50 protein-coding genes and 1 pseudogene (1 of these 51 cut by a window edge) are annotated in these 56,659 nt (G+C 71.7%); 17 read left to right on the forward strand and 34 right to left on the reverse strand.

What is annotated here, in order from left to right; translation table 11 throughout:
* Window positions 1-138: 138 nt before the first annotated feature.
* Entirely contained in the window at window positions 139-573 is a 435-nt protein-coding gene (locus tag ACIA8D_RS35775) for a hypothetical protein (protein ID WP_399238529.1), read from the reverse strand.
* 46 nt (window positions 574-619) lie between these two features.
* Here ACIA8D_RS35775 and ACIA8D_RS35780 point away from each other — a divergent pair, with 46 nt between their 5' ends.
* From ACIA8D_RS35780 to ACIA8D_RS35795, 4 genes are all read left to right on the forward strand, one after another.
* Window positions 620-1,180 (forward strand): FAD-dependent monooxygenase, encoded by a 561-nt coding sequence (locus tag ACIA8D_RS35780; protein ID WP_399238531.1) that lies wholly within the window; start codon window positions 620-622, stop codon window positions 1,178-1,180.
* Window positions 1,170-1,580, forward strand: a complete 411-nt coding sequence (locus tag ACIA8D_RS35785) for an FAD-dependent monooxygenase (RefSeq protein WP_399238644.1) — start codon at window positions 1,170-1,172, stop codon at window positions 1,578-1,580. The genes ACIA8D_RS35780 and ACIA8D_RS35785 overlap by 11 nt, the downstream gene beginning before the upstream one ends.
* On the forward strand, window positions 1,541-2,161 hold the full coding sequence (locus ACIA8D_RS35790) for a hypothetical protein (RefSeq protein ID WP_399238533.1): 621 nt from the start codon (window positions 1,541-1,543) through the stop codon (window positions 2,159-2,161). The genes ACIA8D_RS35785 and ACIA8D_RS35790 overlap by 40 nt, the downstream gene beginning before the upstream one ends.
* Window positions 2,162-2,375: 214 nt before the next feature.
* A complete protein-coding gene (locus ACIA8D_RS35795; protein WP_399238535.1) occupies window positions 2,376-3,188 on the forward strand; it encodes an alpha/beta fold hydrolase in 813 nt (270 codons plus the stop codon).
* 12 nt (window positions 3,189-3,200) lie between these two features.
* Here ACIA8D_RS35795 and ACIA8D_RS35800 read toward each other — a convergent pair whose 3' ends face one another.
* Window positions 3,201-4,028: a MarR family transcriptional regulator gene (locus ACIA8D_RS35800; protein WP_399238538.1), complete on the reverse strand. Its 828-nt coding sequence runs from the start codon at window positions 4,026-4,028 to the stop codon at window positions 3,201-3,203.
* A 172-nt stretch (window positions 4,029-4,200) separates the two neighbouring features.
* Between ACIA8D_RS35800 and ACIA8D_RS35805 the strand changes: the two genes are divergently transcribed.
* Together ACIA8D_RS35805 and ACIA8D_RS35810 are read left to right on the forward strand one after the other, a co-directional pair.
* Complete coding sequence (locus ACIA8D_RS35805) at window positions 4,201-4,815, forward strand: TetR/AcrR family transcriptional regulator (protein WP_399238540.1); 615 nt, start codon at window positions 4,201-4,203, stop codon at window positions 4,813-4,815.
* Entirely contained in the window at window positions 4,815-5,381 is a 567-nt protein-coding gene (locus ACIA8D_RS35810) for an SRPBCC family protein (protein ID WP_399238543.1), read from the forward strand. Before ACIA8D_RS35805 ends, ACIA8D_RS35810 begins: the two co-directional genes overlap by 1 nt.
* A 40-nt stretch (window positions 5,382-5,421) precedes the next feature.
* On the opposite strand, the gene ACIA8D_RS35815 is transcribed toward ACIA8D_RS35810, so the two are convergent.
* Complete coding sequence (locus ACIA8D_RS35815) at window positions 5,422-6,870, reverse strand: DEAD/DEAH box helicase (protein WP_399238545.1); 1,449 nt, start codon at window positions 6,868-6,870, stop codon at window positions 5,422-5,424.
* Window positions 6,871-7,214: 344 nt separating this feature from the next.
* On the opposite strand from ACIA8D_RS35815, the gene ACIA8D_RS35820 reads away from it, so the two are divergent.
* A complete protein-coding gene (locus tag ACIA8D_RS35820) occupies window positions 7,215-7,853 on the forward strand; it encodes a phosphatase PAP2 family protein (RefSeq protein ID WP_399238547.1) in 639 nt (212 codons plus the stop codon).
* A gap of 14 nt (window positions 7,854-7,867) precedes the next feature.
* On the opposite strand, the gene ACIA8D_RS35825 is transcribed toward ACIA8D_RS35820, so the two are convergent.
* From ACIA8D_RS35825 to rpmB, 25 genes are all read right to left on the reverse strand, one after another.
* Window positions 7,868-9,196, reverse strand: a complete 1,329-nt coding sequence (locus ACIA8D_RS35825; protein ID WP_399238549.1) for a glutamate-1-semialdehyde 2,1-aminomutase — start codon at window positions 9,194-9,196, stop codon at window positions 7,868-7,870.
* A gap of 58 nt (window positions 9,197-9,254) precedes the next feature.
* Window positions 9,255-9,806, reverse strand: a complete 552-nt coding sequence (gene rfbC, locus ACIA8D_RS35830) for a dTDP-4-dehydrorhamnose 3,5-epimerase (RefSeq protein ID WP_399238551.1) — start codon at window positions 9,804-9,806, stop codon at window positions 9,255-9,257.
* On the reverse strand, window positions 9,803-11,014 hold the full coding sequence (locus ACIA8D_RS35835; RefSeq protein WP_399238553.1) for a polysaccharide pyruvyl transferase family protein: 1,212 nt from the start codon (window positions 11,012-11,014) through the stop codon (window positions 9,803-9,805). Before ACIA8D_RS35835 ends, rfbC begins: the two co-directional genes overlap by 4 nt.
* Complete coding sequence (locus ACIA8D_RS35840; RefSeq protein ID WP_399238555.1) at window positions 11,011-11,958, reverse strand: glycosyltransferase family 2 protein; 948 nt, start codon at window positions 11,956-11,958, stop codon at window positions 11,011-11,013. Before ACIA8D_RS35840 ends, ACIA8D_RS35835 begins: the two co-directional genes overlap by 4 nt.
* Complete coding sequence (locus ACIA8D_RS35845) at window positions 11,955-13,253, reverse strand: hypothetical protein (RefSeq protein WP_399238557.1); 1,299 nt, start codon at window positions 13,251-13,253, stop codon at window positions 11,955-11,957. Before ACIA8D_RS35845 ends, ACIA8D_RS35840 begins: the two co-directional genes overlap by 4 nt.
* On the reverse strand, window positions 13,250-14,533 hold the full coding sequence (locus tag ACIA8D_RS35850; RefSeq protein ID WP_399238559.1) for a DUF4910 domain-containing protein: 1,284 nt from the start codon (window positions 14,531-14,533) through the stop codon (window positions 13,250-13,252). Before ACIA8D_RS35850 ends, ACIA8D_RS35845 begins: the two co-directional genes overlap by 4 nt.
* Window positions 14,521-15,546 (reverse strand): NAD-dependent epimerase/dehydratase family protein, encoded by a 1,026-nt coding sequence (locus ACIA8D_RS35855; RefSeq protein WP_399238561.1) that lies wholly within the window; start codon window positions 15,544-15,546, stop codon window positions 14,521-14,523. The genes ACIA8D_RS35850 and ACIA8D_RS35855 overlap by 13 nt, the downstream gene beginning before the upstream one ends.
* A gap of 3 nt (window positions 15,547-15,549) precedes the next feature.
* Entirely contained in the window at window positions 15,550-16,227 is a 678-nt protein-coding gene (locus ACIA8D_RS35860) for a PIG-L deacetylase family protein (RefSeq protein WP_399238563.1), read from the reverse strand.
* A complete protein-coding gene (locus tag ACIA8D_RS35865) occupies window positions 16,224-17,018 on the reverse strand; it encodes a glucose-1-phosphate cytidylyltransferase (RefSeq protein WP_399238565.1) in 795 nt (264 codons plus the stop codon). The genes ACIA8D_RS35860 and ACIA8D_RS35865 overlap by 4 nt, the downstream gene beginning before the upstream one ends.
* Window positions 17,015-18,265, reverse strand: coding sequence for a class I SAM-dependent methyltransferase (locus ACIA8D_RS35870; RefSeq protein ID WP_399238567.1), 1,251 nt, complete (start codon window positions 18,263-18,265; stop codon window positions 17,015-17,017). The genes ACIA8D_RS35865 and ACIA8D_RS35870 overlap by 4 nt, the downstream gene beginning before the upstream one ends.
* Window positions 18,262-19,497, reverse strand: coding sequence for a glycosyltransferase family 4 protein (locus ACIA8D_RS35875; RefSeq protein ID WP_399238569.1), 1,236 nt, complete (start codon window positions 19,495-19,497; stop codon window positions 18,262-18,264). The genes ACIA8D_RS35870 and ACIA8D_RS35875 overlap by 4 nt, the downstream gene beginning before the upstream one ends.
* A gap of 2 nt (window positions 19,498-19,499) precedes the next feature.
* Entirely contained in the window at window positions 19,500-20,735 is a 1,236-nt protein-coding gene (locus tag ACIA8D_RS35880) for an O-antigen ligase domain-containing protein (protein WP_399238571.1), read from the reverse strand.
* Between the two features lies 1 nt (window position 20,736).
* Window positions 20,737-22,272, reverse strand: a complete 1,536-nt coding sequence (locus tag ACIA8D_RS35885) for a right-handed parallel beta-helix repeat-containing protein (protein ID WP_399238574.1) — start codon at window positions 22,270-22,272, stop codon at window positions 20,737-20,739.
* A gap of 14 nt (window positions 22,273-22,286) precedes the next feature.
* Window positions 22,287-24,224, reverse strand: coding sequence for an alginate lyase family protein (locus tag ACIA8D_RS35890; protein ID WP_399238576.1), 1,938 nt, complete (start codon window positions 24,222-24,224; stop codon window positions 22,287-22,289).
* Entirely contained in the window at window positions 24,221-26,392 is a 2,172-nt protein-coding gene (locus tag ACIA8D_RS35895) for a bi-domain-containing oxidoreductase (RefSeq protein WP_399238578.1), read from the reverse strand. The genes ACIA8D_RS35890 and ACIA8D_RS35895 overlap by 4 nt, the downstream gene beginning before the upstream one ends.
* 19 nt (window positions 26,393-26,411) lie before the next feature.
* Entirely contained in the window at window positions 26,412-28,340 is a 1,929-nt protein-coding gene (asnB, locus tag ACIA8D_RS35900; RefSeq protein ID WP_399238580.1) for an asparagine synthase (glutamine-hydrolyzing), read from the reverse strand.
* A 4-nt stretch (window positions 28,341-28,344) separates the two neighbouring features.
* Window positions 28,345-29,865, reverse strand: a complete 1,521-nt coding sequence (locus tag ACIA8D_RS35905) for a Wzz/FepE/Etk N-terminal domain-containing protein (protein WP_399238582.1) — start codon at window positions 29,863-29,865, stop codon at window positions 28,345-28,347.
* Complete coding sequence (locus ACIA8D_RS35910; RefSeq protein WP_399238584.1) at window positions 29,862-31,229, reverse strand: Wzz/FepE/Etk N-terminal domain-containing protein; 1,368 nt, start codon at window positions 31,227-31,229, stop codon at window positions 29,862-29,864. The genes ACIA8D_RS35905 and ACIA8D_RS35910 overlap by 4 nt, the downstream gene beginning before the upstream one ends.
* Window positions 31,226-32,473 (reverse strand): glycosyltransferase family 4 protein, encoded by a 1,248-nt coding sequence (locus tag ACIA8D_RS35915; protein WP_399238587.1) that lies wholly within the window; start codon window positions 32,471-32,473, stop codon window positions 31,226-31,228. Before ACIA8D_RS35915 ends, ACIA8D_RS35910 begins: the two co-directional genes overlap by 4 nt.
* A gap of 4 nt (window positions 32,474-32,477) precedes the next feature.
* Window positions 32,478-33,803: a nucleotide sugar dehydrogenase gene (locus tag ACIA8D_RS35920; RefSeq protein WP_399238589.1), complete on the reverse strand. Its 1,326-nt coding sequence runs from the start codon at window positions 33,801-33,803 to the stop codon at window positions 32,478-32,480.
* Window positions 33,804-33,876: 73 nt separating this feature from the next.
* Window positions 33,877-35,517, reverse strand: a complete 1,641-nt coding sequence (locus ACIA8D_RS35925; RefSeq protein WP_399238591.1) for a sugar transferase — start codon at window positions 35,515-35,517, stop codon at window positions 33,877-33,879.
* 438 nt (window positions 35,518-35,955) lie between these two features.
* Window positions 35,956-37,962, reverse strand: coding sequence for a beta-N-acetylglucosaminidase domain-containing protein (locus ACIA8D_RS35930; protein WP_399238593.1), 2,007 nt, complete (start codon window positions 37,960-37,962; stop codon window positions 35,956-35,958).
* 116 nt (window positions 37,963-38,078) lie between these two features.
* A complete protein-coding gene (locus ACIA8D_RS35935) occupies window positions 38,079-39,950 on the reverse strand; it encodes a SpoIIE family protein phosphatase (protein WP_399238595.1) in 1,872 nt (623 codons plus the stop codon).
* A gap of 105 nt (window positions 39,951-40,055) precedes the next feature.
* On the reverse strand, window positions 40,056-40,361 hold the full coding sequence (rpsN, locus tag ACIA8D_RS35940) for a 30S ribosomal protein S14 (RefSeq protein ID WP_399238597.1): 306 nt from the start codon (window positions 40,359-40,361) through the stop codon (window positions 40,056-40,058).
* The gene (gene rpmB, locus ACIA8D_RS35945; protein WP_266718003.1) at window positions 40,361-40,597 is read right to left on the reverse strand and encodes a 50S ribosomal protein L28; all 237 of its coding nucleotides are present in this window, start codon (window positions 40,595-40,597) and stop codon (window positions 40,361-40,363) included. The genes rpsN and rpmB overlap by 1 nt, the downstream gene beginning before the upstream one ends.
* A 95-nt stretch (window positions 40,598-40,692) precedes the next feature.
* Between rpmB and rpmG the strand changes: the two genes are divergently transcribed.
* Genes rpmG through rpsR form a run of 4 tightly spaced genes read left to right on the forward strand, consistent with a single transcriptional unit; the run spans window position 40,693 to window position 42,564 of the window.
* Window positions 40,693-40,857, forward strand: a complete 165-nt coding sequence (gene rpmG / locus ACIA8D_RS35950; RefSeq protein ID WP_399238600.1) for a 50S ribosomal protein L33 — start codon at window positions 40,693-40,695, stop codon at window positions 40,855-40,857.
* A gap of 41 nt (window positions 40,858-40,898) precedes the next feature.
* Window positions 40,899-41,153 (forward strand): type B 50S ribosomal protein L31, encoded by a 255-nt coding sequence (locus ACIA8D_RS35955; RefSeq protein ID WP_399238602.1) that lies wholly within the window; start codon window positions 40,899-40,901, stop codon window positions 41,151-41,153.
* Entirely contained in the window at window positions 41,153-42,307 is a 1,155-nt protein-coding gene (locus ACIA8D_RS35960; protein ID WP_399238604.1) for a CobW family GTP-binding protein, read from the forward strand. Before ACIA8D_RS35955 ends, ACIA8D_RS35960 begins: the two co-directional genes overlap by 1 nt.
* 20 nt (window positions 42,308-42,327) lie before the next feature.
* Window positions 42,328-42,564, forward strand: a complete 237-nt coding sequence (gene rpsR, locus ACIA8D_RS35965; RefSeq protein ID WP_399238606.1) for a 30S ribosomal protein S18 — start codon at window positions 42,328-42,330, stop codon at window positions 42,562-42,564.
* A 71-nt stretch (window positions 42,565-42,635) separates the two neighbouring features.
* Here the strand turns inward: rpsR and ACIA8D_RS35970 are convergent.
* The 3 genes and pseudogenes from ACIA8D_RS35970 to ACIA8D_RS35980 form a co-directional block, all read right to left on the reverse strand.
* A pseudogene (locus ACIA8D_RS35970) lies at window positions 42,636-43,381 on the reverse strand (class I SAM-dependent DNA methyltransferase).
* A gap of 86 nt (window positions 43,382-43,467) precedes the next feature.
* The gene (locus ACIA8D_RS35975; protein WP_399238608.1) at window positions 43,468-44,256 is read right to left on the reverse strand and encodes a class II aldolase/adducin family protein; all 789 of its coding nucleotides are present in this window, start codon (window positions 44,254-44,256) and stop codon (window positions 43,468-43,470) included.
* A complete protein-coding gene (locus ACIA8D_RS35980) occupies window positions 44,253-45,251 on the reverse strand; it encodes a C-terminal binding protein (RefSeq protein WP_399238610.1) in 999 nt (332 codons plus the stop codon). Before ACIA8D_RS35980 ends, ACIA8D_RS35975 begins: the two co-directional genes overlap by 4 nt.
* A gap of 148 nt (window positions 45,252-45,399) precedes the next feature.
* On the opposite strand from ACIA8D_RS35980, the gene ACIA8D_RS35985 reads away from it, so the two are divergent.
* The 3 genes from ACIA8D_RS35985 to ACIA8D_RS35995 all read left to right on the forward strand — a co-directional run bounded on the left by ACIA8D_RS35985 (window position 45,400) and on the right by ACIA8D_RS35995 (window position 49,685).
* Window positions 45,400-46,299 carry an Lrp/AsnC family transcriptional regulator gene (locus ACIA8D_RS35985; protein WP_399238612.1) on the forward strand — a complete coding sequence of 300 codons (900 nt, stop codon included), beginning with the start codon at window positions 45,400-45,402 and terminating at the stop codon, window positions 46,297-46,299.
* A gap of 174 nt (window positions 46,300-46,473) precedes the next feature.
* A complete protein-coding gene (locus tag ACIA8D_RS35990; RefSeq protein ID WP_399238614.1) occupies window positions 46,474-48,117 on the forward strand; it encodes an amidohydrolase in 1,644 nt (547 codons plus the stop codon).
* Window positions 48,118-48,317: 200 nt separating this feature from the next.
* On the forward strand, window positions 48,318-49,685 hold the full coding sequence (locus ACIA8D_RS35995; RefSeq protein ID WP_399238616.1) for an MFS transporter: 1,368 nt from the start codon (window positions 48,318-48,320) through the stop codon (window positions 49,683-49,685).
* A 9-nt stretch (window positions 49,686-49,694) separates the two neighbouring features.
* On the opposite strand, the gene ACIA8D_RS36000 is transcribed toward ACIA8D_RS35995, so the two are convergent.
* Window positions 49,695-50,285 carry a hypothetical protein gene (locus ACIA8D_RS36000; RefSeq protein ID WP_399238617.1) on the reverse strand — a complete coding sequence of 197 codons (591 nt, stop codon included), beginning with the start codon at window positions 50,283-50,285 and terminating at the stop codon, window positions 49,695-49,697.
* Window positions 50,285-51,379, reverse strand: coding sequence for a chemotaxis protein (locus tag ACIA8D_RS36005; protein ID WP_399238620.1), 1,095 nt, complete (start codon window positions 51,377-51,379; stop codon window positions 50,285-50,287). The genes ACIA8D_RS36000 and ACIA8D_RS36005 overlap by 1 nt, the downstream gene beginning before the upstream one ends.
* A 182-nt stretch (window positions 51,380-51,561) precedes the next feature.
* Here ACIA8D_RS36005 and ACIA8D_RS36010 point away from each other — a divergent pair, with 182 nt between their 5' ends.
* From ACIA8D_RS36010 to ACIA8D_RS36020, 3 genes are read left to right on the forward strand one after another with little or no spacing between them, the layout of a single operon-like run.
* Window positions 51,562-53,016 (forward strand): basic amino acid/polyamine antiporter, encoded by a 1,455-nt coding sequence (locus tag ACIA8D_RS36010; protein ID WP_399238622.1) that lies wholly within the window; start codon window positions 51,562-51,564, stop codon window positions 53,014-53,016.
* A 35-nt stretch (window positions 53,017-53,051) separates the two neighbouring features.
* Window positions 53,052-54,314, forward strand: coding sequence for an arginine deiminase (locus ACIA8D_RS36015; RefSeq protein WP_399238624.1), 1,263 nt, complete (start codon window positions 53,052-53,054; stop codon window positions 54,312-54,314).
* A gap of 30 nt (window positions 54,315-54,344) precedes the next feature.
* Window positions 54,345-56,531: a hypothetical protein gene (locus tag ACIA8D_RS36020; protein WP_399238627.1), complete on the forward strand. Its 2,187-nt coding sequence runs from the start codon at window positions 54,345-54,347 to the stop codon at window positions 56,529-56,531.
* On the opposite strand, the gene ACIA8D_RS36025 is transcribed toward ACIA8D_RS36020, so the two are convergent.
* On the reverse strand, window positions 56,515-56,659 hold the 3' portion of the coding sequence (locus tag ACIA8D_RS36025; RefSeq protein WP_399238629.1) for an MFS transporter. It continues 1,226 nt past the right edge of the window; 145 of the gene's 1,371 nt are visible here — the last part of the coding sequence; the start codon falls outside the window, past its right edge; its stop codon occupies window positions 56,515-56,517. The genes ACIA8D_RS36020 and ACIA8D_RS36025 overlap by 17 nt on opposite strands.

Genomic DNA, 56,659 nt, shown 5'->3' on the forward strand with positions numbered 1-56,659 from the left:
GGAGGCGACGCGGAGCGTCGTCGACCGACGACAACGCCGCGAGCGTGCGTGCCAGGCCCCGCGAGCCCGGCCTGATCCAAACGACAAGCCCTAGCCCCTGGTCCGCCCCAGGGGTGCGCACTCGACGGGAGCCCGTCGTCACTCCGCGCGCACCGACTCCGCGATCGACTCGCCGACCGCCACCACCGCGTCCGTGAGCAGCGCCATCGCCGCGTCCATCGACTGCGAGCGGTCGGCCTGCCACGCGACGAACGCGCCGTCGAAGCCGGAGACCGCGAACCGGTCGAGCCGGTCGGCCACGGCCTGCGCCGCCTCGGGACCGTACGCGGCGAACGAGTCGGCGATCATGCGGTTCATGATCACGGTGCCGTCCCGCCGCACCCGCTCGATGATCCGGTCGACCTCCGCCGCCTCCGCCTCGTCCGACGCCTCCGCGTTCATCAGCAGGATCAGGTGCAGCCGCAGGAAGTCCGGATTGGCGAGGAAGACCTCGCCGGTGCGCCGCAGGTACCAGCCGAGGCGGTCGCGGGCGCCGCCCTCGCGCGGGCTTTCGCGCCGTGTGACAGTCACCACGATTGGACCGATCGGTCCAATCCTGGAACGAACAGGGAGGCCGCCCATGCGCCAACAGTTCGACGCGGACGTCGCCGTCATCGGGTACGGCCCCACCGGAGTCATCGCCGCACTCAGCCTCGCCCAGCAGGGCGCGCAGGTGCTCGCCCTCGAACGGGACCGGGACATCTATCCGCGGGCGCGGGCCGTCACCGTCAACGACTGGACGATGCGGATCTTCCAGAACCTGGGCATCGGCGAGCGCGTCGAGAAGGTGATCGACCCGCAGCGCGCCCTGCGCTGGGTGACGTACGAGGGCGACGAGGTGATGCGCGTCGAGCATCCGCCCTCCGCGCTCGGCGCGGGCTCGCGCTGCTACAACATCTACCAGCCGGTCATGGAGAGCGAGCTGCGCTCCTGCGCCCAGGAGCGCGAGGACCTGATCACCGTGCGCTACGGCGCCGAGGTCACCGAGATCGAGCAGGACGACTCCGGTGTCACGGTCACCACCACCGACACGGACACCGGCGAGGTCCGCACGTACCGCACCCGGTACGCGATCGCCGCGGACGGCGGCAGCAGCCGGCAGCCGGACCCGGCAGCGCCTGGGCATCCAGCTGCTCGGTGACACCAAGCAAGTCACGTGGGTCGTCATCGACTGCCGGGTCGAGCGCTGGTGGCCCGATCGCGACTTCCTCACCTTCTGGACCGACAAGGACCGGCCGGTTGTCGACATCGCGCTGTCCGCGGGCAACCACCGCTGGGAGATCCCGCTCAAACCCGGCGAGACCGAGGCCGACTTCCCCACCAGCGCCGAGGTGTGGCCGCTTCTCGACGCGTTGGGCGTCAGCACGGAAGACGTCGACATCCACCAGCACGCCTTCTACCGGCACCACGTACGCATGGCCGACACCTGGCGCCGCGGCCGCGTCTTCCTCGCCGGCGACGCGGCCTGCCGCCGGCGTTCGGCGGCGGGACCGCCCCGGTCGTGGCTTACTCGGACCCGACGCCGGGCACCCGCGCGCTGACGGAGCACATGACCAGGGCCGTCGCCTACTCCAGCAACCTCTTCATCCGCGACTCCGGCATCCGGGACCCCACCACGCTCGTCGACGTGCACGAGATCCAACTCCCGGACGTCGGCGCCGACTTCACGAACACCGCGCCCATGATGCGGCCGTTCCCGGTGATGAGCGACGACCGGGTGGAGGTCAGCGCGGTCCTCGTGCCGCACGGCCCGGTGTTCCCTTCCTTCGCGTACCGCTTCGACACCGAGTACGGATCGGTCACGTTCTCCGGCGACACCACCCACACCCCCAACATGCCCGCCCTCGCCCGGGACACCGACCTGCTCGTGCACGAGGCGATCAACCTGCGGGGCGCCGAACTGTCGCCCGCCCTGCGCAGCCACATGCTGGAGTCGCACGTCGAGGTGCAGAAAGTGGGCGCCGTAGCGGAGGAGTCCGGCGCGAGGCGCCTCGCCCTGAGCCACCTCATCGACCTCGCCCGCGACCCCCTCGACGTACGGCAATGGCAGCGCTGGGCCCAACAGGGCTACGGCGGCCGCGTGCTCGTCGGCACCGACCTACGGCGCATCACGGTGAAATGACGCGGCGACAGGCCGCGGAGAGGGGGGTGAAACCCGGCGTCTTGCGTTGATCCATTACCCCAACAGCAGGAGTTCGTTGGACTGGGTGACCGTTTCCCCCTCTTCCAGGAGTCACCCGCCCATGCCTGAGGAATTCGTACGCCGGTTGCATTTCAAAGGGTTCGCCTATGAGTGCCGTGTCGTCGAGAACCCCGCTCCCCGGACGGAGCCCATCGTGTTGCTGGGGGGCTCTTTCCAGGACATGTACGCCTTCCGCCGCCTGGAGAAGCCATGGACGGAGGTTGCGACGGTCATCACCGTCGACTTCCCCGGCTCGGGCAACGCGGACGATCTGCCCGCGGAGTACGGCTTCGACTTCCTCACCGAGGTGCTTGGCGATCTGCTCGGGCAGTTGGAGCTGGACACCGTCAACCTGTTCGCCGCCTCCTACGGCGTTCCCATCGCGTACCGGCTGGCCCAACGGCGTCCCGAGCGCGTCAAGCGCCTGATGCTCGCCGGGGCTTCCGTCGAGTACCCGGCCGAGTGCCGGACGGCGCTGCGGGCCATGGTCGACAGCCTCGCCGCCGGTGACGTCTCGAGCGCCTACGGCCGGGTGACGGTGGAGGCGCTCATGGCGCACCCGGACCGTCCCGTCCGCAAGCGCGCCGTCACGGCCCGCCTGCTGGCGTGCACGATGAGCGCCATCACCGAGGCCGACGTGCCCCGGCATCTCGCCATCCTGGAGCGGGTCCTGGCCACTCCCGGCCTTCCGCCCGGCGGCATCCCCGACGTACCGGCCCTGTGCTTCACCGGCGAGTTCGACGAGTTCTCCACCCCCGACCGCGTGCGCGAGGTTGCCGCAACGATTCAGCAGGGGCAGTTCTCCCTGATCCGCGAGGCCGACCACCTGCCCAATCTCGAACGGGGCAAGGAGTTCTCCCGGCTCATCGCCGACTACTTCACCGACCAGCCGATCGAGACGCTCGACTTCCTGACCGAGGTCGAACGTCCGGCTCTCGACAGGGTGCCCGTCGGCGCGGCGTCGTAGCGCGGTTGCTCGTCACTGCGACCCCGCGGCGACCAGCGTCTCGGTGAGGGGTTCGAGCTGCGCGACCAGTTCGTCGAGCTCCTCGGGCGGGAGGGCTTCGTAGGGCGGAGCGGCGAGTTCGTCGGTCAGGGCTTCGATGCGCCGCTTGGTCGCGCGGCCGGCGTCGGTGAACCTGCCTTCGGCGTCGACGAGCCCGCGCTCGCGCAAGCCGTCCATGACCGCGGCCAGGCGGTCCTTCGGCAGATGCTGGATGCGCCCGAACGACTCCGGCGGATGGATGCCCATGTCCAGCGCCGAGAGCACATGCGCCTCCGTACCGCCGATCCGCGCTCCGAGGAGAGCGGCGATGTGCCCGTCGGCCCGGTGCTCGCGCAGCATGGTCGCGGAATGCCACAGCCGTGCGACCGGGTCCTCGGGCACCGGAAGGCCGCGCATCCCGGCGTACATGAACCGGCCCGCCGTCGACGCGCTCGTCGCGGCCTTCGTGGTCAGGTCGGCGGCGCGCGCGACGCCTGGCGAGCCGGCCGCCTCGGCGCCGAGGATCCGCCGCAGCGAGGCCGCGCTGCCCCGCTCCCGCGCGGCGACGGACGCCTCGGGCGGGATCGTCTCCCACGCGCTGGGGATGTGCCGCGCGGCCTCCCCCTCGGCGAAGCTGTAGAAGGCGGCGTGCACGACCTCGGCCGGCACCCGCCCCAGGGGCGCGGCGCGACTGGCGAAGTAGCCGTCCCAATAGGTGCGGTGGCCGAGCGCGGCCAGTTCCTGATTGCACTCGTCCGCGAAGTAGGTGACCAGGCAGATCGGCTCCAGGAGCTCGAACATCCGACGTGCGGTGTGCGTCATGGCCCCCATCATGCCCGCGGTCGCGGACACGCACCGGCCGCTTCCCGCGCGCGGCTGAGTCGGTCGCGGGCTACCGCACCCAATTTCGCTACAGCCGTTGCGTAAAGGCCCCGGTCTTCGTACGCTCCAATTACGAAACGGCAGTAGCGTAAAGACTGGGGCGGTGCAGGGCATGGCACAGCGAGGGCGGCCACGGAACGCCGAGGCCGACGAGCGGATTCTGCGGACGGCGCGGGACCAGCTCCTGGAGCACGGCTACGCGGGCTTCGTCGTGGACAAGGTCGCCGAACAGGCGGACGTGGCCAAGACGACCCTGTACCGGCGCTGGCCCACCAAGGACCATCTGGCCGTCGCGGTCGTCGCCCGGATGCAGGACGACGTGGCCGTCCCGGACACCGGGGATGTGCGCGCCGACCTCACCGCCTACGCGGAGCAGATCGCCCTCGGGCTCAACAGCATGCGGCGCGCGGGACGGCAGGGCGAGCCCGACGACCTCTCCGCCGGTGTGGTGGCCGAGCTGGTCGCCGCGGCCGCCCGGCACCCCGACATCGGTGTGCTGGTCCGCGACGTCTTCACCCGGCGCAACCAGGTCGTCCTGGGACTGATCGACCGCGCCCGGCTCCGCGGCGAGCTGCACTCCTCCACCGACTCCGGCCTGCTGTTCGACCAGCTCGCGGGGGCCCTGTACTACCGGCTGCTCATCACCGGCCGGCCGATCGACCGTGCGTATGCCGAACGACTCGTGAGCGCCGCCCTGCGCGGCGCGCTACCGCTCAGGGAGAGTTGATGACCGCATTACTGGAAGCCCCGATACGCCCGCGCGGGACCCGTCCCCGGCGCCGCCGCCTGGCCGCCGTGCTGGCCTCGCTCCTCGTCCTGCTGGCGATCTACACCGGCTGGACCAACGCCCGCCCGTACCAGCTGAGTTCGTCGATCGAGCTGGAGGCGACGCCCGACGAGGTCTGGCGGGTGCTGTCCGATCTGCGGGCCTACGACGAGTGGAACCCGTTCATCGTCTCCGCGAGCGGCGCGCTGCGGAAGGACGCCACGCTGCGGCTGGTCCTGCGCGACAGGACCGGGGACACCACGTTCACGCCCACCGTGCTGGCCGCCGACGCGGGCCGGGAGCTGCGCTGGCTCGGCCGGATCGGCCCCGGCCTCGTCTTCGACGGCGAACACCGCTTCCGCATCGACAAGGTGGGCGGCCACCGGGTCAGGCTGACGCAGAGCGAGAGCTTCAGCGGCGTGGCGGTTCCCTTCGTCCGGAGCACGCTGGAGTCCAACACCCTGCCGCAGTTCCGCGCAATGAACCGGGCCCTGGCCGACCGTCTGGCCGAGGTCAGGGCCTCCTGAAACCGGCCGTCCGACCTCGGCCGCCCGAAGCGGGCCGGAGTCAGCCGCCCCTGCGCACCCGCGCCGCCTTGCGCGCCTCCGCGAGCTTGCGGGCCTCCGCGAGCTTGCGGGCCTCGTTGGTCTTGCGCGAGCCGCGGCCGCCCGAGCCGGTTCCGGAACCCGTCCCGGTTCCGGAACCGCTCTTCGGGTTCTTGCTGCTGCCAAGGCCGCGGAACGGGGTGTTCTCGTTCTTGGGGCGCTGGGCGGGGCCGCCGTCGAGGGGCTTGCCCGAGGGGGCCTTGGCGCCGGTGATGCGGCTCAGCTCCGCCTCCCCTGACCGCACCTTGGTGACCTTGGCCCTGACATCGGCGTCCGCCATCACCTGGCTCGTCTCGCGTCGCTGCCCCGACAGGACGAGGGAGACGACCGTGCCGGAGCGGCCGGCGCGGGCGGTGCGCCCCGCGCGGTGCAGGTAGTCCTTGGGATCGGTCGCCGGGTCCACGTTGACCACGAGGTCGAGGTCGTCGACGTGCAGACCGCGCGCGGCGACGTTCGTCGCCACCAGCGCGGTGATCTCGCCGTTCTTGAACTGGGCCAGGGTCCGGGTGCGCTGCGGCTGCGCCTTCCCGCTGTGCAGCGCGGCGGCGGCCACCCCGCTGGCCCGCAGGTGCTTGGTGAGCTGGTCGACGCCGTGCTTGGTGTCGAGGAAGAGCAGCACACGGCCGTCCCGGGCGGCGATCTCCGTGGCCACGGACCACCGGTCGGGGCCGTGCACGACGAGGACGTGGTGCTCGATCGTGGATACCGAGCTGGACGAGGGATCCACGGAGTGCTCGGCCGGGTCGCGCAGGTAGCGCTGCACCAGCTGGTCGACGTCGGCGTCGAGGGTCGCGGAGAACAGCATCCGCTGGCCGTCGGTGCGCACCTGGTCCAGGATCTCGGTGACCTGCGGCAGGAAGCCCATGTCGCACATCTGGTCGGCCTCGTCCAGGACCGTGATGCGCACCCGGCCCAGGCGGCAGCCCTTGCGGTCGATCAGGTCGTGCAGCCGGCCCGGAGTGGCGATGACGACCTCTGCACCATCGCGCAGCGCGGCGGACTGGCGGCTGATGGACACGCCGCCCACCACGGTCGCGAGTCGCAGCCGCAGCGCCTCGGCATACGGGGTGAGCGCCTCGGCCACCTGCTGCGCCAGCTCGCGGGTGGGGACCAGCACGAGGGCGAGCGGCTCCTTGGGCTGCGCGCGCCGCCCGGCCGTCCGGGCGAGCAGCCCCAGGCCGAAGGCGAGCGTCTTGCCGGAACCGGTGCGGCCCCGGCCGAGGACGTCGCGCCCCGCCAGCGCGTTCGGCAGCGCCGCCGCCTGGATGGGGAAGGGCTTCCTCACGCCGTGCTCGTCGAGCGTGCGCAGCACCGCGGCCGGCAGGTCCAGGTCCGCGAAGGACGCCACGGGGGCGGTGCCCGGCGCGTCGTCCTGTTGCGGGGCGTAGTCGGCACGTGCTGATTCGCTCACAGAGAGCCTTCCTGCGAAGGGGGACCGTACCGAGGAAGGCGCGGCGGGATGGGTGGCGGCGGCCGACCGACGGTCCCCTGACGGGACACCGGTACAACTGCGCTGCAAACGCTCAACGCTAGCACGGGGCGCCGCACCCTCTTCACTCGTGGCACCGCCGCCCCTCCCCTGCCCGGTTTCAACACCGCTGTCTACTTGCCGAGTTGAAGCGCCGCCACGCACCCGGGGCGGATAGGGTCGCCGAAAGGTGGGTGGGACACGACGGGGGGATCGCGTTGGATCACCTGACTGAAGCGGGGCCGGAGCGTGGCCGTCACGACCAGGCGGTTTCCGGACCTCCTGCGGTGCTGCCCGGAGCGCTGCGCGCCTGGCTCGGGTTCGTGGCGGCGCTCTCCGCGCTCGTCGTCGCCGCGATCGGGGTCATGTACGCGGGGCACAGCGAGTCCGGCCGGGTGGACCGGTGGTTCGTCCTGCCGACGGACGACAGTGTGCGGCCGCCGTGGCGGGGCGTCGCGCTGACCGTCGACTTCCTGGGCGAACCGGTGGGCGCGGCGGTGCTGGTCGTGGCCGCCGTGGCGTGGTGTCTGGTGCTGCGCCGGCCGCGCGCGGCGGTGTTCGTGGTCGCCGCGGTCGTCCTGACCGTGGGGGCGGGGACCGTCGTCAAGTCGGTGGTGGGACGCACCATCCACGGTCCGGACAACCTGTCCTGTCCGAGCGGGCACACCGCCTTCCTCACCGCGCTCGCCCTCGCGGTGGCGCTGGTCGCGGCAGGGCGGCTGGGGCTCGGCAGAGCGGCCGGCGCGTCGCTCGTGTTCGGCGCGGGCCTGGCCGCCGGCGCCGTCATGGGCTGGGCGGAGGTCGCCCTGAGCGCGCACTACCCGACGGACGCGGTCGGCGGCTGGTGCCTCGCCCTCGCGGTGGTGCCGGCCACCGCGTGGCTGGTCGACCGGGTCTCGGACGCCGGCCGACCAGCTCGCCGCTGAAGGCGGCGCCGACCTCAGACCAGGCGGCGGAAGACCGGCTTGACCGGCCGTCCCGCCAGCCACGGCGTGGGGTCACCGGCGTCCAGCGCCTTGCGGTACACCGCGCACGCCTCGGCCACCACGTCGATCGTGCGGTCGATGTCGGCGTCGCCGAGCGCGCTGCTCACCACGAACGACGGGGCGAGGACGCCGCCCATGAGGAGGCGGCGCAGGAACAGCGTGCGGTACAGCTGCGAGGGCTGCCCGTTCTCGTCGAGGGTGGCGAAGACCAGGTTGCTGGACCGGCCCTTGACGAGGACGTTCTCGCCGACGCCCATGCTCGACGCCGCCTCGCGCACCCCTGCGGTCAGGCGCTCCCCGAGGGTGTGCAGGCGCGCGCTGATGCCCTCCTCCACGTAGGTGCTCTGGACGGCCATGGCGGCCGCCAGGCAGTGGGTCTCCGCGCCGTGGGTCGTGGAGAGCAGGAAGACCCGCTCGCCGCGGTGGCGCAGCCCGCCGTGCTCCATCAGTTCGCGGCGACCGGCGAGCGCCGAGACGGCGAAGCCGTTGCCCAGCGCCTTGCCGAACGTGGAGAGGTCCGGGACGACCCCGTACAGGCCCTGGGCGCCGGCCTCCGACCAGCGCAGGCCGGTGATCATCTCGTCGAAGATCAGTACGCAGCCGTGCCGGTCGGCCAGCTCCCGCAGCCCTTCGAGGTAGCCGGGCGGCGGTTCGCTGTGGGCCGCCGGTTCGAGGATCAGGCAGGCGACGTCGTCCGCGTACCGGGCGAGGAGTGCCTCCGTCGCGGCGAGGTCCCCGTACGGGAACGACACCGTGAGTTCGGTGGTCGCCGTCGGGATGCCCGCCGGCATGGGCGTGGTGCCGATGAACCAGTCGTCCGTGGAGAAGAACGGGTGGTCGGCGCAGATGGCGACGCGGCTGCGCCCCGTGACGGCGCGCGCCAGGCGCACGGCGGCGGTGGTGACGTCGGAGCCGTTCTTCGCGAACTTCACCATGTCGGCGGTCGGCACGGTGGCCAGGAAGCGTTCGGCCGCCTGGACCTCCACGATGGACGGCCGCACGAAGTTGCTGCCGCGGTCGATCTCTCTGCGGACCGCCTCGTTCACGCGCGGGTGGGCGTGGCCGAGGCTGACCGAGCGCAGTCCGGAGCCGTATTCGATGTAGCGGTTGCCGTCGATGTCCCACACATGGGCGCCGCGGCCGTGGCTGATGACCGGGGCGAGGTGCTCGGGGTACTGGTCGTCGCCCTTGGCGTAGGTGTGCGCGCCGCCGGGGATCATGGCGTGCAGCCGGTCGTTGGCCGACCGCGACCGGGGCAGCTGGAACTCGTCGGCGTCCGACATGTCGACCGTTCGTGTCGTGTGTGTCGTGTGTGATGTGTTGTCGATGGGCACGCCGGCCTCAACTCCCCTGCTGCTTCAGGACCTCGGCGAGGCTCGGCGCCTCCCGGTCCCGCTTGGACATCGAGGTGGTCGGCAGCGGCCACGGAATGGCGAGCTCCGGGTCGTCGAACGCGATCGTCACGTCCTCGGAGGGGTCGTGCGGGCGGTCGATGCGGTACGAGGTGTCGGCGGTCTCGGTCAGCGCCTGGAAACCGTGCGCGCACCCCGCCGGGATGTAGAGCGTGACCTGCGTGTCGCCGGACAGTTCGAACGTGGCGCGGTTGCGGTACGTCGAGGAGTCCGGCCGCAGGTCCACGACGACGTCGAAGATCTTCCCGTGCGAGCAGCGCACCAGTTTGGCCTCGCCGTCGCCGGAGCGCAGGTGCATGCCGCGCAGCACGCCGCGCACCGAGCGGGACACGCTGTCCTGGACGAAGGCGGCCGGGTCGAGGCCCACCGAGCGGAGCACGTCGGCGTCGAAGGTGCGGCAGAAGAAGCCGCGTTCGTCGGCGTGCGGCGTGGGTTCGAGCAGGAACGCCCCGGCGATCTCCGGGACTTCGGTCAGTTTCATCGATTCCCCCGAGGTGTGCGGGTCTGGCCGGTGGCCGGGAACAGGGTGTCGGTCAACGCGTTGAACTGGTGGGTGAGGTGCTGCGTGGCGGCCTTGTTGCGCTCACCGAGCGTCTGTCGCAGCTCCGCCGAGTGCTTCTCCAACTCCCGGAACTGCTCCAGGAGCCGGTCGGCGTCGACCTCGCGCGCCGGGTGGCAGTACGCGCCGAGGCCCATCCGTTCCATGAGCGCCTCGCTCTTCGCCGCATAGGTGAGGGCGAGGGTGGGGGTGCCGGACTTCAGGGCACAGATCAGGTTGTGGTAGCGGGTGGCGACCACGGTGTCGGCGGCCGCGGTCTCCTTCATCAGGTCGGCGAGGGAGGCCGTCTCGGCGGCGGTGACCAGCGGCGAGTCGACCGCGGCGAGGATCGCCTCGACGACCGTCGCGTCGCAGTCGTCGCCGGTGAGGAGCCGGACCCGCCTGCCGTCCTCGACGAGTGCCCGGACGAACCGGGTCGTTCCTTCAAGGTAGCGCCGGTGGATCCGCTCGGCGTGCGCCCGGTCGTCGTTGCCGCCGTGGAAGTCCATGACGCCGACGCAGACCGTGCCCTCGACGGCCGTTGCCTCGGGCACCGGCAGGGCGAACGCCAGGTCCGGGTAGACCGCGTCGCGCGCGGTGTTCACGCCCATCGCGCGCATGGCGTCACGGGACTGGGTGTCGCGGTACGAGCGGTAGGCGGCGAGCCGCGCCGCCCAGCGGACCAGCACCCGGGTCGGCCGGACCCGGATCTCGGCGGCTCCCACGCTGACCAGTGCCACCTTCGTGCCGAACAGCCGGCCGCTCGCGCACAGCAGGAACAGGGAGTACGGGAAGCCCCACGGCCGCAGCGGCAAGGTGGCCTCCAGGACGCCCATGCCGGGCACGATCACCACGTCGTGCCGGCGCACCCAGGCGGCGGTGCGGACGACGTCGACGAGTTTGCCGAGGCCCTTCGTCGTGAGCGCGCCCGCGCGCGACGCGGTCCGGTACTCGCCGCGGTTCCAGTGCAGCCGTGTCGCAGGGATCCCATAGCGGGCGGTGACGATGTCGGGGCCGCCGCACAGCGCGTCCACGGGCGCGTCCGGGTGCTCGGCGCGCAGGTGGCCGAGGACGGCCTCCAGGGAGCCGTCGTTGCCGAGGTTGCCGGAGCCGAGCAGGCCGAACACCCCGACGCGTGGCCCGGTGTTCATCGGCGCCGCCCCTCGCGGCCCGCGACGATGTCGTCGATGGAGACGTCCGTCTGGGCGGGGTCGACCGGCGCCCGGTCCTCGACCCGCTCCCCCGCTCCCGGCCGGGCGCGGCTGGTCGCCCAGGACGCCAAGTGCCGGTAGCACGCCGCCCGTTCGGCCGAGGACAGCGGTGCCCGCCGGATCGCCGAGACGAAGCCCAGGACGTACTCGGCGAGCAACCGGGGCGTCGGATGCAGCACGCCCGCCCGGCGCGGGTCGAGGTTGACGCAGCGGGAGCGCTTGGACGGGTTGGCCCGCTCGGCGCGGGTGGGGTGGTCGCGGCGGAAGTAGAGCAGCTCGGGCACCTGGTGGAAGGGGCCGTGCAGGCCGATCTCGGCGACGAACGTGCGGTCGGCGTGGTGGTAGCTGTCGTGCGGCTTCACCTTGCGCAGCACGTCGGCCCGGATCACACCGTAGAAGTCGTCGCCGCCGGGCTCGAACAGCATGCTGCGGAAGCGCTCGGGCGCACGCGGCGAGTCGGTGTTCAGCGTGTACGTGTAGGGGACCTTGACCTTGCCGTCCTCGTCGATGACGGCCTGGTCGGCGTGGGCGAGGATCACCTCGGGGTGCTCGTCGAGCGCGCGCACGCAGCGGCGCAACAGGTCGCGGGCGTACAGGTCGTCGTGCGAGGCCCATTTGAAGAGTTCGCCGTGGCACTGGGTGAACACGTAGTTGTGGTTGGGGGCGGCGCCGATGTTGCGGGGCAGCCGGATGTAGCGGATGCGTGGGTCGCGCCCCGCGTAGTCGCGGCAGATGTCCGCGGTCCCGTCGGTCGAGGCGTTGTCGGTGATGACCAGCTCGAAGTCCTCGTAGGTCTGGCCGAGCAGCGCGTCGAGGGACTCGGCGAGGTACTCCTCCCCGTTGTAGACGGGCAGGCCGATGCTCAGTCGGGGGTGGGCGCTCATGTGGTCCTCGCTTCGGGGGTGGGGTTGTGGTGGTGCTCGCGCAGCGCGTACCTCAGGTGCAGCCACCACACGGCGGAGCCGGTGACGGTCGCGGCGGCGACACCCCAGGCGGAGCCGACCGTGCCGCCCGCGGCCGCGCCGCCGAGCCCGCCGCCGACGTAGCAGGCGGAGGCGAACAGTTGGGAGCGCAGGCTGAGCCGGGCCGCGCCGAGCGCGCGCAGTCCGGCGGCGGCGCCGGTGCCGAGACCCGCGCCCGCGACGCCGAGGGTGACCGGCACGATGAGCTGGGAGGCGGAGCTCCAGACGTCGCCGAGCACCAGCTCCCCGGCCCGGTCGGGCACCAGGAGCAGCGCCCCGCCCCACAACAGCGCGGCGACGGCCTGTCCGCCGCCGAGCATGAGGCAGAAGGTGCCCAGGCGGTGCGGGGCCCGCCGCAGCACGCGGGCCGCTTCCGCGACGGTGACCAGCGAGAGCCCCATCAGGACAGCCATGAACGGGCCGAGCAGCAGCTCGGCGCCGCGGACCACGCCGACCGCTCCGACACCGACGATCACGCCGAGCCCGTACGCCCTCAGCTGGCTGCCGCCGCTGTTGCTGACGTTCTCGAGGAGGTAGCGGGTGCCGAGGTCGCGGTGCTCGCGCAGCCAGGTGCGCGCTCCGGTGAGCCGGGGCGCGATGCCGGACTGGAAGCAGCCGTACGCGGCGGCGACCGCGGCGGAGCCGCCCCAGGCGAGCACGAAGGCGGCCACGCCGCCCACGCGGGCCGCCACCACCAGGGCGGGGACGAGGGCGACGCACCACACGATGTCGTTGACGAACGCCTTGCGGCCGGCGCCCGCGGCGAAGAAGGCGAACCGCCAGGAGTCCTGCAGCAGCAGTCCGGGCAGGACGATGCCGAGGCAGACGAAGGCGGGCCCGATGCGGTCGCCGAGCGCGAGGCCGAGCACCACCGACGCCGCGCCGAGCGCGGTGCCGACGCCGAGTGCGGTGCCCGAGCAGCGGGCGACGGCGCCGCGCCAGGACTCCTGCGCCACCCCGCTGAAGCGCACCATCAGCGGGTCGGTGGCCAGTCCCCGGGAGACGTTGAGCACGACACCGTACGTCACCCAGGCCAGGCTGAACACGCCGAACGCGGTCACGCCCAATGACCGCGCCACGTAGATGCCCACCGCGAAGTTGGACACGCTGGAGGCCGCCTGGTCGGCGAGGCCCCAGGACAGCCGGCCGGCGAGGGCGCGCCTGGCGGACGGCGCCCCCTTCCGCGAATTCCCCTCCTCGGTGGTCATCGACGTCATGCCTTGACCAGCCCTGCGGCGCCCAGGGCGTCGGCCGCGTCGGCGACGGTGCCGAACGGCAGCCCGGACCGCTCGGCGATGTCGAGCAGGCTGTGCTCGCCGTCGGACAGGTTGAGCACCCAGAGCATCGCCATCTGGGCCTGCTTGGTGTCGCTGCGCCCGCCGAGCGCGTCGTACAGCCCGCGCCTGCCCAACTGCGGCTCCCCATACGGGCTTTGGTTGAGGTAGCTCCGGTTGCGGTCCAGGACGGCGAACGCCTCGCGGCAGACGGCGAGGGTGTCCGCCATCGCCTCCGGGGAGACGAGGTCCAGGTTGTCCGCCGAGGTGTGGTACTCGGGGTATCCGGCGTACGGGGTGCGGGTCAGCGAGCCCACGCCGAGGTCGAATCCGGGCGAGCAGTACTGCCGCTCGTCGTACCCGTACGGCGTGAACTCCTTGATCTCGTGCGGCCGTTCGGACACGGCCAGCACGTGCCGCAGCACGCGGTCGATCTCGGCGTCGCCGCGCCTGCTCCGCTTGTACGTGAGGTTCCCCCGGTCGCCCGCGCACGCGAGCACGAGGCCGTGCTTCACATGCGCCACGCGTTCCTTGTTGCGGGCGAGCCAGGTGATCGCGCCGACGGTGCCGGGCGCGAAGATGAACCGGTACGTGTAGTACGGCGTCTGCTCGGCCAGCGCGCGGGCCAGGTAGGTGGCCACCGCGATGCCCGCCAGGTTGTCATTGGCGAGCGAGGGGTGGCACACGTGACAGGAGACGATCACCTCGTCGGGGACCCGGCCCGGCACGACGTGCTCGGCGTAGGTGAGGTGGCCGTCCTCCAAGGTGGAGTCCACGCACACCTCGTACTCGCCGTCCGGCAGCGCGTCCAGGGTGTTCTGGGCCAGACAGAATCCCCAGTCCGGCTTGTAGTAACTGGTGCGGTACGGCACCAGATCCGGCTGCTCGGGCAGGGTGTGCAGATGGGAGCGCAGCTCGGACAGCGGCATCGTCGCCGACACCGGGACGCTGTAGCCGAGCACGTGCAGGCTGGAGGCCGCGAAGTCGACGACCCGCTTCCCGGACGCGTCGGCGATGTACGCGTCGCGGATGTTCCATTCCTGCGGCACCGTCCAGTCGAGGACCTGGGTGCCGGTCGGCACCTCGTGGACGTCGAGCGGGATGTACTCGCCGACGATCGCGAGGGTGGCGCGCACCCCGTCGCCGGTGATGCTCCGGCAGAGCGGGTACATCCGCTCCACCAGTTCGTGCATCTGCTCACCTGTCGCGGTCACGGGCGCCACCGCAGGGTGTCGTCGACGGCGCCCGTCTCGGAGGCCGCGCGCAGCACGGCGAGGCGGGTGAAGCGGTGATCGAAGGCGTCCTTGGTGAGGCCGAACTTCCGGTAGGCCTCGGCGAGTTCGAGCGCGCCCCGCTTGACCGTCCACTCGCAGTCGAAGCCGGGGATCGCGGCGCGGAAGCGGGCGAAGTCCACGCGGTAGGAGCGCGGGTCGGCGCCGGCCTCCCCCGTGATGCGCACCTTCGCGCCGGTCACCGCCTCGGCGACCTGCTCGGCGATCTCGGCGACGGTGACGTTGTTGGTCTCGCTGCCGATGTTGAACGCCCGGTCGTGGACCGCCTCGCGGGGCGCGTCCAGCGCGGCCGTGAAGGCGCGGGCGATGTCGGCGGCGTGCACGAGCGGGCGCCACGGGGTGCCGTCGGAGAGCACGAGCACCTCGCCGGACAGCAGGGCATGGCCCACCAGGTTGTTCAGCACAATGTCGGCGCGCAGCCTCGGCGAGTAGCCGAAGGCGGTGGCGTTGCGCATGTACACCGGGGTGAAGTCGGCGTCGGCGAGCGCGTGCAGGTCGTCCTCGACGCGCACCTTGGACTCGGCGTAGGGCGTGACGGGGCGCAACGGGGCGTCCTCGCCGACGAGTTCGTCGCCGCCCGCCGCGCCGTACACGGAGCACGTCGACGCGTACAGGAACCGCTTGACGCCGGCCTCGCGGGCGAGCCGGGCCAGGTGGACGGAGGCGTGGTGGTTGATGTCGTAGGTGAGCTCGGGCGCCAGCGAGCCGAGCGGGTCGTTGGAGAGCGCCGCCAGGTGGATCACGGCGTCCACCCCCGCCACGTGCTCGGCGGTGACGTCACGCAGGTCCACCCGGTGCCCCTGCGGGTCGTCGGGGGTCTCGCCGAGGACGCAGTCGGCGAACAGGCCGGAGTCGAGGCCGACGACGTCGTGTCCGGCGGCCTTGAGGACCGGGGCCATCACGGTGCCCAGGTAGCCCTGGTGTCCGGTCAGTAGTACGCGCAAGGTTCAATCCCCCAGAGTGGGAGCGCCCGAGGTGCGGGCGCCCAGGTCGAGCGTGAGTTTGGTGACGGCGAACGCCTCTGCGTAGCGCTCGTGGCATTCGATGCCGCGGATCCGGGCGAGGCCGAGGAAGGCCTCGCGGTCGTACCAGGGGCGGTGCCGCTGCGAGGCGTAGTGCTCCTGAAGCAGCCGCACCTTTTCCTCGGCGGTCTCGGACGACAGCGGCTGGTACGCGGACATCCGGCCGAGGTCGCCGTCCCATTTGACGATCTCGTAGCCGAGCACGAGGTGGTCGCGGAAGGCGGTCGGCATCAGCTGGGCGAGGCCGCGGTGGTCCTGGTGCGCGTCGTCGGCGCGCGGGGCGATGACGAGGTCCGGGTCGGACTGCAGGCGCAGTTCCTCGACGGCGGACTTCGCCTCCTCCCAGTGCGCGGGCAGCCTGCCGTCGGGCAGCTTGTGCACGGTCAGGCGCAGGTCGGCGCCCGGGCAGAAGGCGGCGAGCGCGGCCCGCTCCTCCTGCTCGCGCTCGCTGCCGCCGCCGGTCAGGACCAGCGCGTCGACGCGCAGGCCCGGCCGCGCCCTGCACAGCGTGAGCAGCGTGCCGCCCGCGCCGATGGCGATGTCGTCGCAGTGCGCGCCCACCGCGACGATCCGCTCGGGGCCGCCGGCCCCGAGCCGGATCACGCGCTCACCCCCACGCCGTCCCGCTCCCACACGGCCCACGGGCGGTCGCCACGCGCGTAGCCGGCGTCGAGCGCGGCCCGCTCCTTGACGGTGTCGGTGGGCTTCCAGAAGCCGCGGTGCTGGTGTGCCACGAGGCGTCCCTGCTTGGCGAGTCGGGCGCAGCCGTCGGCGACCAGGTCCCCGTTCTCGGGTATGTGGTCGAAGACCTCCTGGCGGAGCACGAAGTAGCCGCCGTTCTCCCACAGCGGCATGTCGCTGACGGCGGTGATGCCGCCGACGAGGCCGTCCTCTCCGAGGTCCACGCAGTGGAACGAGGACTGCGGCGGCACGACCATCATCGACGCGCCGGCGTCGCGCTGGGCGAACCGGTCGACCATCTCGTCGAGCGGGGCGTCGGTGAGCACGTCGGCGTAGTTGGCGAGGAACATCTCGTCGCCGTCGAGGTGGTGGCGTACCCGGCGAAGGCGTTCCCCGATCGGCGACTCGATGCCGGTCTGCGCGAACGTGATCGTCCAGTCGGCGATGTCGTTGGACAGCAGCTCGGCCCGTCCGTTGCGCAGCACGAAGTCGTTGGACGTCGTCTCCTCGTAGTTGAGGAAGAAGTCCTTGATGTGGTGCGCGCCGTAGCCGAGGCACAGGATGAACTCCTTGTGCCCGTAGTGCGCGTAGTAGCGCATGACGTGCCAGATCAGCGGGCGGGGGCCGACCATCGCCATCGGCTTGGGCACGTCGTCGGCGGCGCCGCTGCGCATCCGCATCCCGTAGCCGCCGCAGAACAGAACGACCTTCATGCTGCCACCTCTTTCGTGGGCACCTCGACAACGCTCAGTTCCGGGATCGGGAAGACGAGGCGGCCGCCCCAGTCATCGACGTACGCCAGCTGCTCAACGAGTTCGGCCCGCAGGTTCCACGGCAGGACCAGCACGTAGTCCGGCTTGTCCTCGACGATCCGCTCGGGCGGCAGGATCGGGATGCGGGTGCCAGGAGTGAACCGGCCGTGCTTGTAGGGGTTGCGGTCCACCGTGTACGCGAGCAGGTCGGGGCGGATGCCGCAGTGGTTGAGCAGCGTGTTGCCCTTGCCGGGGGCGCCGTAGCCGACGACCGTCTTGCCCTGCTCGGCCGCGGTGATGAGGAACTTCAGGAGGTCGCGGCGGACCTTGGACACCCGGGCGGAGAACTCGGTGTACCCGGACAGCTCCTGGAGGCCGGCCGCCTTCTCGCGGGCCAGCACGTCGGCGACGCGCTGCGAGGGCTCGCCCGCCACCTCGGCGGGCCGGGCCCACAGCCGGATCGAGCCGCCGTGCGTGGGCAGCAACTCGACGTCCACGAGCGCGAGTCCGCCGCTGGCGAGCGCGCGGATCGCGGAGGCGACCGTGTAGTACTGGAAGTGCTCGTGGTAGATCGTGTCGTACTGGTTCTCCTCGATCAGCGTCAGCAGGTGCTGCACCTCGATGGAGACCCAGCCGTCGTCCGCGACCAGGGCGCGCAGGCCCTGGGTGAAGCCGACGACGTCGGGAATGTGCGCGTACACGTTGTTCGCCGCGACCAGGTTCGCCGGGCCGTGCTCGGCACGGACGGCCGCGCCGGTCTCCGGGCTGAGGAACTCGGTGAGCGTGGGCACGCCCGCCTCGCGCGCCGCGGCGCCGACGTTGACGGACGGCTCGATGCCCAGGCAGCGGATCCCCCGGTCCACCACGTGCTTGAGCAGATAGCCGTCGTTGCTGGCGACCTCGACCACGAAGGCGTCGGTGCCAAGGCCCGCACGCTCCACCGCGTCGGCGACATAGGTGCGCGCGTGCTCCACCCACGACGTCGAGAACGAGGAGAAGTACGCGTACTCCTTGAACGTGTCCTCGGGCGTGATCAGCGGCGGGATCTGCGCCAGCCAGCAGTCGGTGCACACCCTCAGGTGCAGCGGGAACGCGGGCTCCGGCGCGTCCAGCTGGTCCGCGGCGAGAAAGCTCTCGCACGGCGGTGTCGCCCCTAGATCGACGACGCTCGCCAGCGTCGCCGAGCCACAGAGTCGGCACTGTGTCATTTGTTGCCCCCCATTGATTCCGTCCCCCATGTGGTGCCTTGTTCCGACCGGCCCGCGATCACGGAGCGGTACTCCTCTTCCAGGCGCGCGAGCCCGACGGCCGGGCTGAAGCCCTGCTCGTAGCGGAGTCGGGCCGCGCGGCCCATGTCCCGGTTGGCGGCCGGATCGGCCGTGATCCGGCGCAGACAGGACGCGAGCGAGGTGCGCTCGCCCGGGCGGTGCAGCAGCCCGGTCTCCCCGTCGTCGACCAGCTCGACGAAGGCGCCGTGACCGGAGGCGACGGCCGGGACCCCCGCCGCCATCGCCTCCGCGACCACCAGGCCGAACGTCTCCGGGGCCAGCGAGGGCGCCACCACGGCGACCGACCGGGCGACGGCCTTGCGGACCTCGTCGGGATCCAGCAGACCGACGCAGCGCACGTCGTCACGGCCCTCGGCCCAGGCGCGCACCTCGGACTCCAGCGGGCCCGAGCCGGCGAACACGAGCGGCACGCCGACGCCGCCCTCCGCGGCGATGATGTCCCAGGCGGCCATCAGCACCCGTACGCCCTTGGCCTCCGCGAGCCGGCCGAGGAACAGCAGCTGCTCGCCGTCGCCCTCGCGGCCGATCTCCGGATCGGGCACGAAGTTGTGCTTCACCGTGAGCAGTTCGGCCGGCATCCCCGAGCGCACCAGGACGTCGCGCTGCGCCCCTGAGATGCAGAAGAACCGCTCGACGCCCGACCACCAGCGCCGCCGGTTGACCGTCAGATTGACCGCGAGCGGCACCGTCGCGAGGCGCGATCCCCGGTAGCAGCCGTGCCGGACGGCGGGCAGCGGCAGCTTCGAGCCGACGCAGTCGGTGCACAGCCGGCCGTCCCGCTGCAGCGTGCCGGGCGGGCACACCTGGTAGTAGTTGTGCAGCGTGGCGACGGCGGGCACCCCGGCGTCCGCGCAGGCGGCCAGGACCGACGGCGACAGCAGCGGGAAGACGTTGTGGACGTGCACCACGTCAGGGCGGTCGGCCAGGAGCCGCGCGGTCAACTCCTTGCGGACCGCCGGGTTCCACGGCACGAGCAGCGGCACCGCGACCTTGCCGAGCAGCGAGCGGTCCGCGATGTCGTCGCTGCGCCGCTCGAACATCTCGACGCGGTGGCCCGCCGCGCGCAGCAGACCGACCTCCTCCGCGACGACCCGGTTCTCGCCGCTCGGCTGTCCCGAGGAGTAGAAGTTGTGCACCACGAGAATGTGCATGGTCAGCTCACCTCCCGTTCCCGGGCCCAGCGCGGGATACGGCGTCGGGGCACCGAAGGCGCCGGGAACGGTGCGGCCTCGGCGGGCGTCGCCAGGAGCGAGGCGGCCAGGGCCAGATGCAGCAGATACGGCGAGGCGTCGCCGAGGCCCGCCTCGGTGTAGGACGAGAGCACGACGTAGCTGATCAGGAAGATCGCGCAGGCCCTCGGCAGCGACGGCGGCCGCAGCAGTGCGACGCCGCCGAGGACGAGGAGGACGGCCGCCACCAGGGTGACCCCGATCAGGCCCTGTTCGTTGTAGGCGGCCAGCCAGCTGTTGTCGATGGGCAGGCCGCCGAAGGACTTGTCGCCCAGGCCCGTGCCGAAGAACTGCTCGGCGCTCGTCCGGGGCGCCGCGAGCAGCGCGTCCCAGACCTTGGCCCGGCCGGTAAGGCTGGTGAAGTACTCCTTGTTCTGCCCGCGCAGGAACCACGCCTGGACCGCGGAGGCGAAGCCCACCCCGGCCACCGCCACCACGACCACCGACCATCCGAAGAAGCGGCGGGCGGCGGCGCTGGTCAGCAGGAGCGAGCAGATCGCCAGAGCGAGCCCGGCGAGCAGGCCGACCGTGGCCGTCCGGGTGTGGGTGAGGGCGAGCAGGACGAGGCACGGGACGAGGACCAGGGCCGCGCTCGTCCGGTCGATCCGGCGGCCGACCAGGAGCAGCACGGTCAGCCCGATGATCACGGCCGTGTACTGGCCGATCTGGGGCGGGGTGAGCGGCCACAGCGCGCCGACGAGCCGCCCGCCGTACAGCTCGGGCATGGCGGCGCCCGGGGAGATGGCCAGGCCGGCGACCACCGTCACCAGGATCCCGAAGTACATCCGGATGTGGTAGCGGACGAAGGTCAGGCTGCCGTCCCACCAGCAGCTCAGCAGCCACAGGGTGCCGATGAACAGCGCGAGGCGGGCGCAGCGGAACAGGCCGCCGGGGCCGACGCCCAGGCTGGAGATCACGCTGGGCACGAGCAGCAGGGTCAGCAGGAAGACGAAGGCGCTGGGCCGGATCCGCAGCCGCGGGTTGAGCGCGAGCGCCAGCGCGAAGGCGACGCCGAGCGAGCCCATGGTGACGAGCTGGATGACGGATCGCGGCAGCGGGAAGATGGTCTTCGCGCCGGCGGAGCCCATGGTGTTGATGCCGAGCAGCAGCCAGACGATGCCGACGGCCTTCGGTGGGGCAAGCCTGTCCCGTCCCTCCATGTCAGCCACCCGCCTTGCGGCCGAAGGTGCTGCCCGCGTCCTGCTTGTACGGCGCCTCCTGCCAGTCCTCGCGGTCGACGACCTTGCTCATGTCCTCGACGACGAACGTCCACGGACCGCGGTAGGTGTTGTCGTGCCAGCGGTTGTGCTGCTTCCGGGTGATCGCATCGGCGACCCGAGTGGCCTTGTACGGCGACCACTTGGGATAGGTGCCGTACACGGAGAGGATCCCCATGCGGCCGCACTTGTCCGTGCACTTGACGACGGAGGTGTCGAGGACGAAGCGGTTGTCGTGGATGTCGACGCGCTGGGTCTTCCACCGGCAGTCGTCGTAGAGCGGCGTCTTCGCGATGGCCGGCCGCGCGCAGCGCTTGACGTCGTCGACCAGCAGCGTGCACTCGCCGGTCGAGGTGTTGGCCGGGCTGTTGCAGAACCGGTTGGAGTTCTCCCAGAGGGTGATGCCGTTCCAGTTGTTCTCCATCAGGTTCCGGTAGATCTCGAGCTTGTCGGTGCGGGCCTTGACCCGGGGTTCGCCGCCGGCCTCGGAGACATAGATGGTCCCGTACGGGAAGCTGTCGCCGCGTTCGGCCGGCTTGCCGCCGCTGACCCAGTTGTTGCGCCGCATGGTGTTGTTGCGGATGACCGCGTTGTAACTGGTCTCGTACATCACGGCGGCGCCGTCGTTGGCCTCGATCAGGTTGTTCTCGATGCGGAAGTCGTTGTTGTTGTTGTCGGCCCAGATCCCGACGCCGCGGTTGTCGTGCACCCAGTTGCCGCGGATGTCGGCGCCGTTGACGGCCCAGAACTTCATGCCGCCGGTGCAGCCGCAGCCGGGCTGCTTCTTCTCCCAGTCGTCGGTGTTGTTGCCGACGACCTCGTTGTCCTCGATGACCAGGCCGCGGGCCGTGTCGCCGTCCTTGTAGCCGTTGACTCCGTACTGCCCGTTCTCGCGCAGGCAGTTGGAGCGGATCTTCTGGCGGGCGCCGGTCATCATCCCGGCGCCCGCGTTGCGCTGGATCGTCGAGTGCTCGATGGCCCAACCGTCGGCGGAACCGTGGTTGACGACGCCCTCGTTCTGCGGCGGGACGAAGCGCTCCACGGTCAGAAAGCGGATGACGACGTCGGGGGCGTGGCCGCCGAAGGCGTACTGGTTGACCTTGCGGCCGTCGAGCACCGCACCGGGCGCGCCGAGGTAGCGGTTGCCCTTCTTGGGGATGACCTGGGCGTAGCGCGCCGACTCGAGCCGGTGCTTGCCGGGCCGCAGCCAGAACGTGGTGCCCGCCGGGTGGCTCTTGGTCTGCTCCGTCAGGTCGTTGACCTTCTTGGGGTCGACCGTGACCGCGCCCTTCGGCGCCCTCTCCGGGCCGCCCGACGGCTTGTCGCAGACGCGGGCCACGGCCGTCCGGGCTCCTTGCCTGGACGGCGAGGCGGTCGCCTTGGACCCGGCGTCCGACGTGCTGGTGCAGCCCGTCGCCGCGAGCACGACCAGCGTCAGCGATGCCGCCGGCCATGCCCAATGCCGCCACTTGATACCCACGTCTCCCCTCCCCCCTAGCCCAGGAACCTGAGCACGGTGGTGAACTCGCCCGCGCCGTCGGTAGATCCGCTGCCGACCAGCGTCGTGGCGGGTTCCTTGCGTCCGAATCCGGCGGAGTACCAGCCCAGCGGCTGCCCGGTGTCGCCGCGGTGCGCCCGCCAGGTCAGCCGCTCGGGCAGGTCGAACTCGGCGGAGCGGTCCTCGCCGTCGCGCGTCCAGGTCAGCAGGGCCCGGTCGCCCGAGAGCTCCGCGGTGACCTCCGGTCCGAGGTGGAACGCCAGGCGCACGGCACCGCCCGGCCCGCTCACCGCGTCGGTGATCCTCAACACCTGCGTACTGACGTCGAGTTCGACCCGGCGGCGGTGCACGGAGGGCCGGTAGCCGTCGTGTTCGGCGAGCCAGCGGTCCGGACCGAACTCCAACACGCGGGTGTTCGCGTGCCGTGTCCAAAGGAACGGGCCGCCGGACTCGGACTGGTCGGCCCCGTCCAGCTCCAGCGTGTTGTGGCCGACGGTCGAGCGGAAGTAGCGCCGCCATTCGGGCTGGCCGTGGTAGCAGTACGTCCCCGGGTCGGCCAGCACGTCGACCCCGTCGTGACGCACCTCCACGGACAGCGCGTCCGCGTGGGCGTGCGCGGCGATGGACAGGAAGCCGTGCGGGCCGCCGTCGCAGCGGCACCAGATCTCGCCCGATGTCCCCGTGCCGCGCAGGATGGTGAGCCCCGCGTCGGCGAAGTGCGCGGCCCGGCCCGCCGGGCGCCGCACCTTGAGGCCGGCGGGCTTGATCAGCGCGGCGAGGAGCGGGGTGCGCACATCGGTGCCGGTCACCTCCGGCCACCAGTCGAGCCGGCCGAACACGGCCTCCCCGGTGGCGAGGAGCGAGCCCCAGCGGTCGGTGTCCGGCCCGTCCAGGACCAGTCCGTGTCCGTCGTCCGCGTCCCCCTGGCGCGGCGGCCGCAGCCGGTTGTCGACGACGGCCGCGAGCGCGTCGGTCATCCGCAGCAGGACGATCCGTACGGTCGCGGGCAGCGGCACCCCGGCCGCGTCGGCCTCGGCGACCGCCGCCAGGCCCAGCTCCAGGACGAGGCCGTGGTACTCGGTGGCCAGTTCGCGGTTGAGCCCGGAAAGGAAGGTGTTGCTCCGCAGGTGCCGCTCCAGCGACCTGAGGGCGTCGGCGCGCCACCGCTGCGAGGACGGGAACCAGTCGAACGCGCAGGACGCCGCGAACTGCCCGGCGGCCTCGGCGACGACATGGTTGTTCGCCGACGAGCCCCGGCTCGGGAAGGCGGCGAGCCAGCGCTGGTGATGCCAGATCTGATTGACCGCCGCCGGGTTGTCCTCGAACAGGTCGTACACGCCCGGCCAGCCGTCGAGCAGCCGGCGGACCCAGACCCAGGAGAGCAGCCGGATGCCCAGCTCGATGCCGCTGATCCAGTGCACGCCGCGCAGCGGCGGATTGGCCGCCCACCACGAGCGCAGGTGCTCGGCGACACGCTCCGCGTATCGCTCGTCGCCGGTGAGGGCGTAGGCCGCGGCGAGCCGGGTGAGGTACTGGTGCCTCGACGGCTCCCAGATCTGCTTGATGTCGCCGACCGTCTCCTCGTCCCGGTACGGCACGCCGAACGCGTAGCCGAACGGCGCGCGGCGGCCGGTCTTCGGGTCGTACCACCAGTCCGGATCGACCAGGTCGTCGCGGACCACGCCGAAGAACTCGGCGTGCCCGTACATCAGCCGGTCGGCCTCCGCGACGAGGCGCTTCACGGCGTCCTGGGGCACCGCGGCGAGCGCCTGGGCGGGCAGCACCGCGGTGAACCGTGCCCCGGTGACGCTCGGGGACGTGGGCCGCGCGGAGCGCCAGCGGCGCCTGCGCACCGTGTCGCCCACCCGGCCCGCGACCTCCTGCGGCCCCATCCGGGACAGGCGCCGCAGGTACCAGCCCGCGCTCATGGTCATCGCGGCCCCGCCAACGTGACGGGCGCGCCGCCGGCCAGGCCCGTCTGCACGGCGAGGGTGGCCGCCGTGGTGGCGACCAGCGACTCCAGCGGTACGGGCATGGGGCCGCCGGTCCGCACGGCCTTGATGAACGAGGCCAGTTCGGCGTTCTGCCCCTTGTCGCGGGCCTTGGGCAGGCGCGAGCTGACCCACCGCTTCGGGCCGTAGACCGAGGCGCGGACGAAGTCGTCGAGGCGCAGCGCCCTGCCGTCGGCGACGAGGTCGAGGGTCTCCTTCGGGAAGGCCGCCGGGCCCGTGGTGACGTAGGCGATGGTGGCGGTGGACCCGTCCGGGTAGCGCAGGACGACCTGGAGGTCCTCGTTGCCGGGCGTGGCGGTCGCGTGCACGGAGACCGGGTCGGCGTCGAGGAGCCAGCTCGCCGTGTCGATGAAGTGGCCGCCCTCGCCGGCGAACCGGGAGCCCTCGGTGCCCTGTTGGAGGTACCAGCTGCCGTGGTCGAGGCGGCCCGCGTTGACCAGGTAGCGCAGGTGTGCCGGGCCGTTGCGGGTTCCGAAGCGCTGCTTGGCCTCGCGCAGCAGCGGGGAGAAGCGGCGGTTGAAGCCCACCTGGAGGCGGTCGTTGCCGGACTCCTCCACCGTCGCGAGGACGCCCGCCAGCTCGTCCTCGCTCAGCGCGAGGGGCTTCTCCACGAACACGGTCTTGCCCGCGAGCAGGGCCTGCCGGGTCAGGTCGGCGTGCGAGCTGTGCCGGGTGACGACGAACACGGCGTCGATGGACTTGTCGCCGAGCACGGCGTCGAGGTCGGTGGTCGCCTGCGCGAAGCCGAACTTGCGCTGCGCGTTGGCCGCGGACAGCGCCGTCGTGGTGACGACGGTCGCCAGCTCGACGCCCTCGCGCCCGGTGAGGTGCGGCAGCAGCATCGACGTCGCGTAGTTGCCGGCCCCGACGAACGCGAGGCGCACCGGCGTCCGCGCGGCCCGCACCCGGCCCGGCCGGACCGTGACGGCGGGCACGGACACCTCGGGCGCCGCCGCCTCCACGGTCTGCTCCGGGTAGCGGAACAGCGCGGTGACGGCCTTGAGTTCGCCGTCCTTGAGGCGCTGGTACGTCTCGACGGCGTCGTCGAAGGCGGCGACGTGGGTGATCAGCGGCTCCACGTCGACCTTGCCGCGGGCCATGAGGTCGAGGAAGCAGGCGAGGTTGCGGCGCTCGGTCCAGCGGACGTAGCCGATCGGGTAGTCCCGGCCCTCCAGTTCGTACGACGGGTCGTAGCGGCCCGGACCGTAGGAGCGGGAGAACCGGACGTCCAGTTCCTTCTCGTAGTACGCGTTCCACGGCAGGTCGAGGCGGCACTTGCCGATGTCGACGACGCGGCCGCGGTCGCGGCACAGCTTGGCGGCCAGCTCGACGGGCCCGTTGCTGGAGCCGCCGGCCGCCAGATACACCTGGTCCACACCGTGTCCGTCGGTGAGTTCGACGACGGCGGCCGTCACCGCGGCGGACTCCGGGTCGCCGCAGGCCACGGCGCCCTGGCGCTCGGCGAGTTCGCAGCGCTCCGGGTCGGGGTCGACGCCGACCACGCGCACGCCCGAGGCGGCGAGGAGCTGCACCACGAGCTGCCCGATCAGGCCGAGGCCGATGACGAGCGCCGATTCGCCGAGCTGCGGCTCGCCCTGGCGCACGCCCTGAAGGGCGATGGAGCCGACGGTACCGAAGGCGGCGTGCCGGGGCGCGAGGCCTTCGGGCAGCGGGGCGTAGAGGTTCTTCGGCACCCAGTTGAGCTCGGCGTGCAGCGCGTGCTCGTTGCCCGCGCAGGCCACGAGGTCGCCGACCTTCACGTCGTCGATCCCGGCGCCGACCTGCTCGACGATCCCGCACAGCGAGTAGCCGAGCGGTGTGTAGGAGTCGAGCTTGCCCATCACCTTGCGGTAGGTGGCGGGCACCCCGTTGGTGGCCACGGACTGCATGACCTTGGCCACCTGGTCCGGGCGGGAGCGGGCCTTGCCGATCATCGACATGCCGGCCTCGGACACCTTCATCATCTCGGTGCCCGTGGAGATCAGCGAGTAGGCGGTGCGCACCAGGACGCCGCCGGGCTTGCACCCGGGCACCGGCACGTCGAGCACGGCCAACTCGCCGCTCTTGTAGTTCTGAACAACTTGCTTCACCCGAACTCCTCTGAAATCCCTAAGCCGTCAAACGAGTGCTCTGGCCGGACCCAGAGGTCGCGTCGCGATACCAGTACTCGAGAGTCAGTACGTGCCACAGATGCTTGGAGTAGTCGCTCTGCCCGGCGGCGTCCTCCGCCGCGAGCCGCCGCAGCGCGTCGCGGCGCAGGAACCCGGAGCGCACCAGCTCCCCGTCGTTGATCACCTCGCGCACCAGCGGCGCCAGGTCCCGGCTCATCCAGGCCCGCAGCGGGGCGCTGAACAGGCCCTTGGGCCGGTAGACGATCTCCCGGGGCAGGATCGAGGTGGCCGCCTCCTTGAGCACGGCCTTGCCCTGCCGTCCGACGATCTTGCGGTCGCCGGGGAACGCGAACGCCGCCTTGACGACCTCCACGTCCACGTAGGGCACGCGCACCTCGGTGGAGGCGGCCATGCTGGAGCGGTCCGTGTACGTCAGGTTGAGGCCCGGCAGAAACATCCGGGCGTCGCCCAGGCACATGCGGTTGACGAAGTCGTCGAGGTCGTTGTCCTCATAGACGTCCGCGTGCTCGGTCAGCACGTCGTCGACCGTTCCCGCGAGGTCCGGGTCGAGCAGGGCGAGCAGCTCCTGCTGGTCGTACATGGTGTAGCTGCGCCGGAACGCGGTCTCCTCCGGCAGGTCGGCGAAGGACAGGAACCGCTTGGCGAAGCGCACCGAGCGGAAGCCGCGCCGTGACGTGGCGACCGGCAGCCGGTCGACGGCGGCGGACACTCCGCGCCGCAGCGGCCGGGGCACGCGCTGGTAGCGCAGCGCGATCGTGTTGGCGAGGTGCTTGCGGTAGCCCGCGAACAGTTCGTCGGCACCCATCCCCGAGAGCATCACCTTGACGCCGGCCTCGCGGGCGGCCTGGCAGATCAGATACGTGTTGATCGCGGCGGGGTCGCCGATCGGCTCGTCCAGCGCGTACGTCATCTGCGGCAGCAGGTCCAGCACGTTCGGCGCGATCTCGATCTCGTGCAGGTCGACGCCGAACCGCTGGGCGACCTGCCGGGCGTAGCGCAGGTCGTCCGGCATCGCCTCGAACTTGGCGTCCTCGGCGCGGAATCCGATCGTGTAGGCGGAGATCCCCGGCTGTTGTCGGGCCGCGAGGGCGGTCAGATAACTGGAGTCGAGGCCTCCGGAGAGGAAGGTCGCGACGGGCACGTCGGACATCAGGTGCCGCCTGGTCGACTCCTCGACGATGGCGGCGAGGTCCGGCAGTTCACCGGCCCGTGCCCGGTCGCGGCCCTCACCGGCGACGTCCTTCAGGTTCCAGTACTGACCGCGCTCCACCCGGCCGTCGGGCCGGATTCTCATCCAGCTGCCCGGCTGGAGCTTCTCCGCCTCGCGGAACGCGCAGCGCGAGTCGGGCACCCAGTAGTACAGCAGCGAGGCCACCAGGGCCGAGGGGTCCGGGCGCAGCTCCGTCACGGCCGCGAGCGCCTTGAGTTCGGAGGCGAACACCAGGCCGCCGCCGCGCCGGAGCAGGAACAGCGGCTTGATGCCCAACTGGTCCCGGGCGAGCACCAGTTCACCGGTGCGCTCGTCGAAGATCCCGAACGCGAACATGCCGCGCAGCCGCGGCAGGCAGTCCGTGCCCCAGCGTCGCCAGGCCTCCAGGAGCACCTCGGTGTCGGAGGTGCCGCGGAAGCGCGCCCCGGTCTTCTCCAGTTCGGCGCGGAGTTCGGGCGCGTTGTACAGCTCGCCGTTGTAGGTCAGGGCGAGGCCGTCCGAGACCATCGGCTGGGCGCCGGTCTCGGACAGGTCGATGATGGAAAGACGGCGGTGCCCGAGCTGTACCTCGCCGTCACCGGCGGGGTGGCCGTAGCGGCCGGACCCGTCGGGACCGCGGTGGGCGAGGGTGTCGGTGAGCCGGTCGGCGACGACCTTCCCGTCCGGCCACCGGTAGGTGCCTGCGATGCCACACATGTACTTACCGAGCCTCCTGGTCGTTGTCCGCGCCCCGTGCGGCCCACGCGGGCTTGCGCTCCGTGCGCCGCGGGCCCGACCCGTTGTGCCGGGCCGGCCGTTCGCCCCTGCCGCGCAGGGCGGTGTGCAGGCCGTCCCAGAGCGTGCCGTCGGTGCGGTCGCGCGGATCGGGGTCGATCAGCACCACGCCGAGCACGGGGATGCGCTGCTCGGCGAGCTGCCGCGCCACCGTGTGCAGCCATGCGGCGCTGCCGTGCCCGGCCCGTACGACGAGGACGGTCTGGGTGCCGAGGTACTGGAGGTCGGTCCACGCCGTGCCGGGTGCCACGGAGCCGACGCCGATGCGGCGTTCCTGGGGCGACAGGGCCGCGGCGTGCTCGCCGCTGACGACCCTGGGCCCGCCAGGCTGCGGGCGGTGGTCGGCGAGCTGCGGTCCCGGCAGACCGTCGACGACGGCCACCGGCCCCTCCGCCGTCAGCGCGCCCGCGAGGTCCAGGGCGATCTCGCTGGTGCCGCGCGCACAGCCCAGTTCGAGCAACGACAGTGGTTCCGCGGAGCCGCGCACGGTGCGGGCCAGGGTCGCGGTGAGGCGTTCACGGGTGGCCCGCGTTCCCCTGCGCCGCCAGAGCCCGGAGCGCCGGGGCAGCTCCGCGATGACGGAGGCACCCAGGTTCGCCGAGATGTCCCGGCGCAGCACGGGGCGGTCCGCGACCACCGCGCCGACCGCGGACAGGGCGAGCCCGAGGACGAGGCCGAGCACGAGGCCGATCGCCGCGTTGGTGGCCGTCGCCTTGGGCAGCGAGTGCTCGACCGCGCGCGGGGCGTCCACGATCTGCGTGCCGGCGACGACCTTGGGTGTGCCGGTGCGGGCCTCGGCGGCGCGCTGGTCGAAGTCGGCGATGCGCGAGTTGAGTTCGGCGCGCCGGGCGAAGAGCGTTTCGGTGCCGGCAGCCGACTCGTCGGCGCCGCCGTCCGGCGCCCGGTCGCCGATCTCCTTGTTGACCCGGGCCAGCTCGTCGCGCATCCGGTCGCGCTGGTCGAGCAACGCCTGGGACTCGGCCTTGGCCGCCGCCTGCATCCGGCGCACATGGTCGGCGACGAACGCGTCGGCGAGCGCCTTGGCCCGGTCGACCGCCAGCGCCTGGCTGTCGGCCGACACGTCGATCTGCAGGACGTTGTTGGTCAGTCCTGTGCCCCGGTAGTCCTTCATGAAGTCCTCGGGGCTCTCCCCGGACTTGAGGGTCTGGAGGGCGTCCTTGGCGATGCGGGTGGTGCCCAGCACCTCGATGTCGGTGCGGATCAGTGTTCCGGTGTCGTTGGGCTGGTCCTCCTGGTGCGCGACCAGCACCTTGGTCACCGCGCTGGGCGGGGGCGGCAGCAGGATCGCCACCGCCGCGCCGATCACGAGCCCGAGGAGCGCCAGGGCGCCCCACAGACGGCGGCGCCTGCGCACCGCGACCACCAATGCGTGCAGGTCGAGCAGCGGGGTGCCCGCCGACGACTCCGAAGTCCTGCTCGTCGTCACGCCGAACCTCCCGTCGCGTGGCCGCGCACCGCGAGCGCGGGAGTGGCATGGTCCGGCGGCTCCTCGGCCGGGCCGGCGGGGCGGGCCCTGACCGGTCCCGCCAAGACGATGCCGACGATCTCGTGCCTGGCGTCCGCGCAGGCCTCGGCGATGCCGGTGAGCTCCTCCGCGGTCCAGCTGCCGGCGCTGAGGACGACGACGGCGCCGGACTCGGTGCCGCGGTCCGGCACGACCGGCCGGTCCACCGGCACCACGACGACGCGCAGCACCGGGTCGCCCTTGGCCTCGGCGACGAGCTGGCCAGCGGCCCGCAGTGCGAGCTCGTCGCCGTCCGGGACGACGACCAGCAGGCGCCGGGGCGCGGGCAGTTGGGCCCGGATGCGCCCGCACACCCGCCGGTAGCGGGTGCGCCTCGCGGCCTCGTCGCCGGAGCGCTGCGGCGTGGGGACGTCCCACCGGGTGTCGGTGCCGAGCAGCCTGCGCACTCCGGCGCGCGGGCCGCCCGCCTTGGCCCGCTGCGCCCGCTGTTCGCCGGGCACGTCGACGGCGCCGAGGAGCGTCGAGCCGAGCGCTGAGGCGATCTCCTGCTCGTTCCGCAGCCTGCGGTTGATCCGGGCGGCGGTCAGATGGCCGATGACCGAGAACAGGAAGAACAACAGCGCCCCGGCGGCGATGAGTTGCGTCCGCGTGGGGGGCGACTGGCCGGTCGGCCGGGCCGCGGGGCCCATGACGACCATGCTCGCCTTGTTCGTCGCCGGGTCGGCCTCCTCCAGCTTCTTCATGGCCGCCTCCAGCGAGTTGCGCAGGTTCTCCAGAGCCGTACGGGCCTGCACCCCCTCGACAGTGCTGCCGGGGTCGGCGTCCCGGGCCAGTTCCGTGATCCGGCGGTTGGTCTCCTGCACCTTCTTGCGCAGCGCCTCGGGTCCCGCGGCCGCGTCGGCGTCGGTCGCGCCGCCCTCGATCCGCGCGGAGAACGCGACGAACTGCTGGGCCACCCGGTCGGTGAGCTGCTGTGCGCGCTTCGGGCTCTCGGCCGTGCCCGAGATCGTGATGATGTTGCCGTCGGCGGCCTTGGCGACCACCCGGCCGTGCAGGTCGCTGCCGTTGACGCCCGCCCAGCCGAGCTTGGCCGCCGCGCGGTCGACCACCGACGAACTCGTCGCGATGTCCACCTGGGTGAGCAGCTCGCGCTCCTCCCACTGGCCCGGCAGCAGCACCGACGCCGACGCCGTGTAGCGCGGCGGGAACACCACGGAGACGCCGTAGCCGACGAGCGCGCCGACCACGGTGAGGACGGCGAGCAGCCGCCACCTTCTACGGAGAATCCGGCCGATCGTGACCAGGCGGATCGTGTCCTCGCTCAACGACGCCGCCTCCTCCTTGCCTGGGAGGGGCCGCGCCCCGCCACCGCGGCGGCGTAGGCGGCGAGCAGCGACTCCTGCGAGTTCCGCCAGGACAGCGGTCCGCCGATGCGCTCCTGCCCGAGCTTGCCCATCCGGGCCCGCTGCTCGGGGTCGTCCAGCAACTGCGCGATGAGACCCGCGAATTCCACCTCGTCGTTGGCACGCGCGTAGACAGCAGCTTCACCTGCGGAGACACGCGCCTCTCTCAGATCGAACGAGACGATGGGCCGACCCATGGCCATGTACTCCAGGACCTTGTTCATCGTCGAGACGTCGTTGAGCGGGTTGCGCGGGTCGGGCGAGAGGCAGACGTCCGCGGTGGACAGGTAGCGCACCAGGTCGGCGTCGGGTATGCGCCCGGTGAACTCGACCTGGTCGCCGAGCCCGAGCTCGCGGGACAGCTCGACCATCGCGTCGAAGGCGTCGCCCGAGCCGACGAACACCGCGTGCCAGTCGGTCCGCCCGAGTTCGTCGCGCAGCTTGGCCAGCGCCCGCAGGGCGTAGTCGACGCCGTCCTGCGGCCCCATGACGCCGAGGTAGCACAGCAGATGGGGATTGCCGCGCTTCAACTCCGGCTCGGGCGGCACCGGTTGGAACCGCTCCACCTGGGGCGCGCTGCGGACCACGAACACGTCCTGCGGGCGCTTGCCGCCGCGGTCGAGAGCGACGTCCCGGTAGCTCTCGTTCGTGGCGAGCACGACGTCCGCGGCCCGGTAGGTGCTGCGTTCGAGCGCGCACACGCCGCGGTAGAGCAGGTCCTGGCCGCGGTCGAAGCGCGAGAGGTACAGCTCGGGCACCAGGTCGTGCTGGTCGAAGACGAACCGCGCGCCGCGCCGCCGCAGCCACCGTGCCGCCAGGAGCAGCAGGTCCGGCGGGTTGCAGGCGTGCACGACGTGGACCGGGCCCACCTTGCGGACCAGCCGGGCGGTGTGCCACAGCGCGGAGCCGTACTCGCGCAGATAGCCGGCCGGCCCCCCGGTGGCGGCGCGCAGCGGGTAGCGGTGGATCCGCACCCCGTCGATCACCGTCTCCGCTTCGGTGTCCCGCTTCGTGCCCTGCGGGCAGATGACGTGCACCGTCCAGCCCGCGTCGCGCAGCGTCGTGCACTCCTGCCAGACCCGCCGGTCGAAGGGGACCGACAGGTTCTCCACCAGGATCAGGGCGCGCCGGTCCGGCCCGCCGCCGCTGGTTGTCGCTTCGTTCATCGCGTCACCAAGCAAGGCCCATGTACCCCGGTTCGGCCCGGCGCGCTTCGGCGTCGGGAAGGCGGACGAGATCGACGACCGTCGGGCCGCCGCTGAGCGGCAGCGCCGACAGGACGGCTTGGTCCCTGGTGCCGACGAGGCAGACCTCCGCGTGGCCGAGGACTTCGTCGACGGAGTCCGCGAGCAGTTGCGCGAGGTGCGGGAGCCGGCCCTCGATGTACTCGCGGTTGGCACCCATCAGCCGGGACAGGCTCACGTTGGCGTCGTAGATCTTGAGGTCGTACCCCTTGCCGTAGAGCCGCTCCGCCAGTTCGACGAGCGGGCTCTCTCGCAGGTCGTCGGTGCCGGGCTTGAAGGACAGGCCGAACAGGCCGACCTTGCGCTTCCCGGTGCGCTCGACGAGTTCCACGGCGCGTTGCAGGTGGTCGGCGTTGGACGCCAGCACATGGGACAGGATCGGCACGGAGACGTCGGCGCGCCGCGCCGCGTGCACCAGGCTGCGCAGGTCCTTGGGCAGGCAGGAGCCGCCGAAGGCGAAGCCGGGACGCAGATAGGCGGGGCTGATGTTGAGCTTGCGGTCGGCGAGGAACACGTCCATCACCTGGTGCGAGTCGACGCCCAACGCCTGGCACACCGCGCCGAGTTCATTGGCGAAGCCGATCTTGAGGCCGTGGAAGGAGTTGTCCGCGTACTTGATCGCCTCGGCGACCGGGACCGGCACCCGGAACACCTCGCCGGGCAGCCCTTCGTACAGCTGGGCCACGACGTCGCCACTGGCCTGGTCCAGTTGGCCGATGACGGTCTTGGGCGGGTCGAAGAAGTCCCGCACGCTCGTGCCCTCGCGCAGGAACTCCGGGTTGACCGCGACGCCGAAGTCGACGCCGGCGGTGCCGCCGAGGCTCTTCTCCAGGATCGGCACGAGCAGGTTCAGGCAGGTGCCCGGCAGCATGGTGCTGCGGAACACGACCGTGTGCCGGCCGCCGTCTCCCCCGCGTTCGGCAAGCGCGGCGCCGATCTGTTCGGTGACCCGCTCCAAGTACGTCGTGCACAGGCTGCCGTTGGGCTCCGACGGCGTACCGACACAGATCAGCGACACGTCGCTGCCCATGATCGCCTCGCGGACGTCGCGGGTGGCGCGCAGGGCTCCGGTCCGCACGACCTCGGCGGTGAGCTCGCCGATCCGTTCCTCGACCACGGGGGCCCTGCCGCTGTTGACCAGGTCCACCTTCGCCTGGTTCACGTCCACGCCGATGACCTCGTGGCCCTGTCCCGCCAGGCATGCCGCCGACACACAGCCGACGTAGCCGAGTCCTAGGACGCTGATCCTCATTCCCGTTCCTCCCCCCAGAGCAGGCCCTTGTGGCCTGACTTTCATGCGCCGACGGATCGGCGCGCCCCCCGCTTCAGTACGCCCCTTGTCCGTGGAGCACGGCCCGCAGCGTCTTCCACAAGATCACCGTGTCCAGGGCGAGCGACCAGTCCTCGACGTAGCGCAGGTCGAGGCGGACCGCCTCCTCCCACGGCAGGTCGCTGCGCCCGCTGATCTGCCACAGGCCGGTGAGCCCCGGCTTGACCAGCAGCCGCCGCCGGATGTCCGGGCCGTACGCCGCAGACTCCTCGGGCAGCGGCGGCCGCGGGCCGACGAGCGACATGGATCCGGTCAACACGTTGAAAAGTTGCGGGAGTTCGTCGAGCGAGTAGCGGCGCAGCACGTGCCCCACCTTGGTCACCCGCGGGTCGCGCCGGAGCTTGAACAGCAGCCCCGCCCCCTCGTTGCGGTCGGCGAGAGAGGCCCGCTTCACGTGGGCGTCGGCGACCATGGTGCGGAACTTGACGATGGTGAACTCCCGGCCGTCCTTGCCCACCCTGCGCTGCCGGTAGAACACCCCGCCGCGGCTGTCCAGCAGGACGAACAGCCCGACGAGCACCATCAGTGGTGCGAACAGCAGGATCAGCAAGGCCGCGCCGAGGCGGTCGACGATCTCCTTGATCGCCCGCCGTCCCCCGGTGAACGCCGGCATGCTGACCCGAAGCAGCGGTATCCCCAGTACCGCGTCGACGTGCAGCCGCGGTCCCGCCACCTCCATCAGCACGGGGGCCACGACCATCTCGGCCTCGCTGCCCTCCAGGTTCCAGGCGAGGCGCTGCAGCCGGTCCGGCGTCCAGTGCGGGTCCGGGGTGACCGCGACGACCCGGTAGCCGTCGCGCGAGACATGGCTCGCGACGTCCGTCAGAGGGCCGACCACCGGCACTCCGTCCAGCCGGTCACCGTCGACGCCGTGGCCGTCCGTCGTGCAGACGGCCTCCACCTGCCAGCCGATGTGCGGGAACTTGCGGGTTCTGCTGATCAGGTCGCGCACGGTGGCCGGACTCCCTGCGGCCAGCACCGGACGCAGACAACGTCCTTCCTTGCGCTGTCTGTGCAGCCACAGCCGCAGCAGATAGCGCGCGGTCATCGTCACCAGCGCGATCGCGGGGATCGCGACGAAGATCCAGAGCTTGATGTTGCGCGAGGTGAGGGCGATCCCACCGAGCGCGAGGACGACGGTCGCCGCGAACAGCGAGCGCCCGAGCCGGCGGAATTCCTCGGCGCCCTGGCCGAGCACGGCCGGAGCCCACGAGCGGCTCACCGCCAGCGCCCCCAGCACCAGCAACTCGGTGCCGAACGCCAGGATCTTCCACTTCTCGTGCCAGTTGGCGGCGTCCCTGACCCCGAAGAACCCCCCGAAGGCCGCCACCACGACAGCGGTGGCCACCGTATCGCTGATGATCACGATGCGGCGGTAACGCTGCTCCCAGTCGCTCGCGGGCCTTCGCAGTGCCCCGTTCACCGGACGACCGCTGACCGGCGGGAACGGGCTGATCAATTCCCCCTGCTGTACAGCCCCGTCCGAGTCGCCAGCGGGTTCGACGTGCTCGCCCAACACGGTTACTCCCCCCTCGGGAGGCCGCCGCCCCCCGTGCTGTGTCCCCTCCTCGGGAGGCCCCCCGCCCCCCGCACCGCACTGCTCCTCCCCCTCGGGAGGCCCCCGCCTCCCGTGCATGAATCACCGGCTGGTTCAGCGCGGCGTGCGCGATCCGCTCAGTCGGTCGCGGACGTGACCCGCTGATCGGAACCCGGGGACCGAGTCGCCCGGAATTCCCTCGACCTCTTCGGCGCTCCCCGCGCCCAAGGTCCCCCTGTCGGGCACCACGAAACGATCACCCCCCGTTCGAATCCGGTGCGGCGGCGGTCGGTCGCGCGCCACACCAGCCCCCATAGTTCATCATTTGTCGCCTAGTGTCCCGGCATGTGAAGCACGGTCAATCTAGACCATTGAGGCCGCCCACAGAGAGGGATGTGTGGAATTTGTGGTCAAGGTTTGAAGTTGCCTGCATGATCAGCCATTCTCGGCGGGATTCCGCCCCTCCGCTCCGGCTCGGCACCCGGACACGACGAAGCCCGCCCAGGTCACGTACCGGGGCGGGCTTCTGATGGAGTGTCACATCTTGGGCGCCTGCGCGATGAAGGTGTCCAGCACGCCGTCGGCCACCTTGATCGGGCCCTGCGGTCGCGTGGTGCCAGGGATGGTGGTGATGGCGGAGGCCCGCTTCGCCAGGTCGGCCGCCTTCGTGAAATCCGACTCCCCACCGCCGGAGCCGAGTTGGGCGCGCAGCCCGTCCAGCGTGGCGCTCAGGGCGCCGCCCCACAGGTCGAGGGCGTCGAGCCACGGCTTCGTCTGCGCGAGGAAGGCCGGATCCCGCACGCCGTCGCGGATCTGCTCGGGGGCACCGGCGAGCACCTCGGCATAGGCCGAAAGCTTGCGCAGCGCGGCCTGCCGCTCGGCGTCCGATCCGCCGTCCCACGCCGTGCGGAACTCGTCGAGGCGGGAGGCGAGTTCGGGCGCCTGCGGCTGCCAGTTCGTGTCGCCGAAGGTCGGCGCGAGGTGCTCGGTGTCGAAGAAAGCGAGCAGGGCCCGCGCGGTGTCCCGGTCGCCGCCGGCCAGGTAGTCGGCGGACGCCCGCCAGGTGCGGTCGGGATCGTAGTCCTCGTCGTTCCACGCGAACGATGCGCCACCGAAGAGCGCGACCTTGCTCGGCGCCGCCTGGTTCATCGGGTTGAGCACGATGCCGCTCAACTCCTTGTGCAGACCGGCTTCCCGCTTGTCGTACGGGGCCATCAGGAGCCGTCCGGTGGTCTGCCCGTAGTCGTTCACCGGATAGTTGTCCCAAAGGAACACCTTGCGGCCCCACACGGTGGAGGCGGCCTTGGCGTCCGCGAGGCTGATGGCGGGCGGCACGACATCGGTGCCGGTCCACTGCACGACGACCTTCGGGTCCAACTTCTCGCGCAGCACCGACTTGTACGCGGAGTCCGCCGTGTCGGAGTACTCGGTGGGCACGAACTGGAGCGGCTTGGCGCCCTCATGGGTGTCGATGAAGTCCTGCTGCACCGCGTTGAGCAGATCGGTCTGCGCCTGCCCCGCGGCGGCCCGCCCCGGCGCCCCGTACTTCGCCTGGTCGCCGTCGCAGTTCCACTTGGTGTAACTGATGTCGTCGAGCGCCACATAGAAACTGCGCGCGCCCTGGTCGTACAGCGAACCCAGCTTCTCCTTCAGCGCCTTCACGTCGTCGGGGTCGCTGTAACAGACCGAAAGGCCCGGCGAGAGCGCGTACGTGAAGTCGACATGGTGGTCGGCGGCCTTCTGGATCAACTCGCGCAGATCGGCGAGCTTGTCGGCGGGGTATGGGGTGCGCCACTTCTCCCGCAGGTACGTGTCGTCCTTCGGCGTGTAGATGTACGTGTTGGCCTTGACGTCGCCGTAGAAGGCGAGTTGGTCGACACGGTCGCTGTGCGACCAGGGGGCGCCGTAGAAGCCCTCGATGCTGCCGCGCAGCGGCATGCTCGGGTAGTCGGTGATCGAGACGGCGGCGATGCGGTGCGCCCCGGTCACCAGCTGACGCAGCGTCTGCGCGGCGTAGTAGACGCCGTCACCGTCGTTTCCGGCTAGGACAACGATGTCACCTCGGGCGGAGCCACGGGAGGCGAGGGAGTAGCCCTCCGGGTTCAGGGTGCCGGGCACGGTGCCGCCCGCGCCCTTGAGGGCGGCCGCGACCGCGCTGTCCTTGATGGAACCGGCCACGACGGTCAACACGCCTGGCGCCGCTGCCCTGCTGGCGGCGTCGGCGGCCTTGACGGTGTCGACGGACCGGACCCCGGCGGCGGCCAGCGCCCGCTTGACGACCGCGATGCTCGACGCGTCGACGCCGTCCCCCAGGACCAGGCGCGCACGGTTCGGGACCCGCAGGGCGGCGCCCGCCGGTCTCATGTCCTGCGGAGTGGGTGTGACGACGGGCAACTTGGCCGCCGATTCCGCACCGGTGGCGCCCGGCGCACCGTCGACCGCCTGGGCGGGAACGGCGACCGCCCCCAGGGTCAGCAGGAGCGCGGCACCGGCGAGCACGGGGCGGGAAACACGGGGGAGACAGGACGAATGACGTTCAGACATACGGGACACTGCACCTCCACGGAAGCGGACCCTCACCTTCGGGCGAGGGCACGTGGTCTAAACCACCACCCATCCCTGACGGTGTCAAGATCCCGCGCCCGAGTGGGAGTTGACCCTCAGGGCTCTTCCGGCCCGTCCTCGTCCAGCTCGAACCAGACCGTCTTCCCCTCCGGCTCCGGGCGCAGGTTCCAGCGGTGGGCCAGGAGGTCGAGGAGGACGAGGCCGCGGCCCGAGGAGGAGAGTTCACCGGGGGCCCGGCGGGCGGGGACCTCGTCGCTGCGGTCGGAGACCTCCACGCGCAGCCGGCGGTGCCCCTCCGCGCCGCTGATGTCGGCGCGCAGGACCGCGGCCTGCTCGGTGTGGATCAGTACGTTGCCGAGGAGTTCGGAGACGAGCAGGAGGGCGGTGTCCACCTGCTCGGGGCGGGCCCAGTCGTGGAGCAGGCCCTGGAACTCGATGCGGGCGTCGGCGATGCCCTGCGCCTGGTCCTGCTCGAGGGTGAACCGCAGATTGCGCCCGGGCCCGTCGGCGTGGTCGTCGCGCGGGTCGCGACGCAGGAGCAGCAGGGCGATGTCGTCCTCGGTGAAGGAGGTGACGGGCCGGTCGCCCGGCTGTGTGGCCTGCGGGGCCACGACCGCGTTCAGGAGCCGGTCGGCCATGCCGCCGATGTCGTCGGGACCGCCCGGCGTCAGTGCGCCCCGCACCCGGAGCCAGCCGGAATACATGTCGTGGCCGCCGGACTCGATCAGGCCGTCCGTGCAGAGCATGAGGATCTCGTTCTCACGCAGCGTGACGACACTGACCGGGTAGTCGTCCTCGCCGAGGTCGAGCCCCAGGGGCAGACCGCCGCGCACGTGCTTGAGCAGGCAGGTGCCGTCCGGCAGCCGCAGCACCGGGTGCGGATGGCCTGCGCGGGCGATGCGGAGCGTGCCGGTCTCGGGGTCGGCCTCCAGATAGATGCAGGTGGCGAAGCGGCCTTCGCCCAGTGAGGCGAGGAAGTGGGAGGCGCGGACGAGGACGGCGTCGGGGCCGTGCCCCTCGGCGGCGTATGCGTGGATGGCGGTGCGCAGTTGCGACATCAGCCCGGCAGCCGGCACGTCGTGGCCCTGGACGTCGCCGATCACCAGGCCGAGGCGCCCGTTGGGCAGGGTGATGCTGTCGAACCAGTCGCCGCCGACCATGAGCCCGCCGCCGGTGGGGACGTAACGCGCGGTGACGGTGAGTCCTTCGGGGCCGGGGCCGATGCGGCCCATGCTGCTGCGCAGGCTCTGCGAGAGGGCGTGGTCCGCCTCGCCGTCGTAGGTCTGCTCGATGCACCGGCCGAGCAGCCGGGCGAGGGTGACGAGGAAGGTGCCGATGCCGCCGGTCATCTCCACCGCGGCGTCGAACGCGGCCATCCACACGCCGGTGAGCTGCCCGTACGTGGTGAGCGGCAGGAACGCCCACGCCTCGTACCGCTCCCGGTCGGCGTACGCGGGGGCGGCCGGGAAACGGTCCCGGTACTCCTGCGACGAGGTCAGCACCACGGGCCGCCCGGTCCTGGCCACCTGCGCGGCGGGGTGGTCCGCACGCAGCGGCAGCCGGAACGTGTCGGCCGCATGCTCGCTCAGGCCGAACCGGCCGACGCAGTGCAGCATTTCCCGGTCCGAGCGGAAGACCGCCTGGCCGCTCAGCGGGAACGTGGCGTCGGCCAGCTGGGCGATGAGGGTGAGCGCCTCCCCCAGTGAGGCGACGCCCGCCAGGGCGTGCCCGGTGACGAGCACGTCGGTGTCGCGGTGGCTCGTGCGGGGCGGGGCCTGGTCCGAGCCGGCGCCGGGCCCTCCGGAGGCCGGGCCCGCCAGCCGATTGAGCACGTCGACCTGGCGCACCTCGGCGTCGTACACCTCGGACTCCCCGTGCTCCTCGGGCTCCTCTTCGGGGAGTCCGCGCTCGCGCCCGCCACCCACCTGCGGCACTCCCCTCGGCTCGACGCACTCCGGCTCCCCCATCGTCCGACGATCGGCCGCACGGCGCCTGCTCGCGCACGCCATGCGGGCGACCTCGCGGCGCGCCCGACCAGGGCGGAGCCCGGTCGGGCGGCTGGGCCGGCCGCGTCACCAGGAGGACTTGGTGACCCCCGGCAGATGTCCGGCGTGCGCCTCCTCCCGCAGTCGTACGCGGGACAGGCCGAACTTGCGCACGTGGCCGCGCGGCCTGCCGTCCACGCTGTCGCGGTTGCGGACCCGGGTCGCGCTGGCGTCGCGCGGCTGGCGGCGCAGTTCGGCCAGGGCGGCGGCGCGCTCGGCCTCGGGGGTGCCGGGGCGCCGGAGGAGCTCCTTCAGGACCGCGCGCCGTGCGGCGTACCGCTCGACGATCGCCTTCCGCCGCTCGTTCTTCGCGATCTTGCTCTGCTTCGCCATCAGACCTTTCCTCCTCGCGCGCGGATCCGCGCGACCGCGGCCTCGACGCCGATGACGTCGACCGTCTTGACGCCTCGTGCGCTCAGGGTCAGCCGCACGCTGCGGCCCTCGCTGGGCAGCCAGTAGCGCTTGCGCTGGATGTTCGGGTCGAAGCGGCGGGAGGTGCGCCGGTGCGAGTGGGAGATGCGGTTGCCGAAGCGCGGTGCCGCGCCGGTCAGTTGGCAGTGGGCGGACATGCGGTGCCTCTCTGTTCGTCAGCTGTCGTCTGTGGTGCCGGTCATGAACATGGCCCAGTTATTGAACATGGAAACCATTGCCATATAGTAGCGGCATGGCACGCAACGAACTGCGCCCGATCCTCAAACTCCGCTCGACGGCGGGGACGGGCTACACCTACGTCACCCGCAAGAACCGCAGGAACGACCCGGACCGCCTGGTCCTGCGCAAGTACGACCCCGTGGCCGGCCGCCACGTCGACTTCCGCGAAGAACGCTGAGCGCTCGTCCGCACGACCATCCGCAACCTTTGGAGTCCGCCATGAAGCCCGGCATCCACCCGGCCTACCGGCCCGTCGTCTTCCGCGACAAGGCCGCCGGATTCGCCTTCCTGACCCGTTCCACGCTCACCACCGACCGCACCGTCGAGTGGGAGGACGGCCGCACCTATCCCGTGTACGACGTCGAGGTCTCCTCGGCGAGCCACCCCTTCTACACCGGCACCGCCCGCGTCATGGACACCGCGGGCCGCGTCGAGCGCTTCGAACGTCGCTTCGGCCGTCGAGGGGCCCGGTGATGCGGGGCCAGGACCGGCTGCCCGTCGTGATCGTCGGCGGGCTGCACAGCGAGGCGCGCCGGGAGGTGGTGCGGGGCCTGCTCGACGAGGTGCCGTCCAGCGTGGCCCTGCACCACGACCTCGGCACCGCACCGTCGGGGACCGTGACCCGCACCATTCGGGACGCGTCCGGTGAACTGAGCCGCGGCGAGGCGCCGTTGGTGAACGACTGCGCCTGCTGCGCCCTGCGCGAGGACCTCGTCCCCGAGCTCGAACGACTCGCTTCGGACGGGCTGAGCCGCCTGGCCGTCGTGGAGCTGTGGGACTCCGTGGAGCCGCAGGCCATGGCGGACGTCGTGGCGGCGCACGGCGCCCCGGCGCTGCAGCTGACCGGGGTCGTCACGGCCGTCGACCCCGCGCTCGTCCTTCCCTGCCTGGGCAACGGTGACGACCTCGCCGAGGCCGGGCTCGCGGCGGCCGCCGGCGATCAGCGGACGGTCGCGGACACCTGGGCCCGGCAGCTGGAGTACGCCTCCGTGGTCGCCGTCGTCGAGAGTCCGGAGGCGGACGAGGAGGACCGGGCGCTGCTCGCCCAGCTCCACCCGACGGGGCGGCAGGTGGCGGCCCGGTCGACGGAACTGGCGCGGCTCGCCCTGGCCGGGTTCGACGTCGAGGCGGCGCGCACCGCCCAGCACCCGGCCAGCGCCCGGCTGCCGCAGGAGGCGGAGGAGGCCGGGGTGGGCACCCTCGTGTGGCAGCGGCACCGGCCGTTCCATCCGCAGCGGCTGTTCGACGCCCTGGAGGACCTGTGCTGCGCCGCCGCCCGTAGCCGGGGGCGCTTCTGGCTCGCGGACCGGCCCGACACCCTGCTGTCCTGGGACGCGGCGGGCGGTGCCCTGGGCGTCGACGACTGCGGCCCCTGGCTGCACGCACTGCCCGACGCCGCCTGGGAGTTGGTGCCGCCCGAGCGGCGCGCGGCGGCGGCCATGGACTGGCACCCGGAGCACGGCGACCGCTGCCAGCACCTCGTGTTCACCTCCCCCGCCCTCGACCGCCAGGGCCTGACCGCGCTGCTCGACTCCTGCCTGCTCACCGACGACGAGTACCGCGCCGGTCCGACCGGGTGGAGCCGGCTCCCCGCCGCGTTCGACCCGCTCCTCGACCCCGCGCGCTGACCCACCGAAAGGAACCCGACATGCCCCGTACCCGCACCCCGCGCAAGCCCGCCAAGCCGCGCCCGAACCCGCTCGACGCGGCCGGCATCACCTACGTCGACTACAAGGACACCGACCTGCTGCGCCAGTTCATCTCCGACCGCGGCAAGATCCGCAGCCGCCGCGTCACCCGCCTGACGGTCCGCCAGCAACGTCAGGTGACGGCCGCCGTCAAGAACGCGCGGGAGATGGCGCTGCTGCCGTACGCGAGCCGGTGACCCGGCGGCGGCTGCGGGCAGACCGGGCGCAGGTCCGCAGCCGCGCCGTCGTTCCAGTCTTCGCGGGCCGCCTACCGTGCGGGCGGCAGGCGATAGACCGACACGTGCGACGGGGACTCGGCGGTGAACTCCGCGCCCTTCCAGTCCGCATGCCTGGACTCCAGCCGGAATCCCGCCAGTTGGGCCATGAGGTCGAGTTCGGCGGGCCAGATGTACCGGTGCGGGCTGCGTTGCAGCCGGGCCTGCTTCGTCCCGTCCTCGAACCAGAAGTGGTGCGACACGACGTGCTGGCGCAGGACGTCGTAGGTGTCGAGCAGGATGTAGCCCGGATCGGCCTCGCCGACGTGGCCTTCTGGCCCGGCGGCAGCCTGCGCAGCTCGGGCACCCACAGCTCGACGACGAACCGGCCGCCGGGGGCCAGGTGCCGGGCCGCGTTGCGGAAGCACTCGACCTGCTCGGCCTGGGTGAGCAGGTTGGAGATGGTGTTGAAGACGAGGTAGACGAGCGCGTACTCGCCGGGCGCGGTGGCGGTCGCCATGTCGCCGACGACCACGGGGATCGACGCCTCGTCCGCCTTGGCGCGCAACTGCTCCAGCATCGGGCGCGACAGCTCGATCCCCGCGACGGGCACGCCCCGTTCGGCGAGCGGCACGGCGACGCGGCCGGTCCCGATGGCCAGTTCGAGTGCGGCGTCGCCGCCCGCGAGTTCGGCGAGGCGGTCCACGGCCGGGTCCAGTACCTCGGGCGAGAAGTGCGCGGCGCTGTCCGTGTCATAGCGCCGAGCGACCTCGGCGTCCCAGATCTCCGCTTGGTCCATGCGGTCCACGCTCGCGGCCGGCCCGATCACGTGTCCACCGATTTGTTCGGCAGGGGAGCCCGCCACGGACTCCCCTGCCGCCCCGCTCAGTCCTTGTAGTCCGGCGCGATCCGCTCCACGAGCCGGAGCAGCGCGCCCCAGGCCAGGTCGTACGCGATGTCGTCCTCGACGTCCGAGGACGCCTCGCCCTCGCCCGTGAGCTGCTGGGCGGTGTACTCGCAGACCTGCTCGGAGGGGATGATCAGCCCGCCGCCGGCCTGGGCGGTGACCTGGATCTCGCAGGCCTTCTCCAGGTAGTACATGCGCAGGAACGCCTGCTTGGCACTCTCGCCGACCGTCAGCAGGCCGTGGTTGCGCAGGATCAGCGCGGGGTGGCCGCCGAGGTCCTCGACGAGGCGCTGCTGCTCGTCGAAGTTGAGGGCCACGCCCTCGTAGTCGTGGTAGCCGACGCGGTTGTGGAACTCCATCGACATCTGGTTGACGGGGAGCAGCCCGCCCTGCTGCGCGGCGACGGCGCAGCCGGCCTTGGTGTGGGTGTGCAGCACGCAGTGGGCGTCGGGGCGGGCCTTGTGGATCGCGCTGTGGATCATGAAGCCGGCCGGGTTGACGGGGTGCGGGCTCGGCTCCACCGCGTTGCCGTCGAGGTCGATCTTCACGAGGTTCGAGGCGGTGATCTCCTCGAAGAGCAGGCCGTAGGGGTTGATCAGGAAGTGGTTGTCCGGACCCGGGAGGCGCTGCGAGATGTGCGTGAAGATCAGGTCGGTCATGCGGAAGTGGGCGACCAGGCGGTAGACGGCGGCCAGTTCGCGGCGCAGGCGCAGCTCTTCCTGGGCGGCGTCTTCGGTCGTGACGGGGGCGCTGAGGGTGTCGGTCACGCGAGGGCTCCTTGAGCGTGGGTCGTGGGGTCGACGACGGGGGTGTGCGGGCGCCCGGTGGTCCACCAGGCGATGACGTTGCGCGCGGGTTCGGTGACGTAGGCGCGCAGGGAGGCGTCGGTGAGGAAGGCACTGTGCGGGGAGAGCAGCAGGCGCGGGTGGCTGCGCAGCCGGTCGTCCGCGGCGGGCGGTTCGACGGGGAAGACGTCGAGGGCGGCGCCCGCGAGCCGGCCGCTGTCGAGGGCGGCGAGGAGGGCGTCCGGGACGACGAGGTCGCCCCGGGAGACGTTGACCAGGACGCTGCCGGGGCGCATGCGGGCCAGCAGGCCGGCGTCGACCATGCCCCTGGTCTGCGGGGTGGAGGGGGTGTGCAGCGACAGGACGTCGGCGCACTCCACGAGCGTGTCCAGGTCGAGCCGTTCGACGCCCTCGGGCCAGTCGGTGGCGCGCGGGTCGTGGGCGACGATCCGGCCGAAGAGGGGCGCGGCAAGCCGGGCGAGGGTGCGGGCGATACGGCCCATGCCGACCAGGCCGAGCGTCAACTCGCTTGCGCGGCGCGGCACTTCGGCGAAGTCGGTGTTCCAGCCGCCGCCGCGGACCACGGCGTCCGCCTGCGTCAGGCGTCGGGTCAGGCTGAGCGCCTGGGCGAGCGCGTGCACGGCGACGTCCTCGGTCGCCGAGTGCGGCAGATTCGCCACCCACAGGCCGCGCCGCTCCGCCTCGGCGGTGTCGATCATGTCGTAGCCGGCGGACATGGTGGCGACCATCCGCACCTTGGGCAGGCGGTCGAGGAGGTCGGCGTCCACGCGCGCGTACCCGACGATCAGCGCGTCGGCGTCGTGCGCGGCCGCGGCGATGGCCTCCGGGTCCCGGCTGCCGACGACGCGCGCCTCGCAGCCGGCGTCGGCGAGGAGACGGACGCCCGGTTCGGGATCCAGTTCCTCGGTGTCGGTGATCACGACGACGGGTCGCGGCACGTCATCCTCCAGGGCCATCAGCAATGATTCGATCGACTTACCGGAGTCGAACTTACGTTTCGACTGCCACATTTGTCCAGACCGAACGAGACGGTCGCCCATCCGGTGACCGACAATGAACGCGCGTCCGGCCGGGCGCGCACCGGACCACCAAGGGGAACAGCACGTGGATCTCGACGAGACCGACCTGGGCATCGTGCGCGAGCTGCAGGGCGACGGCCGCCTCACCTACGAGACGCTGGCGCAGCACGTGGGCCTGTCCCGGCCCGCGGCGCGGATGCGCGTGCAGCGACTCCAGGAGTCGGGCGCCGTACGGGTCGTGGCGATCGTGCACCCGGCCGTGCGCGACCTGTCGGCCTCCGCGCATCTGGCGATCGACACCGACGGACCGGCGGGCCCGGCGGCGCGCGCGATCGCCGCACTGCCCGAGGCGCCGTTCGTGACGCTGACCAGCGGGCGGCGCGCCATCATGACCGAGCTGCGCACCGCGGGCTTCGGCGCGCTGGAGCGGACCATCGAGCAGATCCGGGCACTGCCGGGCGTACGCGCGGTGGACGCGCTCGTCGCGACGCGGCACGTGAAGGACCCCTACCTCCTCACCCGGGAGCCGACCGTGAGCGCGCTCGACGCGGTGGACGAGCGGATCCTCGCCGAGCTGGAGGACGACGGCCGCCTGGCCTTCGCGGAGCTCGCCGCGCGCGTCGGCCTGTCGGCGGGCGCGACCCGCGCGCGCACCCTGCGCCTGCTGGACGGCGGGGTCGCCAAGGTGGTGGCCCTGGTCCGCCCCGACGTGCTCGGCATGGGCTATCTGTGCGGCTTCAGCCTGCGGGCGGACGGCGCGGCGGCCGACGTCGCCGAACGGGTGGCCACCTTCGGGCGCGTGACGTTCCTGTCGACGTGCCTGGGCGGCGCGGACCTGGTCGGCACCATCACCGCCGAATCGTTCGCGGCGGTGCGCGCCACGCTCGAGGAGATGCGCGAGCTGCCCGCCGTACGCGAGGTGGAGAGCTGGCTGCACCTCGAACTCATCAAGGAGCGGTACGACTTGGGGCCGCGCACGGACTGACCGGCCGCACGACACCGGGGCACACAGTCGATACGGAACCAGAGCGGCGATTCAACTTTACAAACATTCATCACCTCGCCCTCTGGTCAATCAGTCGTTCGCTATCTATGGTTCAGCGAGCCGAATCGTCTGTCGGCACCCCCCTGTACGTTCCCGGTCGAAAGCAGGCCTGCCATGCCCCGCTCCCCCGAGCACACGCTCCTCGTCACCGGCGCCGCCGTAGCGGCCGCCGGCACCACCGTCCGGGCCGAGGCCCTCGCCGTGCGCGGCGAGCGCATCGTGCACGTCGGCACCGAAGCGGAGGCCCGCGCCGCGCTCGGCGGCCGGGTCGACGAAGAGCTGCGCCTCGACGGCGGCCTCGTCCACCCCGGCTTCGTCGACGCCCACTGCCACCCGGTGATGTACGGGCAGGCGCTCGCCTGGGTCGACCTGCGGCCCGAGCGTGTCCCGGACATCGACACGATGGTCGAGGTGCTGCGCGAGGCCGCCCGCGAGCTGCCCGCCGGGGTACCGGTGCGCGGCTTCGGCTACGAGCACCGGCGGCTCGCCGAGGGCCGCCACCCCAGCTGCCACGACCTGGACCGCGTCGCCGACGACCGCGAGGTCTACGTCATGAACGCCTCCGGGCACGGCGGCGTCGTCAACTCCCACACCCTGCGCACCTGCAAGATCACCGCGGGCACCCCGCAGCCCGAGGGCGGCTCCATCGGCCACTTCGAGGACGGCGAGCCCGACGGACAGCTGTGGGACGCGGCCTGCGACCTGCTCACCGGACCGGCCGGCGTGAAGATCGGCAACCACGGACCGAACTTCCACCTGTCCGAGCCCGACGAGATCATGGCCGATCATCTGCTGCGCGCCCAGGAGGTGTTCCTCGCCGCCGGTGTCACCACGATCGGCGACGCGCAGGTCTCGCGCCGCGAGATGGAGACGTACCTGCGGGCGCGCTCCGACGGCTCGCTGCGGATGCGCGTGTCCGCCTATCTGACCTCCGCGCTGCTCGACACCGCCCTGGAACTGGGCGCGGTGCGCGGCTTCGGCGACGACCTGTTCCGCGTCCAGGGCGTGAAGTTCTACGCCGACGGCACGCTCGGCGGCTGGACCGCGTACTTCCCCGAGGGGTACGCCGCCGACTGCTGCCACCACGGGCAGCTGTACCACTCGGTCGAGGAGTACGCGGAGATCGTGCGCCGTGCCCACGCGGCCGGCCTGCAGACCGCGACGCACGCCCAGTCCCCGTACGCCATCGGCATGGTGCTCGACGCCATCGAGAAGGCGCAGGCCGACCGGGAGCGCCCCGACATGCGGCACCGCGTCGAACACTCGGGGCTTCCGACGGACGAGCAGATCGAGCGGATGGGCGCGCTCGGCGTCGTCCCCGTCATGCAGCCGCAGCACCATCTGCGCACCGGTGACGGCACGTTGACCGCGATCGGCGAGATGGGGCACCGCTACAACCCGGCGGGGCACTGTCCCGAGGCCGGCGTCCCGGTCGTGTTCTCCTCGGACGCGCCGGTCGCCCCGCCCGCCCCGCTGGAGGCGGTGGCCGCCGCGGCCACCCGGCGCACGGTGCTCGGAACCGTTCTTGGCGACGAGTCGTTGCGGCTGCCGGTCGAGGCGGGTCTGCATGCGCACACCGCGGCCGCGGCGAGCGCGCTGCACCGTGAGGATGCGGTCGGCGCGCTTGCCTCCGGAATGCTGGCGGATTTCGTCGTGCTGGATGCCGATCCGTTGACCGTGCCCGCGGAGGAGTTGGCCGGGATTCGCGTTCGTGAGACGTGGATCGGCGGCGCCCGAGCGTGGGCGCGTAGCGCGTAGCGGGTGTCGTTGTGGCCGAGTCGTGGTGTGGCCGTGCCGGATGGTGCGCCACACCGTGGCTGGGCTCGCGCGGTTCCCCGCGCCCCTGATTGACACGCCGCACCGTGGTTGCGGTTGCGCAGTTCCCCGCGCCGCTGGAAACCCCCTGAACAGCCCCCCACCCCCCCGTCCCCGACCGCACTCATTCGCCGGAGGTCCCCTTGTCGGACCGCACCACCTCGCCCAAGCCACAGAGCCCCTACCGGTCGGCGCTCGCCGCGCTGTCCGGCACATCCATCGAGTGGTACGACTTCTACGCCTTCGCCACCGCCGCGGCGATCGTGTTCAACGACGTCTTCTTCCCCGCCGACATGCCCACGGCCCTGAAGACGATCTCGTCCTTCGCCACCTTCGCCGTCGGCTTTCTGCTGCGTCCGCTCGGCGGCATCGTCTTCGGGCACATCGGCGACCGCGTCGGCCGTAAGAAGACGCTCGTCATCACGCTCCTGATGATGGGCATCGCCTCGTTCGCGATCGGCCTGCTGCCGACGTACGACCAGGTCGGCGTCCTGTCGCCGATCCTGCTGATCACGCTGCGCCTCGTCCAGGGCATCGCGATCGGCGGCGAGTGGGGCGGCGCCGTGCTCATCGCCGTCGAGAACGCGCCCAAGGGCAAGTCCACCTTCTTCGGCTCGTTCGCCCAACTCGGCTCATCCGTGGGCGCATTGCTCTCGACCGGCATGTTCAGCCTCATGAACCTGTTCGGTGACTCCGCGTTCAACAGCTGGGGCTGGCGCGTACCGTTCCTCGCCTCCGCGATCCTCGTCGTCATCGGCCTGGTGGTGCGCACCAAGCTGGAGGACTCCCCGGTGATGGACGAGATCCACGCCGCGGAGGCAGAGAAGGAGGAGCCGAGCCGGCTGCCCGTCGCCGAGGTCCTGCACAAGGACTGGAAGACGGTCCTGACCGGGGTCTTCGCCCTGGCCACCGCGACCGGCGGCTACTACGTGGTGACCAGCTATCTGCTCTCGTACGGCACCGAGTCGCTGCACCTGTCGGGGTCGATGCTGCTCAACGGCCTCTCGCTGGCCGCGTTCCTGGAGCTGGTGGTCACCCCGCTGCTCGCGCTGCTGGGCGACAAGGTGGGCGCGCACAAGGTCGTGGTCGCCGGTCTCGCCGGTGTCGTGCTGCTGTCGATCCCGCAGTTCATGGTGCTCGGCGGCGGCAGCGTCGTACTGATCTATCTGATGATGCTGGCGATGCGCCTGGTGATGTCGGCGCTGTACGGGCCGATGGCCGCGATCCTGGCCGACGGCTTCGCCCCGCACGTCCGCTACACCGGCATCTCGCTCTCCTACCAGGTCTGCAACATGATCTTCGCGGGCTTCGCCCCGGTCACCGCGGTCTGGCTGTCCTCGCTGGCCGGCGGGGCGTACTGGCCGCCGGCCGCCGCCCTGATGGCGGTCTCCGTGATCGGCATCTGGTGCACACTGCGGCTGCGGGTGTACTTCGAGCGCCGTGTCGCGACCGAGTCCTCGGCAGCGACACGGGAGGCGGTGCCCGCCGCCGCGACGCAGACGGGAGTTTGACGACAGGTCCTAGTAACGCTGGGCCTTGGCCACTCTCGCCTTGAGATGCGGCTCGGGGGGCTTGGTGCTGATCGCCAGCGGCTGCGCCCTGTCCCCCGCCTTCAGGTCCTCGGCTCCGACGACCTTGGACTCGACCACCTTGCCGTCGGAGTCGCTGAAGTCGACCTGCACCGCGTACGAGGCGGTCTTGTCGGTGGTGTTGGTGATGTGGACGACGACGGCGCGCACGCCCTTCGTGTCCGCGAGGCGCTTGCCGGTCAGCTCGACGTCGCGCACCGCGTTGCCCTCGCCGTCCACCTTGTCCAGCTGCTTGGTGAACTCCTGGCGCTTGCGCTCCAGGTTCGCCGAGACGGACGCCTCGAACTCGCTGGCCCGCGCCGAGGCCGACTTGGCGACCGCGGAGGTGGAGGCCTTGATCGACTCCTTCTTCGACTCCAGTGCCGAGGGCGGCGTACCGGAGAACCTCGACGCGTCCGGGGAGCTGGCCGACGCACTGGGGCTCGCGCCCGCGTCCTTCTCGCTGTCCGACCCGCACGCCGCGAGCGCCAGCACGCCCGCCAGCGCGCAGGCGAGCGGCGCGACCGTCGTCCGCCCGCGCATCAGAACCTCAGCACCGCGGCGACGCGCCCGGCGTCCGCGAGGGTGTCGTCGGGGACGAACACCACCTCCGCGCCGGTCTCCAGGGCGGACTCGACGACCTCGTCGACGATGTCGTGCACGGCGTCCAGATCGTCGTCGGCGGCCGGCTCCAGATGGCCCTCGCCGGCCCGCACGGTGATCCGGTAGTTCTCCTCGACGACGAGCCGGCGGATCCGCCCGTCCTGGGCCTCCTGCCACACCTCGTCCACACCGGCCGCGTACTTCTTCTCTCCGCGCGCCTCCTCCAACAGGTCCAACGCCTCGGCGACGGCCAGGCGCGCCGCTTCGTCCCGGGCCGGGGCCACCGCCTGCGCCACCTCGTCGGGGGTGCCCTGCGCGAGGCCGCCGACCGGCACCTCGATCGCTCCCTGCGCGGCGCTGCCGACCTCCGTCAGCAGCGTCAGTGCGGCCGGCTCCCCGGTGACGTAGAGCGGCCTGGGCTCCTCGCCGAGCACATCGCTCAGCTCGGTGTCCGCGTCCCGGAAGAACTGGCGGGCCTGCTCGTCGCGGTAGGTGCTGGGCAGGTCGCCGACGCGCTCCTTGCGTTCGGCGTCCGGGTCCTCGAGGCTGCGGGTCAGCGGGAAGCCGTGCTCCGTGTTCTCCGTGACGCGCTCGCCGCGGCCGTCCCACAGCGTGATCCGGTCGGCCGCGAGGGCCAGCACCCAGTAGGCGCGCCGCGCGGCGTCGGCGGCGACCAGGTTGCGGGTCAGGAAGGTGTCGGCGACCACGACCCGCTCGGGAACGTCGCGGTCGACGACCCAGGCCTGGTGCTCGCCCGGCGCGGCGAAGACGACGAGGCCGTCGCGCACATGGGCGAGGTCGATCTCCTGGACCGCCTCCCGAAGCTGCGCGACGACGTCCTCCTGCCGTTCCTTCGTCACCGCGGGGTCCGCCGACAGCTGGCGTTCCGCCTCGCTGACAAGGTTCCCGAGCCGGACCGGGTCCTGGGCGTTCTCCGGTCGTCGCCGGTGGGTGGGCATCGCCAGGGACACGGCGGGATAGGTCCGCGGCTCACGCAGCTCGCGAAGGATCACCGGGGTCAATGAGGAATGCATGGCTGCTTGTCCTTCTCCTGAGACGGCTCGCACCATGCTGCCCACAACTCGCACAATCGGCCATTTGGGATGGATAGCCCGTGACGCACCTAAGCGCTGAAAAGGTGCAGCCATCAACGTATTGGTAGAAAACTGTTCAGCGAGCGTCCCAGCTCCCCCGCACCGCAACCGAAGGGGACGTGATGGAGCAGCAAGACTCCACGGAGTCCCAGACCTCCCCACCGCCCGCGAAACTGGCCCTGTTCACCCTCACCACCATGGTCATCGGCTCCATGGTCGGCGCCGGGGTGTTCTCCCTCCCGGCGCGCTTCGCCGAGCAGACGGGGGTGGCCGGAGCACTCATCTCCTGGGCGATCGCCGGTACGGGCATGCTCATGCTCGCCTTCGTCTTCCAGTCGCTCGCCGTGCGCCGACCCGATCTGGACGCGGGCGTCTACGCCTACGCGAAGGCCGGCTTCGGCGAGTACGTGGGATTCTTCTCCGCCTTCGGCTACTGGGCCAGCTCCTGCGTCGGCAACGTGACGTACTGGGTGCTGATCATGTCGACGGTCGGCACGATCTGGTCGGGGCTCGGCGAGGGCGACACCGCGCTCGCCGTGATCCTCTCCTCCGTCGGCCTGTGGGCGTTCTTCCTGATGATCCGGCGGGGCGTGAAGGAGGCCGCGGCGATCAACAAGATCGTCACCGTGGCCAAGGTCGTGCCGATCGTCATCTTCGTGATCCTGGCGCTCGTCTTCTTCGACCCGAGCGTGTTCGCCGACAACTGGGGCGGCGCCGACTACGCGGGCTCCCTGTTCAGCCAGGTCAAGGGCACGATGCTGGCCACCGTCTTCGTCTTCCTCGGCGTGGAGGGCGCCAGCGTCTACTCGCGGCACGCCAAACGCCGCGAGGACATCGGCAAGGCCACGATCCTCGGCTTCCTGAGCGTCTTCGCCATCTTCGCCTCCGTCGTGATCGTCAGCTACGGGATCATGCCGATGAGCGAGATCGCCGAGCTGCGCCAGCCGTCCATGGCCGGCGTCCTGGAGGACGCGGTCGGCACCTGGGGGAAGGTCTTCATCAGTGTCGGCCTGATCGTGTCCGTGCTCGGCGCCTATCTGGCGTGGACGCTGATGGCCGCCGAGGTGCTGTTCGTCGCGGCGAAGGACGACGACATGCCGCGCTTCCTGCGCCGCGCCAACGCCGCGGACGTGCCCATGCCGGCGCTGCTCATGACAACACTGCTCACCCAGGTCGTCCTCGTCATCACCGCGTTCTCCGACGACGCGTTCAACTTCGCGCTCGATCTGACCAGCGCGCTCTCGCTCATCCCGTATCTGCTCGCGGCCGCGTTCGCCGCGAAGATCGGGCTGCGCCCCGATCCGCTGACCGCGGGCGGCGGCCGCACCTCGAACCGCGAACTCACCATCGCGTGCGTGGCCGTGATCTACACGGCGTTCCTGCTGTACGCGGCGGGGCTGAAGTTCGTCCTCGTCTCGCTGATCTTCTACGCCCCGGCCACCGTCCTGTTCGTGATGGCCCGCCGCGAGCAGGGGCGCCGCCTGTTCTCGCCGCGCGAGTTCGTCATCCTCGCCGTCTCCGTCATCGGCGCGGTGATCGGCATCGTCGCCCTGGCCGCCGGCTGGATCAGCCTGTGACCGTCCCGTCCCACCCTCGCCCCGGGAGGCTCCCCGTGACCGACCCCGACAGCTCCGCTCCCGTTCCCTACGGCGTCCACTCCGAGGTGGGCCGGCTGCGCAAGGTCCTCGTCTGCGCGCCGGGGCTCGCGCACCGCAGGCTGACCCCGACCAACGCGGACGACCTGCTCTTCGACGACGTGATGTGGGTGGAGAACGCCCAGCGCGACCACGCCGACTTCGTCAACAAGCTGCGCGGGCGCGGCGTCGAGGTCGTCGAGCTGCACGAGCTGCTCGCGGAGACGATGGCGGTCCCCGGGGCCAGGTCCTGGCTCCTGGACCGGAAGATCGTCGCAAATCAGGTCGGGCTCGGCCTGATCGACGACACCCGGGCGTTCCTGGAGGGTCTCGATCACCGGCAGCTCGCCGAGTACCTCATCGGCGGTCTCGCCACCACGGACCTGCCCGACGACTACCGCTCCCCCTACGTGTCCCTGGCGCGCGAATCCACCGGCGTACGCGAGTACTTGATGCCGCCCCTGCCCAACACCCTCTACACCCGCGACACCACCTGCTGGCTCTACGGCGGCCTCACCCTCAATCCGCTGTACTGGCCGGCGCGGCACGACGAGACGCTGCTGATGAAGGCGGTCTACGAGTTCCACCCGGACTTCGCGGGCTCGACCGTGTGGTGGGGCGACCCCGAGCAGGACTGGGGGCAGGCGAGCTTCGAGGGCGGCGACATCATGCCCGTCGGCAAGGGCATCGTCCTGATGGGCATGAGCGAGCGCACCTCACGGCAGGCCATCACGCAGGTCGCGGCCTCCCTGTTCGAGAACGGCGCCGCCGAGCGCGTCATCGTCGCCGGGATGCCGAAGCTGCGCTCCGCGATGCACCTGGACACCGTCTTCACCTTCGCCGACCGCGACATCGTGACGCTGTACCCGAAGATCATGGACGCGGTGCACACGTTCTCGCTGCGCCCGAGCGACAGGGCGCCGGGCCTGGAGATCACCGACGAGGGCTCGGCCGCGTTCACCGACGTCGTCGCGAAGGCGCTCGGCATCGGCGACCTCCAGGTGATCGAGACGGGCGGCGACGTGTACGCCTCCGAGCGCCAGCAGTGGGACAGCGGCAACAACGCGGTCGCCCTGGAGCCCGGCGTGGTCTTCACCTACGACCGCAACACCCAGACGAACACGCTGCTGCGCAAGGCGGGCGTCGAGGTCATCACCATCGTCGGCGCCGAACTGGGCCGGGGGCGCGGCGGCGGCCACTGCATGACCTGCCCCATCAGCCGGGACCCGCTCGACTATTGAGGCGGCCCCGGGACCGGTACCGTCGAGGGCATGGAGAAGGTCGCGCTCCATCGGCTGCTCCGCGCGGTGGCCCTCGTCGTGGCCGCGCTCGCCACGCTGACCGTGTGCGTCACGGCCACCGTCCGCGGCACGCTGCTCGACCCCGGCTTCCACGCCGCGGTCCTCGACGAACAGCACGCCTACGACCGCCTCTACAACGAGGTCCTGGTCGACCCGAAGGCAACGCCTGTCACCCGCGACCTGCTGGCCCGGCTCGCGGTGCCGGAGGCCCAGATCACCTCCAACCTCAAACTGGTGCTGCCGCCCGACACGCTGCGCGACCTGACCCGGCAGCAGATCGACGCGGCGGTCGGCTATCTCAACGGCGACCGTGACGAACTGCGCCTCGTCGTCGATCTGCGCCCGGTCATCGCCAACCTCGGCGACCTCGCGCACACCTACTTCGGCGATCTCGTCGCGGGCGTCCAGAACCGCTCCGAGCCGGACTTCGACCGGTTCCGGGCGACCCTCGCGGACGAGGTGCGCGAACTCGCTGCCGGGCGCGCGCCCGAAGGGCTGCCGCAACTGCCGCTGACGCCGGACCAGGCGGGCCGCGTCGCCGACGCCCTGCTCGCCCTCGTACCGGCCACAGAGCGCGCGGATCTGCGCCCGGAGATCGAGACGGCGCTCGCGGACGGCGATGTCGGCACCGCGCTCGCCGCCGTCGCCCCGGCCACCGTCACGGACCGCGTCCAGGGCGCGGCGGCCCAGCTCCGCACGCTCGCCGACGGCGGCACCTGGGACCTGACCGACACCCTCAAGGCGTCGGGGAACGACCTTTCGGGGCTGCACGACGCGCGCCCGTACACGGCGGTCGGCCTCGGGGTGCTCGAAGTCGTCGCTGCGGTGCTGGTGTTGCTGTCCCTCGCCGTCCTGTGGCTGCTCGGTCCGCAGCAACCGGGGCGTCGGCTGGTCCTGCTCGGGATTCCGCTCGCGGCGGGCGGGGTGCTCACCGCGCTGGCCGCCTGGGTGACGCGCCTGGTCACCGACGGGCGGCTCGTCGCGCCTCCCGACTCGTGGCCGCCGAGCCTGAGCCGCCTCGTCGACGACATCCAGCGCTCGGCCGTGGGCCACCTCACCGGCACCGCGCTGTGGGCCGCGCTCGTCCCCGTGCTCGCGGGGGCGCTGCTCGCCGCTGTCGGCCTGCTCATGAGGACCGGTCTCGCCGGGCGGGCGCCGCGGTTGGCGCGGGAGCGGCTCGGGTCGCCGCGGCGGGCGGTCGGCCTGGGGTTCGGCTCCGCGTGCGTGGCGGTCGCGGGGATGGTGCTGATGCCGCTGGCCGCCTCCCCGGCCGCGGCCCGAGAGTGCCAGGGCAACACCGAGCTGTGCGACCGCCGCTACGACGAGGTCGCTTATCTGACCGCGCACAACGCGATGTCGACGACCGCCGACCACTTCATCGGGCCGCTCCAGGACCCGCGCATCAGCACGCAGTTGGACCACGGGGCGCGCGCCCTCCAACTGGACACCTACCGCTGGGAGACACCCGAGGAGATCGCCGGGCGTCTTGACGGCTCCGACTTCACGGCCGAGCAGCGGGCGCTGGTCAGGTCCGCGGTCAACCGGGTCAACCCGCCGCGCAAGGGGCTGTGGCTGTGCCACTCCGTGTGCAGGGCGGGGGCGATCCCGCTGGTGCCGACGCTGCGCGAGCTCGGCGACTGGATGAAGGACCACCCCAATGAAGTGATCACCCTGATCGTGCAGGACGCGATCTCCGCCGACGACACCCGCAAGGCCTTCCGGCAGGCCGGGTTGGACCAGCTGGTCCGCCGGCCGGACGCCGACCCGGCGAAGCCGTGGCCGACGCTCGGCGAGATGATCGACAGCGGCCGGCGGCTGGTGGTCTTCGCCGAGCAGGCGGACACCCCGGGCTCCTGGTACCGCAATTTCTACCGCTACGGCATGGAGACGCCGTTCACCTTCCGCTCCCCCGACCAGATGAGCTGCGTCCCGCACCGAGGCGGCGACGACAAACGGCTGTTCCTCCTCAACCACTTCATCACCAACAACGGCGGCAGCCGCATCGACGCGGGCGAGGTCAACGCCCGCCGTTATGTCCTCGACCGGGCCCGCCGCTGCGAACGCGAGCGCGGCAGGCCGGTCAACTTCGTCGCGGTGGACTACGCGACGATCGGGGACGCGCAGGGGGCGGTGGACGCGCTCAACGAGAGTCGCTGACCGGCACCGGCTCCGACTCGGGCACCGATGCCGGTTCCGGCTCCTCGACGAGCGACGTCTTCGAGGTCTCGGGCATCAACGCGTACGTGACCAGCGAGATCAGGGCGCACCCGGAGACGTAGAGGAAG

The organism is Streptomyces sp. NPDC051684, from assembly GCF_044453445.1.
In the GTDB taxonomy this organism is placed as follows: Bacteria; Actinomycetota; Actinomycetes; order Streptomycetales; family Streptomycetaceae; genus Streptomyces.

What these genes read in the sequence shown, in the direction of transcription:
- ACIA8D_RS35780 (WP_399238531.1), top strand. Translation starts at nt 620, where the DNA reads ATGCGCCAACAGTTCGACGCGGACGTCGCCGTCATCGGGTACGGCCCC.
- ACIA8D_RS35800 (WP_399238538.1), bottom strand. Translation starts at nt 4,028, where the DNA reads ATGACGCACACCGCACGTCGGATGTTCGAGCTCCTGGAGCCGATCTGC.
- ACIA8D_RS35805 (WP_399238540.1), top strand. Translation starts at nt 4,201, where the DNA reads ATGGCACAGCGAGGGCGGCCACGGAACGCCGAGGCCGACGAGCGGATT.
- ACIA8D_RS35810 (WP_399238543.1), top strand. Translation starts at nt 4,815, where the DNA reads ATGACCGCATTACTGGAAGCCCCGATACGCCCGCGCGGGACCCGTCCC.
- ACIA8D_RS35825 (WP_399238549.1), bottom strand. Translation starts at nt 9,196, where the DNA reads ATGTCGGACGCCGACGAGTTCCAGCTGCCCCGGTCGCGGTCGGCCAAC.
- rfbC (WP_399238551.1), bottom strand. Translation starts at nt 9,806, where the DNA reads ATGAAACTGACCGAAGTCCCGGAGATCGCCGGGGCGTTCCTGCTCGAA.
- ACIA8D_RS35835 (WP_399238553.1), bottom strand. Translation starts at nt 11,014, where the DNA reads ATGAACACCGGGCCACGCGTCGGGGTGTTCGGCCTGCTCGGCTCCGGC.
- ACIA8D_RS35840 (WP_399238555.1), bottom strand. Translation starts at nt 11,958, where the DNA reads ATGAGCGCCCACCCCCGACTGAGCATCGGCCTGCCCGTCTACAACGGG.
- ACIA8D_RS35845 (WP_399238557.1), bottom strand. Translation starts at nt 13,253, where the DNA reads ATGACGTCGATGACCACCGAGGAGGGGAATTCGCGGAAGGGGGCGCCG.
- ACIA8D_RS35865 (WP_399238565.1), bottom strand. Translation starts at nt 17,018, where the DNA reads ATGAAGGTCGTTCTGTTCTGCGGCGGCTACGGGATGCGGATGCGCAGC.
- ACIA8D_RS35870 (WP_399238567.1), bottom strand. Translation starts at nt 18,265, where the DNA reads ATGACACAGTGCCGACTCTGTGGCTCGGCGACGCTGGCGAGCGTCGTC.
- ACIA8D_RS35875 (WP_399238569.1), bottom strand. Translation starts at nt 19,497, where the DNA reads ATGCACATTCTCGTGGTGCACAACTTCTACTCCTCGGGACAGCCGAGC.
- ACIA8D_RS35880 (WP_399238571.1), bottom strand. Translation starts at nt 20,735, where the DNA reads ATGGAGGGACGGGACAGGCTTGCCCCACCGAAGGCCGTCGGCATCGTC.
- ACIA8D_RS35890 (WP_399238576.1), bottom strand. Translation starts at nt 24,224, where the DNA reads ATGACCATGAGCGCGGGCTGGTACCTGCGGCGCCTGTCCCGGATGGGG.
- asnB (WP_399238580.1), bottom strand. Translation starts at nt 28,340, where the DNA reads ATGTGTGGCATCGCAGGCACCTACCGGTGGCCGGACGGGAAGGTCGTC.
- ACIA8D_RS35915 (WP_399238587.1), bottom strand. Translation starts at nt 32,473, where the DNA reads ATGAACGAAGCGACAACCAGCGGCGGCGGGCCGGACCGGCGCGCCCTG.
- ACIA8D_RS35920 (WP_399238589.1), bottom strand. Translation starts at nt 33,803, where the DNA reads ATGAGGATCAGCGTCCTAGGACTCGGCTACGTCGGCTGTGTGTCGGCG.
- ACIA8D_RS35925 (WP_399238591.1), bottom strand. Translation starts at nt 35,517, where the DNA reads ATGCACGGGAGGCGGGGGCCTCCCGAGGGGGAGGAGCAGTGCGGTGCG.
- ACIA8D_RS35930 (WP_399238593.1), bottom strand. Translation starts at nt 37,962, where the DNA reads ATGTCTGAACGTCATTCGTCCTGTCTCCCCCGTGTTTCCCGCCCCGTG.
- ACIA8D_RS35935 (WP_399238595.1), bottom strand. Translation starts at nt 39,950, where the DNA reads ATGGGGGAGCCGGAGTGCGTCGAGCCGAGGGGAGTGCCGCAGGTGGGT.
- rpsN (WP_399238597.1), bottom strand. Translation starts at nt 40,361, where the DNA reads ATGGCGAAGCAGAGCAAGATCGCGAAGAACGAGCGGCGGAAGGCGATC.
- rpmB (WP_266718003.1), bottom strand. Translation starts at nt 40,597, where the DNA reads ATGTCCGCCCACTGCCAACTGACCGGCGCGGCACCGCGCTTCGGCAAC.
- rpmG (WP_399238600.1), top strand. Translation starts at nt 40,693, where the DNA reads ATGGCACGCAACGAACTGCGCCCGATCCTCAAACTCCGCTCGACGGCG.
- ACIA8D_RS35955 (WP_399238602.1), top strand. Translation starts at nt 40,899, where the DNA reads ATGAAGCCCGGCATCCACCCGGCCTACCGGCCCGTCGTCTTCCGCGAC.
- ACIA8D_RS35960 (WP_399238604.1), top strand. Translation starts at nt 41,153, where the DNA reads ATGCGGGGCCAGGACCGGCTGCCCGTCGTGATCGTCGGCGGGCTGCAC.
- rpsR (WP_399238606.1), top strand. Translation starts at nt 42,328, where the DNA reads ATGCCCCGTACCCGCACCCCGCGCAAGCCCGCCAAGCCGCGCCCGAAC.
- ACIA8D_RS35980 (WP_399238610.1), bottom strand. Translation starts at nt 45,251, where the DNA reads ATGGCCCTGGAGGATGACGTGCCGCGACCCGTCGTCGTGATCACCGAC.
- ACIA8D_RS35990 (WP_399238614.1), top strand. Translation starts at nt 46,474, where the DNA reads ATGCCCCGCTCCCCCGAGCACACGCTCCTCGTCACCGGCGCCGCCGTA.
- ACIA8D_RS36000 (WP_399238617.1), bottom strand. Translation starts at nt 50,285, where the DNA reads ATGCGCGGGCGGACGACGGTCGCGCCGCTCGCCTGCGCGCTGGCGGGC.
- ACIA8D_RS36005 (WP_399238620.1), bottom strand. Translation starts at nt 51,379, where the DNA reads ATGCATTCCTCATTGACCCCGGTGATCCTTCGCGAGCTGCGTGAGCCG.
- ACIA8D_RS36010 (WP_399238622.1), top strand. Translation starts at nt 51,562, where the DNA reads ATGGAGCAGCAAGACTCCACGGAGTCCCAGACCTCCCCACCGCCCGCG.
- ACIA8D_RS36020 (WP_399238627.1), top strand. Translation starts at nt 54,345, where the DNA reads ATGGAGAAGGTCGCGCTCCATCGGCTGCTCCGCGCGGTGGCCCTCGTC.